Here is a 56,807-nt window from a genome sequence, read left to right as displayed (position 1 = left end):
ACAGCGCCATCCGGTCCAGCTCGCCCACGGTGGCGCCGTGCGCGCACTTCACGTCGTCGGCAAAGATTTCCAGCTCGGGCTTCAGGTTCACCGTCGCCCCGCGATCGAGCAACAGCCCGCGCAGCGATTGCTCGCCGTCGGTCTGCTGCGCCGCCTGCGCCACTTCGACCCGCGCCGCGAGACTGGCAACCGAGCGATCGGCGGCGACCGCGCGCCACAGCTGGCGCGACGTGCCCTCGACCGCTTCGTGCCGCACCGTCACGGCGGCTTCCTGCTTCTGCGTGCCGCGCGTCAGCAGCGCGCCGCCCATCTCGGCGAACGCGCCCTTGCCGGTCAGCGTCAGCGCGCCGTCGATGCGGCTGCCCATCCCGCCGGCGCCCAGGAACACCGACACCAGGCTCGCCGCCTCGGCAATCTCGGCCTCGTCGCGGATCGACACGAAGCCGGTGTCCTGCACCAGCCGGACCGACCGCATCAGCCGCGCGCCGCGCGCCAGATGGATCTGCGTCAGCCGGTTCGCCCAGCCGCTGCCCGCATAGGTTTCGACCAGCGACGCCACCGCATCCTCGCCCAGCGCCAGCCGCGCGGGCACATGGCTCTCGCCGCCCGAACCCAGATGCACCACCTGGATGCACGTCGCCGCCGCCTCGGCATCCAGCCGCAGCGCCCAGCCCTCGCCTTCGGCGAACTGGCCCAGCGGATGATCGGTCGCCGATGCCTGGCGCATCACCTGCATCGGGCCGGGCACGCTATGCGCCGGCTCGAACCGGCCGTCGACGAAGCACAGGCGCGGCCCTTCGATGTCGAGGAACAGCGACGCGGGAGCGATCCCGCTCGCCTGCACGGGGCTCTCCGCCGCCGCGCGCAACGCCGCCATGTCGGCCCAGCGCCAGTCCTCCTGCTTCGGGGAGGGAAGATCGAGCAAAGGCATCAAATCCTCCCCGTTTCGGGGAGGGGGACCATGCGCAGCATGGTGGAGGGGGCGTGCCCCAAACCGACTTGCCCGTGGCGAGCCCCCTCCACCAAGCCGCTACGCGCCTTGGTCCCCCTCCCCGTTCCGGGGAGGATTTGGATTGATGGTGCCGCCCTCACGCCGCCACCCCATAGCCTTCGCGCTCCAGCTGGAGCGCGAGTTCGGGCCCGCCGGTGCGGGTGATGCGACCGGCTTCCAGCACATGGACGAAATCGGGCTGCACATAATCGAGCAGCCGCTGGTAATGCGTGATCAGGATCACGGCCTTGTCCGGCGCGCGCATGATGCGGTTGATGCCTTCGCCCACGGCCTTCAGCGCGTCGATGTCGAGCCCGCTGTCGGTCTCGTCCAGGATCGCCAGCTTGGGGCCGATGATGCCCATCTGGACCATTTCGTTGCGCTTCTTCTCGCCGCCCGAAAAGCCCACGTTCACCGGGCGCTTGAGCATGTCCATGTCCATGCCCAGCGCATCGGCCTGCGCCCGCGCCAGCTTCAGGAACTCGCCACCCGACAGCGGCGCCTCGTCCCGGTTGCGGCGCTGCGCGTTCAGTGCCTCGCGCAGGAACTGGACGTTGGAGATGCCCGGAATCTCGACCGGATACTGGAATCCCAGGAACAGCCCCGCTGCCGCGCGTTCGTGCGGCGCCAGTTCCAGCAGGTCCTGTCCGTCGAACGTCACGCTGCCGCCGGTGGCCGCATAGCCCGGCCGCCCGCCCAGCACATAGCCGAGCGTCGATTTGCCCGCGCCGTTCGGCCCCATGATCGCATGGACTTCGCCCGCGTTGACGCGGAGCGAGAGGCCCTTGAGGATTTCCTTGCCGTCGATTTCGGCGCGCAGAGTGTCGATCGTAAGCATTAGTTCGCGTCTTCCGTTGCGGCAGCCGTCCGGCCCCGCGCATAAAGGAGCATCGCGTCATGGACGCACGCCGATACCGCGTCGTGCCCGCGCGGCCCTTGGTTGAAACACTGCACCGTCGTCTCGCACGCCTTGCGATCGAACGCCGCGTCGCCGCTGGTGCGGTTGATCCCGCACCCGGTCGCGCGCTTGCCCTTGGTCTTCAGGCTGACCTGAAGCCGCAGCAACTGGCCCGAAACGACGATCTCATCCGCGGCAGGCGATTCCTGCGGCACCGCCGCTGCGAGGAGCAGCGCCAGCATCATAGCGGCACCGTAAGCAGGCGCACCGATGTCAGCGGCTCGGGCGCGTTGTAAGCATCGACCCGACCGCCGTCGGGCAATTCCCAGATGACCTTGTATTGCTTGGGGCTGACGATCGCGGCGACGACGTCCTTCTCGACTGCGTCGAGCGTCCGCTCCATCCGCTTCCACCAACCGGCGCTGACCGGGCGGTCGCCCAGCTTGATGCGGCCCTGCGTATAGTCGCCGTCGATATAGGCGCGGCAGTCCGTCACCGATTTGGCGATCAGCGCCGTACGCGCCGCCTCGTCGGCAGGGGCCACGCCGATGCGGCGGACGATGCAGCGGGCGTGGCGCGTGGCGATGCCGATCTGCGGCACGTTGTTCACTTCCACGCCGCCGCTGACGACCAGGTCCTGCATCGCCAATGCGCCCAGAGCGAGTGCGAAAACCATCATCCGACCGAACCCTCCAGTGAAATACCCAGCAGCTTCTGCGCCTCGACCGCGAACTCCATCGGCAGCTGCTGGAGCACTTCCTTGGCAAAGCCGTTGACGATCAGCGCGACCGCCGCTTCCTGGTCGAGCCCGCGCTGCATCGCGTAGAACATCTGGTCCTCGCTGATCTTGCTGGTCGTCGCCTCATGCTCGATCTGCGCGCTGGGGTTCTTCACTTCGATGTACGGCACCGTGTGCGCGCCGCACTGGTCGCCCAGCAACAGGCTGTCGCACTGGGTGAAGTTGCGGACATTCTCCGCCCCCGGCTGGACCAGCACGCGCCCGCGATAGGTGTTGCTGGATCGGCCCGCGCTGATCCCCTTCGACACGATGGTCGACCGGGTATTCTTGCCCAGATGCAGCATCTTGGTGCCGGTATCGGCCTGCTGGCGCCCGTTGGTGACTGCCACCGAATAGAATTCGCCGACCGACCCGTCTCCCTGGAGGATGCAGCTGGGATATTTCCAGGTGATCGCGCTCCCGGTTTCCACCTGCGTCCAGCTCACCTTGGAATTGGTGCCTGCGCACAGCGCGCGCTTGGTCACGAAGTTGAAGATGCCGCCCACCCCGTTCTCGTCGCCCGGATACCAGTTCTGGACGGTCGAATATTTGATCTCGGCATCGTCCAGCGCGACCAGTTCGACCACGGCGGCGTGCAACTGGTTCTCGTCGCGCATCGGCGCGGTGCAGCCTTCGAGGTACGAGACATAGGCACCCTTGTCGGCGACGATCAGCGTGCGTTCGAACTGGCCGGTATTCTCGGCATTGATCCGGAAATAGGTGCTCAGCTCCATCGGGCAGCGCACCCCTTCGGGGATGTACACGAAGGTGCCGTCCGAAAAGACCGCGCTGTTCAGCGCCGAATAGAAATTGTCGCGCACCGGCACGACCTTGCCCAGCCATTTGCGGACCAGATCGGGATATTCGCGCACCGCCTCGCTTATCGACAGGAAGATGACCCCCGCCGCCTTCAGCTCCTCGCGGAACGTGGTCGCCACCGAAACGCTGTCGAACACTGCGTCGACCGCGATCTTGCGCGCGCCCTCGACGCCGGCGAGCATCTTCTGCTCCTCGATCGGGATGCCCAGCTTTTCGTACGTGCGCCGGATCTCGGGATCGAGCTCGTCCAGCGACGCGATCGTCTTTTTCTGCTTGGGCTCGGCGTAGTAATAGGCGTCCTGATAATCGATGTGCGGGATCGCCAGCTTGGCCCATTCGGGCAGCGTCATTTCCTGCCACATGCGGAACGCCTTCAGCCGCCAGTCGAGCATCCATTCGGGCTCGCCCTTCTTGGCGGAGATATAGCGCACGGTGTCCTCGCTCAGCCCCTTGGGCGCGAACTCCTGTTCGACGTCCGAGGCGAAGCCCCATTCATATTTCTTGTTGGCGGCCGCTAGCGCCTCGGCATTCTTGGTGGCCATCAGGCACTCCTGCTCAAACTGGCGAGGCTGACCCCCGCGAGCGCGCCCTTTACGGCGCCGTTGACTGCGTTCCAATGCGGACGGACGCGGCATTGCCCCTCGACCGCACAATCATGCTTGCCGGTATCGACGCATGCGGTAAGCGCGATCGGCCCCTCGATCGCCTCGACGATGTCGGCGATCGAAATGGCAGCCGGGGGCCGCGCCAGCCGAAAGCCCCCGCCGGTGCCGCGCGCGCTTTCCAGCAGCCCGGCGGCCGACAGACGGCTGACCAGCTTCTGCACGGTCGGCAACGGCAGCCGGGTTTCCTCGGCCAGCGACGTCGCGTTCAGCCGGCACGACCCGCCGCAATGGCGCGCGGCGGCGGCCATCATCACTACGGCATAGTCGGCAAGGCTGGAGAGACGCATGGTTCCAATCGGATGATTCTAATCCGATTGGCAGATGGGCTCACTTGGCCCTTCGGTCAACCACCTCTTCGGGAATAACGTCCGGCAGGAAATGGAACGTCTCGTTGTCCAGCCGTGCGGCCAGCAGCGGATCGATCCCGCCGCGGATCGTGCGCGGGGTGTGGCCGGTGAAGTGCTTGATCTCGTTGATCATGTGCGACTGGTCGGCAAAGGGGCCGACGACGTCGCGCAGCGGCACGCCGCGATACAGCTGCATCGCCGCGCGAATCGCGCGGAACTTGCGCTTGAGGTGCATCGGCGCGCCGCCGAAATATTCGCGGCACAGCCGCTGCACCTGGCGCTCGCCCAGCCCGCTCGCCTCACGGATCGCATCGTACAGCGATTCGAGCGTCGCATCCTCGACCACGGCCCATTCGCGCACCGCGCGCAGGAACGGCAGATGCGCCTTGGGCACCGGCTTCACTTCATGCTGGCGCATCTTCAGCAGCGGCTCGATCGCGGCGATCATGTCCTCGATCCGCGTCATCGCGCGCAGCCGCTCGAGCAGCAGCGGCGCCTGTTCGCAGAACAGCTTCTCGCCATCGATGATGTGATCGGTCACCTTGTGCGCCGGCACGCCGATCAGCGCCTTCCACCCGATCGCGCGCAGCGACACGCCGAAACATTGCAGCGGGCCATGCGCCCAATAGCTGGCGGCCGCCGTGCCGGGGCCGTTGACCATGATCGGCCGGATCGGCTCGACATGCCCGTCGGGGAAGGTCATCTCCCCCTCGCCGCGCAGAATGAACCGCAGCTGCCCCATGTCGACGCGCTCGATCCCTTCGACATAGGGCGCGTCGTAATTGTACAAATAATAGGATTCGACGTGCGGCAGCAACGATCCCGTCGCCCGCCGGAATTCGATCGACGGCACCACCGGCTTTATAGCCGAATCCGCGCGCGGCCGAAACGCCTTGACTGTGCTTATGCCCGACATAACCCGAACTGAGTCCCCTGCTCTCATGTCCGATTTCGCAACACTGCGTACACGGTTCGGCGGAATGACGCAAAAAAATGGCCCGACCGGTTTCCCGGTCGGGCCAAGTGAAAGGGTTCCCCCCGTTTGAAAGCGGAACCCCTCGGGTCGCAGCTTTGCTCTACGCGCTTCATTGCCCGGCGTATTGGATAATTTCGACATTCGCTGCTTTGACGCAATCGCGAGAGGGTGCGAAAGCGCCGAAATGCCGAATTTGCTACAAACCGCCCTGTTTTCGCTCGACGCAGAGCGCGCCCACCGCGCCGCAATCCTGGCCCTGCGCGGCTGGAATGCGATCGGCGCACCCTTTGCGACACATGCGATCCCATCCAAAGCGGACGCGAAAAATGCCGTCCGCGTGGCCGGCGTGGATTTTCCCAATCGGATCGGCCTTGCCGCCGGGCTCGACAAGGATGCCGAGGCAATACTCGGCCTGTTCGGCCTCGGCTTCGGCGCGGTGGAGGTCGGCACGCTGACGCCGCGCGCCCAGCCGGGCAACCCCCGGCCGCGCCTGTTCCGGCTGATTGAGGACCGTGCGATCATCAATCGCATGGGGTTCAACAACCACGGCATCGACGCCGCACTCGCCCGCATCGCCCGGCTGCCGCGCCGCCCCGGCGTGCTCGGCATCAATGTCGGCGCCAACAAGGAGTCGGACGATCGCGTCGCCGACTATGCGCTGGGCGTGGGCAAGGCCGCGCCGCATGCCGATTACATCACGATCAACGTCAGCTCGCCCAACACGCCGGGCCTGCGCGATTTGCAGTCGCGCCCCGCGCTCGACGAACTGCTCGCCGCCTGCGACGCGGCGCGCGGGTCCACGCCGCTGTTCCTCAAGGTCGCCCCCGATCTCGACCGCGCGGGACTGGAGGGCGCGATCCGCGCGGCGATCGACAACCGCATCGACGCGCTGATCGTGTCGAACACCACGATCTCGCGCCCCGATACGCTGCGCTCGTCCCATGCGGGCGAGGCGGGCGGCCTGTCCGGCGCTCCGCTGAGCCTGCTGGCCCGCGCCAAGCTGGCCGAGGCGGTTTCGGCCAGTGGCGGCCAGTTGCCGATCGTATCGGTCGGCGGGATCGACAGCGGCGACGAGGCGAAGCGGCGCATCGACGCGGGCGCCGCGCTGGTCCAGGTCTATAGCGCGCTGGTCTATCGCGGCCCCGCGCTGGTCCGCGAAATCGCCCGCGCGCTGGCGGATTAACGCGCGGGAACAGGGCGGGCTGGCGCCTATTAGGCGACTCTAGGGAGCGGGCGCGACCGCGCGCATGACATAGGGGGTGGTGGCATAGGGTGGCGGCAGCGCCTCCACCCAGGCGCCGTGCGCGTGCGTCAGCGCGACGAGCTGCATCCCCGCATCGCCGGGCCACCCCTGCACCCGCACTTCATGACGGGCGAGATCGCGGTTCGGCTCCATCATCACCCAGCCCAGCGGCCGCTCCGGCGTCGCCCGCGCGCCCGTCGCACGCATCGCCGCGACGATCCGCTGCTGCGTGTCCTGCGGCAGATACTGCCACACCACCGAGTGCATCAGCATGCGCGTCACCCCGTCCGCCTGCGGCTCGGCCAGTCGCCGTTCGACCCAGTCGGCGGCGTCGCCCCTCTCAAGCGCCACGCCCTGCGCCCGGATCATCGCAATCGCAGTCGTCAGCCGCGCCTGCCGCTCGACATTCTCCGCCCAGCAATAGGCCTGGAGCCGCTCGGCATCGCGGTCGCCGGTAAGGTCGAGCGGCTGGATGTCGACGCCGCGCGCCGACACGATCTCCACCGGCGCATCGGGCGGCGGGGCCCCGCGCCATTCGGGCGCGATGCGCATCGGCGACTCGAGCGGCCCAACGCCGACGCCACCCAGGTCGAATCGATACCGGCCCAGCATCAGGTTCAGCCCCGCGCTCGATCCGATCTCCAGCACCTCCACGCGCGGCCCGAAGCGCGCCGCAAGGTGCAGGATGCCGGTCATCAACCCGGCCGATCGTCCCGCCTCGTTCGTCTGGGGCGGGCCGTACAGCCAGGGCAGCAGCGCCAGGTCATAGGCGATCAGCACGCCCCGCAGCACCGCGGCAATCCGCGCCGGATCGGTCTCAACCCCGGTGAATATCGGGGCCAGCGGCGCGACGCCGCGCCGGTGGAGGGCATGGAGCCCGCCGATCAGCCGCAGCACCAGCGCATCCGCCACCGGCTCGCCCGGCCAGTCGAGCACGCGCCGCCCCGTCTCGCTTTCGCGGGTTAGTGCATCCCCCAGCGCCGCGGCGATGCGCGCGGTGACCGGCGCGCCCATCGCCTCGCAATAGCCCGCCTGGACGCCGAAGCTCGCCCGGTTCGCCTGCTCGTCTGCCACTGCGCGTCCTCCGTATCCGGACGCGAGTTGCGCCCGGGGGCGGCTGGAAGTAAAGCCCCGCGCTCCAATGCAAGAACCGCTCATCCTTGCCGTGCCGAAGGGCCGGATCCTCGACGAGGCGCTGCCGCTGCTCGCGCGTGTCGGAATCGTGCCCGAACCGGCCTTTTCGGACGAACGCAGCCGCGCGCTGCGCTTCAAGACCGACAATCCGGCGATCGACCTGATCCGCGTCCGCGCGTTCGACGTCGCCACCTTTGTCGCGCATGGCGCGGCGCAGCTGGGCATCGTCGGGTCCGACGTGCTGGCCGAATTCGACTATTCGGAGCTGTACGCCCCCGTCGATCTGGGCATCGGCCATTGCCGCATCTCGGTCGCCGAGCCCGCAGACCTTGCCGCCGGCGACGATCCGCGCGGCTGGAGCCATGTCCGCGTCGCCACCAAATACCCGCACATCACCCGCGCCCATTTCGAGGCGCGCGGGGTGCAGGCCGAGTGCGTCAAGCTGAACGGCGCGATGGAGCTGGCGCCCGTGCTGGGGCTGGCGCCGCGCATCGTCGACCTGGTCTCTTCGGGCAAGACGCTCAAGGAAAACGGGCTGGTCGAAGTGGAAGTCATCGCCGAAGTCACTTCGCGCCTCGTGGTAAACCGCGCCGCGTTCAAGATGCGCGCCGCGCAGGTCGTGCCGCTGGTCGATGCGTTCCGAAAGGCTGTCGCATGATGAAGGATCTGCGCGCGCAGTGCATCGCTCCCCTCCCGCTGGCGGGAGGGGCTGGGGGAGGGAGCGACGTGGCGGTTTCATCCGCAACGGAGCCGCATGCCGCCCCCACGCACCCTCCCCTAACCCCTCCCGCAAGCGGGAGGGGAATGTGATTCGTCTCGACAGTAGCGCGCCCGACTTCGCCGACGCCTTCACCACGTTGGTCAACGCGCGGCGCGAGGCGGACGAGGATGTCGCGCGCAACGTCACCCACATCATCCGCCGCGTGCGGGATGAGGGCGATTCCGCGATCCACGACCTGACCCGGTTGTTCGACAAGCATGACCTGGACGCATCGGGCTGGCGCATCGACCGCGCCGATTGCCTGGCGGCATGGGAAGGGCTGACGCCCGAACTGCGCGACGCGCTGGAACTCGCGGCGGAGCGTATCGCAGTCTATCACGCCAAGCAGCGCCCGCAGGACAGCGACAGCGTCGACGCGCAGGGCATTCGCCTGGGCGCGCGCTGGACCCCGGTGGATGCCGCCGGCGTCTATGTCCCCGGCGGGCGCGCGGCATATCCCTCTTCGGTGCTGATGAACGCGATCCCCGCCAAGGCGGCGGGCGTGGGCCGGCTGGTGATGGTGACGCCGACGCCGAACGGCGCGATCAATCCGCTGGTGCTGGCCGCCGCGCACGTCGCGGGCGTCGATGAAATCTGGCGCATCGGCGGGGCACAGGCGGTCGCCGCGCTCGCCTATGGCACCGATCGCATCGCACCCGTCGATGTCGTAACCGGCCCCGGCAACGCCTGGGTCGCGGAAGCCAAGCGCCAGCTGTACGGCGTGGTGGGCATCGACATGGTCGCCGGTCCTTCGGAAATCGTCGTCGTCGCGGATGGCGCGAACGATCCGCACTGGATCGCCGCCGACCTGCTCAGCCAGGCCGAGCATGACCCGACCAGCCAGTCGATCCTGTTCACCGACGATGCGGCGTTCGCCGATGCCGTCGCCGTGGCAGTAGACGCACAGATCGCCCAGCTCGCGACCGGCGAGACCGCGCGGACGAGCTGGGACGCGAACGGCGCGATCATCCTGGTCCCTACCCTCAGCGACGCGATCCCGCTGGTCGACCGGCTGGCGCCCGAGCATCTCGAACTGGCCTGCGACGATGCCGAGGCATTGTTCGCGCAGGTCCGCCACGCCGGCTCGGTCTTCCTCGGCCGCTACACGCCCGAGGCGATCGGCGATTATGTCGCGGGCCCCAACCACGTCCTGCCCACGGGCCGCCGCGCGCGCTTTGCGTCGGGGCTGTCGGTGCTCGATTTCATGAAGCGCACCAGCTTCCTCGCGCTCGATGCGCAGGGCCTCGCCGCGATCGGCCCCGCCGCCGTCGCGCTTGCCGAGGCCGAGGGACTGCCCGCGCACGCCCGTTCGGTAGCCATCCGGCTGCCCCAAGATCCAATAGAAGAGTAAGACCATGTCCAGTCCCAAGGCCCGCACGCGTTCCCAGGCCCGCGCCGCCGCGCGGCTCGCCGCCGTGCAGGCGCTGTACCAGCAGGAGATGGAGGGCACGAAGCTCATCACCCTCCTCCACGAATTCCACCAGCACCGGCTGGGCGCTACGATCGACGATGTCGAATATGCCGAGGCCGACCTGGCGTTCTTCGACGATGTGGTGAAGGGGGTCGATGCCCGCCGCGACGAGATCGACGCGCTGATTTCCAGCAAGCTTGCCGCCGACTGGACGCTGGACCGGCTCGACAAGCCGATGCGCCAGATCCTGCGCGCCGGCACCTATGAACTGCTCGCCCGCGCCGATGTGCCGGTAGGCGCGGTCATCAGCGAATATCTGGACGTGACCGACGCCTTTTACGACCGCCGCGAAAAGGGCTTCGTCAACGGGCTGCTCGACGGGATCGCCAAGGAGGTCCGGGCCTGACCGAGGCGGAGTTCATCGCCGCGCTGCGGGGGCTTCCGCTCCACGCCGGCGCCGCCGGACTGCTCGACGATGCCGCCGTGCTAGAATTCGGCGGCGAAGCGCTGGTCCTGACCCACGACATGATTGCCGAGGGCGTGCATTACCGCGCCGATACCGATCCGGCGGACATTGCGTGGAAACTGGTGGCGGTGAACCTGTCCGACCTGGCGGCCAAGGGCGCGGAACCCGTGGGCGTGCTGATCGGCGCAAGCCTGATCGGGGGCAGCGCACGGTTCATCGTCGGGCTGCACGAGGTTCTGGAAACCTATGGCGTGCCGTTGCTGGGCGGCGACACCATCGCGCCGCAGGGCCTGGCGAGCTTTGGCTGCACCGCGATCGGGCGCGCGACGACCCGCCCCGTGCCGGCCCGCACCGGCGCTCGTCCCGGCGACGCCCTGTACGTGACGGGCACCATCGGCGAGGCAATGCTCGGCTTCCGCGCCGGCAATGGGCCCGCCTATCTGCGCCCCAAGCCCCGCCTGGGCGAGGGCCGCGCGCTGGCGCCGCTGGTCCATGCAATGATGGACGTGTCCGACGGCCTGCTGCTCGACGCCGCGCGCATGGCGCAGGCGAGCGGCTGCACCGCCGCGATCGACATGATGGCGATCCCCTTCGCCCCCACGCTCGCGGCCGAGGATCTGCTCGACGCCGCCCGCTGGGGCGACGACTACGAACTGCTGTTCGCCGCCCCCGCCGACGCGGTGCTGCCGGTCGAGGCAACCCGCATCGGCACGATGCTCCCGGCGGGCGATGCGCCCCTGCTGATCGACGGCAATGCCGTGCCCGGCAAGCTCGGCTACGAGCACGGCTGAGGCGCTTGCGCTCCCCCTTGGCGCGCCTATACCTTTCAAGGTGAGAGCATGATCCGGCGCCAGACCGGCCAGATGCCCGCAAGTTCTAGGGGAAGGACAAGAGCAGATGACGATCGTTTATCTCGCCATAGTCTGCGGCCTGATCGCCGTGGCCTATGGGTTCCTGACAAGTCAGCAGGTGCTGCGCGCGCCCGCCGGCAATGAAAAGATGCGCGACATCGCCGCCGCCATTCAGGAAGGCGCGAAGGCGTATCTGGGGCGCCAGTATCTCACCATCGCCGTGGTCGGCGTGATCGTGGCCGTGGTGCTGTTCGCAGCACTTGGCCCGCTGTCGACGCTGGGCTTCGTCATCGGCGCCGTGCTGTCGGGCGTGGCCGGGTTCGTCGGCATGAACATCTCGGTCCGCGCCAATGTGCGTACCGCAGAGGCGGCGCGTACCTCGCTGCAGGGCGGGCTGACGCTCGCCTTCCGTTCGGGCGCGATCACGGGGATGCTGGTCGCCGGGCTGGGGCTGCTCTCGATCGCGGTGCTCTTCTGGTATCTGGTGGCGCAGGCGGGCCATGCCCCCAACAGCCGCCCGGTCGTCGAGACGCTGACCGCGCTGGCGTTCGGCGCCTCGCTCATTTCGATCTTCGCCCGGCTGGGCGGCGGCATCTTCACCAAGGCCGCCGATGTCGGCGCCGATCTGGTCGGCAAGGTCGAGGCGGGCATTCCCGAGGACGATCCCCGCAACCCCGCCGTGATCGCCGATAATGTCGGCGACAATGTCGGCGACTGCGCCGGCATGGCCGCCGACCTGTTCGAAACCTATGTCGTCACGATCGGCCTGACGATGGTGTCGATCGCGCTGCTGGTAAAGGGGCTGCCCGACGCGCTGCTGCTCAACCTGATGGCGCTGCCGCTGATCGTCGGCGGGGTGTGCATCCTCACCTCGATCCTGGGCACCTATATGGTCCGGCTGGGCAAGAGCCAGTCGATCATGGGCGCGCTGTACAAGGGGCTGTGGACGACGGTGATCCTGTCGATCCCGGCGATCTATTTCGTGACGCAGGCAGCGGTGGGCGACATGCACGCCCCCATCGGCGGCATCGGCCTGGGCGCGGACCCGGCGGCGTTCCTCGACGGCGCGCCCGTGCCGATCACGCAGGAAGCGGCGATCGGCCTTGCCACCACCCCCGAATTCACCGGGATGAGTCTGTTCTGGTGCATGATGATCGGGCTGGCCGTCACCGGGCTGCTGGTGTGGATCACCGAATATTACACCGGCACCAATTATCGCCCGGTCAAGTCGATCGCCAAGGCATCGGTGACCGGCCATGGCACCAACGTCATCCAGGGGCTGGCGATCAGCCTGGAATCGACTGCGCTGCCGACGCTGGTGATCGTGGTCGCGGTGATCGCGTCGTACCAGATCGCGGGCATCATCGGCGTGGCGTTCGCGGCAACCTCGCTGCTCGCGCTGGCGGGGATGGTGGTCGCACTCGACGCCTATGGTCCCGTCACCGACAATGCCGGCGGCATCGCCGAAATGGCGGGCCTGCCCGATGACGTGCGCCACCGCACCGACGCGCTCGATGCCGTCGGCAACACGACCAAGGCGGTGACCAAGGGCTATGCCATCGGCTCCGCCGCGCTGGCCGCGCTGGTGCTGTTCGGCGCCTATACGACCGACCTCAAGGAGTTCTTCCCCAAGGTGCTGGTCGATTTCTCGCTGAGCAATCCGTACGTCATCGTCGGGCTGCTGCTCGGCGCGCTGCTGCCCTATCTGTTCGGCGCATTCGGCATGACCGCCGTGGGCCGCGCGGCGGGATCGGTGGTGGAGGACGTCCGCGCCCAGTTCCGCGACGATCCCGGCATCATGGCGGGCACCAGCCGGCCCAATTATGCCCGCACGGTCGACATCGTCACCAAGGCGGCGATCAAGGAGATGATCGTCCCCTCGCTGTTGCCGGTGCTGAGCCCCGTGGCCGTGTATTTCATCATCACCGCCGTCGCCGGCCAGGGACAGGGCTTTGCCGCGGTCGGCGCGATGCTGCTCGGCGTCATCGTCTCCGGGCTGTTCGTGGCGATTTCGATGACCAGCGGCGGCGGCGCATGGGACAATGCCAAGAAGTACATCGAGGACGGCAATTACGGCGGCAAGGGATCGGACGCGCACAAGGCGGCGGTCACCGGCGACACCGTGGGCGATCCGTACAAGGACACCGCCGGCCCGGCGGTCAATCCGATGATCAAGATCACCAACATCGTCGCGCTGCTGCTGCTCGCCGCACTGGCGGGCGGCCACGTAGTCGGCTGATAGCCGTTCCCCCGCGAACGCGGGGGTCCAGAGCCCAAGGCACATCGCTTGACGGCTCTGGGCTCCTGCGTTCGCAGGAGAACAGGGTCGTTATCCCGCGTCCAGCGTCACCCAAACCGGCGCATGGTCGCTGGACTTTTCCCAGCTGCGCACCTCCCGATCGACCTCCGCCGCGCGGAGCCGCATGGCGGCGGGGGCGTTGAGCAGAAGATGGTCGATGCGCAGCCCCGCATTGCGCGCATAGGCGTTCCGGAAATAGTCCCAGAAGGTATAGAGCGTCTCGTCCGGGTGGCACGTGCGCAGCGCGTCGGTCCACCCCTGCCCCACAAGCCGCGCGAACGCCGCGCGCACCTCGGGCGCGAACAGTGCGTCGTCGGTCCAGCGCTCGGGCTTGTACACGTCGCGCTCGGTCGGCATCACGTTGAAATCGCCCGCGAGCACCACCGGCGCCTCCATCGCGACCAGCGTCTCCGCATGCGCGATCAGCCGATCGAACCAGCGCAGCTTATAGTCGAACTTCGGCCCCGGACGCGGATTGCCGTTGGGCAGGTATAGCCCGGCGACCAGCACGCCGTTAACCGCCGCTTCGATATAGCGGTTCTGCGTATCCTCCGGCTCACCCGGCAACCCGCGCCGCGTCTCCACCGGATCGCATCCGCGCGCGAGGATCGCCACGCCGTTCCAGCTTTTTTGCCCGTGCCAGATCGCGCCATAGCCGGCGTCGCGGATCGCCTGTTCCGGGAATTTCCCGTCGGGCGCCTTAAGCTCCTGCAGGCACACCACGTCGGGCGCGCATTGCTCCAGCCAGCGCAGCAGCACCGGCAGCCGCCCGTTGACCCCGTTGACGTTATAGGTCGCTATCTTCACTCGGCGGCAGCGCTTGGGACGGCGCCGGGGTTCCCTGCGCATGGCCGCTGCGGCGCCACACGCCGCGCAGCATCCGCGCGCTCAGTGCCGATACGCCGGGCCGCACGAACAGCCAGTCGCGGATCGCCGGCCCCCGCTTCGCCCCGATCACCTGCTTGTACCCGCCATCGCCCGCGCCCCAATCGACCAGTCCCATGCCGTCGTCGATCGCGCGTACCAGATTGCGGTAATAGAGCAGCTTGCCCGGCGAATGCTTGGCGAACGCCGGATCATAGCTGTTGGCGATCGCGTATTTCAGCGCGCCTGCATTGAGGTCGAACGAAAAGGCCGCCGGCGCGCCGTCGATCCGCAGTACCGCCGCCCACGCCATCCCCGCCAGCACCGGGTCCTCCGCCGCCGCGCGCCAGAAGGCGCCGTGGCCGGTGGTGGTGAACTTCGCGTCCGATCCATCGGTGCGCGCCGCGATCCAGCTTTTCTCTTCGACCGCCGCCAGCGCATCGAACGCCGCCGCGTCCCACGCCGCGCCGGTCACGAAATCCCAGTCGAGCGCGCCATGCGCCGCCAGGTGCTTTTCGTGGAACCGGTTCTTGCGCAGCGTCGAGTTGCGCGGCCACGTCCCCTCGGCGCGCAGCGCGTCCATGTCGAGCAGATAGGAATCGGCGACAAAGCGGTCGAGCACCGCCCAGCCCCGCGCCCGCGCCGCCGCCTTCAGCAGCTCCAGCCCCGGATCGCCGTCATAGACCGGCCCGACGCGCAGCGCCCGCACCGATCGCGCGAGCATCGGCAACAGCGCATCCACCGCCTCGACGCCCGCATCCTCGGCCACCGGAAAGCTGCGGAACGGCCAATAGCATCCCGGCACCGATGCCAGCCCCAGCCATGCCGGCCCCGTCGCGACGATCGGCAGCGCCGCGACCGGCGCGCCATCGCGCGTCACGCTGATCGTGCGCGCCGCGCCACCATAGGCCTGGAGCGCCGCCGCGTACCAGCCATAGCGCAGGAAACGATGCGACGGCGCCGCGCGCTCGGCCACGCGATCGATCGCCCCGGCCAGTCCGTCCACCCCTTCCACCGTCATCGCGGGCGGCAGGCGCGTGAAATCGTCGAGCGGCATCGGCTTGGTCATGAACCCTTCGCTACACCAAAGCGGTTACCAACCCGTTTGACGCCCGCCCCCGGACGCCTGCATAAGGAACACAATGGGTCCCTATCTCTCCACCGTATCCGACACGATCCAGAGCGCGATCGCCCCGGTCTTCCTGCTGGCAGGTATCGGCGCAATCCTGAACGTGATGGTCGGACGTCTCGCCCGCATCGTCGATCGCGCGCGCGGGCTGGAGCAATTGCATCCGCGCTCGACCGGGCCGGAGCATGATCGCCATGTCTGGGAACTGCGGCTGATCGACCGGCGCATCTCGGTGATCAACACCGCGATTTTCCTGTGCGTGTCGAGCGCGCTGGCGATCTGTTTCGTCGTGGCGCTGATGTTCGTCTCGCGGCTGTTCGCGCTGCATGTCGGCGCGGTGGTGGCGGTGGCGTTCGTCGTGTCGATGACGCTGCTGATGGCGGGGCTGATCTATTTCCTCATCGAAGTCCGGATGTCGCTCGGCGCGATCCATGTCCGCGAGGAATTGCTGGAGCTGGACCGCCAGAAATGACTCCGCACGCCGAGAAGCGTGCCCTGCAGGCGGCGATGGTCGTCGTTTTGCTGGTGCCGCTGGGCGGCGCGGCGATGGGCATCGCGCAGGGGCCCGCATGGCTCGATCGCGGCGCGGCGGGCGTCGATCTCGACAGCCATTTCCGCTACCTCTCCGGGCTGTTGCTGGCGATGTCGGCGCTGTTCCTCAGCTGTGTGCCGGGCATCGAGCGCAAGGGCGCGCGGATGCGGTTGATCGCGGTGCTGCCCGTCGTCGGCGGACTGGCGCGGCTGTTGTCGCTGCTCGTCGCGGGCGTACCGGGCACGGCCCATCTTGCTGCGCTGGGCATCGAAATCGGCGTCGTCCCGATGCTCGTGCTGTGGCAGGCGCGCGTCGCCCGGCGGCTCAGTTAAGCCGGCGCGGCCCCAGATCGGCGGGGGCGCTGGGCAGATAGCGCGGCGCCACCCGCGCCTTGCTCGCCTGTTCATAGGCATAGCCCGCATTCAGCAGCAGCCCGTCGGCATAGGCCGTGCCGATGAACGAAAGCCCCGCCGGCAGCCCCTCGACCAGCCCCATCGGTACGGTCAGGTGCGGATAGCCCGACACGGCGGGAAGCTCGCTGGCCGAAGGGCCGGTGAACTGGTCGCCATGCGCCGGATCGCTCAGCCACGGCGTGCCATAGGTAGGCGTCACCAGCAGCCGGACATCGCCCGCCTTGAGCATCGCGTCGATCCCCTCCGCCCCCGCCAGCCGCAGCGAGGTGGCGCGCGCGGCGAGATAGTCAGGGTCGGCCAGCCCCTTGGTCGCCGCTGCCTTCAGGAAGGTTTCCTGGCCGAAGAACGGCATTTCGGCATCCTTGTGCGCGGCGTTGAACGCGATCACATCCGCCAGCGTCCGGGTGCGCACCGTGGCGGGGGTGGTCGCCAGATAGGCGTCCAGATCGGCCTTCAGCTCGGTGTGGAGAACGAGGCTCTCGGCCTCGCCCAGCCCCTTGAGCTCGGGCAGCTTGACCTCGACCAGCACCGCGCCCGCCGCGCGCAGGACATCCAGCGCCTTGTCGAACGCCGCGCCCAGCGACTCCTCCATCTCGGGCCGCCAATAGCCGATCCGCAGCCCCTTCAGCGCCGTGGCCGACAGCCCGGCGGCATAGTCGCGGCGATACGTGTCGGCACGCTTCGTGGCAGCGTCGGCGGGATCAGCGCCGATCATTGCGGAGAACAGCACCGCCACGTCCTTCACCGTCCGGCCCATCGGCCCCGGCGTGTCCTGGCTATGGCTGATCGGCACGACATGCGTGCGGCTGACCAGCCCCAGCGTCGGCTTCAGCCCCGCCAGCCCGTTCATTGCCGCCGGGCACACCACCGATCCGTCGGTCTCGGTCCCCACTGCCACCGCCGCGAGGCTGGCCGCAACCGCCGCACCCGACCCGCTCGACGATCCGCAGGCCGAACGATCCAGCGCATAGGGATTGCGCACCAGCCCGCCGACCGCGCTCCACCCGCTCATCGAACTGCTCGACCGGATATTGGCCCATTCGCTGAGATTGGTCTTGCCCAGGATCACCGCCCCCTGCGCGCGGAGCAGCGCCACCACGGGCGCATCGCGCCGCGTGTCGTTCGCCGCCAGCGCCAGGCTGCCCGCCGTGGTCGGCAGTTCGCGCGTCTCGATATTGTCCTTGATGAGCACCGGGATGCCGTCCATCGGCCCCAGCAGCTTGCCCGCCTTGCGCCGCGCGTCGCTCGCGGCCGCCTGTGCCATCGCATCGGGGCTGATCGCGATGACGGACCGGAGCGTCGGCCCGTGGCGGTCGAGCATCGCGATCCGCGCAATATAGGTGTCGGTCAGCCGCGCGCTGGTCCAGCTGCCGGACGCGAGCATCGCGCGGAGGTCGTCGATCGACTTTTCCTCGACCGCGGCCAGCGAGGTCGGCATTTCCCGGACTATGATGTCCTGCGCGTGGGCGGGCATCACCGCCACGCCCGCCACCAGTGCCACTGCCCAGAATGCCCGCATGCTACCCTCCGCCGCTGTCACGCAGAGGCTATGCCAGGCGCGGCACGGACGCCAGCAGGATAAGGGGGGCGGAAAACACCGCCCCCCTTGCCGCTTATTCCGCCGCGATTCCCGCCTTGGAGAACATGTCGCCCTCCGCACTGGGGTCTTCGTTCGCCGCCGGGCTGCTCTTGGCCTTTTGCCGCTTGTCGAAGCTGTCCCACACATCGTTCCACTGGCCGCGCGTCGCCGCCTTCGAATATTCGGTCGCGCGCGTTTCGAAGAAGTTGGCGTGCTCCACCCCGTTGAGCAGCGGCGCGAGCCACGGCAGCGGGTGTTCCTCGATCATGTAGATCGGCTTCAGCCCCAGCTGCCCCAGCCGCCAGTCGGCGATGAAGCGGACATATTTCTTGATGTCCTTGGGCGTCATGCCGTTCACCGGGCCCATTTCGAACACCAGGTCGATGAACGCATCCTCGATACGCACGGTCTTCTGGCACATGTCCAGAATGTCGTCGCGCACGCTCGGCGTCATGCAGTTCCGTTCCTTGCAGAAGGTGTGGAACAGCTTGATGATGCCTTCGCAGTGCAGGCTCTCGTCGCGGATCGACCAGGTGACGATCTGGCCCATGCCCTTCATCTTGTTGAAGCGCGGGAAGTTCATCAGCATCGCGAACGACGCGAACAGCTGCAGCCCCTCGGTAAAGCCGCCGAACATCGCCAGCGTCTTGGCAATATCCTCGTCGGTATCGACGCCGAAGGTCGCCAGATAGTCGTGCTTGTCCTTCATCTCCTTGTACTGGAGGAAGGCGCTGTATTCGGTCTCGGGCATGCCGATCGTGTCGAGCAGGTGGCTGTACGCCGCGATGTGCACCGTCTCCATGTTGGAGAAGGCGGTGAGCATCATCTTGATCTCGGTCGGCTTGAACACGCGGCCGTATTTCTCGTGGTAGCAATCCTGCACTTCCACATCGGCCTGGGTGAAGAAGCGGAAGATCTGGGTGAGCAGGTTGCGCTCGTGATCCGACAGCTTCTGCGCCCAGTCGCGGCAATCCTCGCCCAAGGGCACTTCCTCGGGCAGCCAGTGCACCTGCTGCTGGCGCTTCCAATATTCATAGGCCCAGGGATATTCGAAGGGCTTGTAGGTTTTGCGGGCTTCGAGAAGCGACATGGGGTTACTCCGACTGAATTACTTTGAGGGATAGACGAGGCCGCGGGAGCGGCGGCGCGCGTCCCACAAGCCAAAAGAGAGCGCAGCGATTGCGATCACAGGCAGAAACCAGAACCAGCCAAATAAGAGATATTCCTGCCATCTGCCGCCACGCAGCAGCGCGGGGCTATGGTACAGCTCCGTGAAGAGGCACCCTCGCCCGCGGCAATGCAGGCCATATTGATCTGGCCAATTCAATTGATGGGACAGCCAAGCGCCCACAAAGATATATACGACCGTTGCGACGATGAGCGCCAAGGTTGGCTTCCAGCCAAACATCTGGAAAAACCTCACGCCACCCCTCCCGCACTCGCGAACACGAGCGCGAAGCCGGTGAGGAACAGGCCGAGCGCGACCAGCATCATGCCGGCAATCCGCAGTGCGTAAATCGCCGCCTCGCTCGCCTCCATGCGCAGCAGCCCGCGCGCCGCCGAGGGGCGGAGGAGGACGATCAGTCCTGCCGTGCCCGAAGCGATGCCGAGGCCGGCCATCAAGGCGATGCTGCGCGTCATTCGTGGTCGATCACGCGGCCCGGCCGCTCGCGGATGATCCGCTCGCGATAGATCACCTTGCGGCTACCGCCATGCGCGCCTACCCCTAAGAACACCACGCCGATGAAATAGCCGAAATCATACCAGCCGCCATTGTTCGGCACGGCATAGACGGCGACGTCGGGCATGAAGAGCGACAGCACCCACGCCACCGGAAAGATGAACCCATGCCACAGCCCGGCCACGAAACCGGGCGCGGCGGGTGCAACCGTGCTCGACACCTGCGTCGCGCAGGCGCCCAGCAGCGCGAGCGCGGACAGGCCAAGGGTAAGGCGGAACGTCTTCATGGCTGCTTCCCATCCGAGCGTATGATTGAGGCGCGGCGTCCGTGCGCCATACGTAAAGCGCGCATCCGGCGAATGCCCGATCCCGGGCACCGTTTCGGCTTCGTATGCGTTACGCATCCCGAACCCACCAAAGGAGAACCCCCATGGGCCACGAAAGCAACATCCGCGAGCATATGGAAGTCATCGGCGCCGACGGCGTCCATGTCGGCACCGTCGACCATGTCCAGCATCACCGCATCAAGCTGACCAAGAAGGACAGCGGCGCGCAGATCGCCGGTGCCGAGGGCAGCCATGCCGGCCACCACCACTACATCCCGCTCGGCCTCGTCGCCGCAGTCGAAGGCGAAAAGGTCCGCCTGAGCGCCAATGCCGACGTGGCAGTGACGTTCGAGGAAGAAGAAGCCGAGGGCTGAACGCGCTTGTCCCTCTCCCGACGGGAGAGGGACAGCTGCTCCCACTCTCCCTCTCCCCTTGTGGGAGAGGGAAGGGGCCCGCCGCCGCAGGCGGTGGGAAGGGTGAGGGGGCTGTGGCAAAGAGATCACGATCCGGCCTGCTCCATCTCACGCGCGATCGTTGCGATTACCCCGTCCAGGTTGGTCATCACGTCGTTGTTCCAAAAGCGCAGCACGCGATAGCCTTCCGTATTCAGAAACTTCGTACGGACCGCATCCTGATCGCGCCGCTCCACGTGCGTCGCGTCATCAACCTCGATAATCAGCTTTGCGCCGTGCGCGCAGAAATCGGCGTGATAGGGCCCCATCGGCACCTGCCTGCGAAATCTCGCATCGGGCAATGCTCCACGTAGCGCCGCCCACAATGCGCGCTCCGCAGGGCCGGCATCGCGCCGCAGCGTGCGCGAGCGAGCAACCGCGGCGGAAGGAAGCAATTGGCGCTTCGTCAGCCCCTCGGCATTCCCCCTCACCCTTCCCACGCGCTCCGCGCGCGGGCCCCTTCCCTCTCCCACAAGGGGAGAGGGAGAGTCTGGCCGATCTCGATCGCCTAGCGCCGCCACCTCACTGACACGCCAGGCATTCGTCGTAATCGGTCGTCTCGCCGAGGTCGAACTTCGGCTTTTCGATCGTGTTGTCGGCTTCCACCCCGCCGGCGAAGCCCGCGCGCTGGACGCTCTTCGAGCGGAGGTAATAGAGCGACTTCACGCCCAGTTCCCACGCGCGGAAGTGGAGCATCAGCAGGTCCCACTTCTCGACATCGGCCGGGATGAACAGGTTCAGCGACTGCGCCTGGTCGATATAGGGCGCGCGGTCGCCGGCCAGTTCCAGGATCCAGCGCTGGTCGATCTCGAAGCTGGTCTTGTAGCAGTCCTTTTCCTCCTGGGTCAGGAAGTCGAGGTGCTGGACCGAGCCGCCCTGTTCCAGGATCGAATTCCACACCGCGTCGGAATTCTTGCTCTTATCGATCAGCAGCTTCTCCAGATACGGATTGCGGATCGAGAAGCTGCCCGACAGCGTCTTGTGGGTATAGACGTTGCCCGGCACCGGCTCGATGCACGCGCTGGTGCCGCCGCAGATGATGCTGATCGACGCGGTCGGCGCGATCGCCATCTTGCAGCTGAACCGCTCCATCACGCCCATGTCGGCGGCGTCGGGGCACGGGCCCCGCTCGACCGCGAGCGCCATCGATGCCTGGTCGACCTGCGCCTTGACGTGCTTGAAGATGCGCAGGTTCCAGCTCTTGGCCATCGCGCCTTCGAACGCCAGCCCGCGCGCCTGGAGGAAGCTGTGGAAGCCCATCACGCCCAGGCCCACCGAACGCTCGCGGCTGGCCGAATAGGCGGCCTTTTCCATGCCCGGCTCGGCGCGCTCGATAAAGTCCTGGAGGACATTGTCGAGGAACCGCATCACGTCCTCGATAAAGCCCTTTTCGTCCTTCCACTGGTCCCACGTCTCGATGTTGAGCGACGAGAGGCAGCACACGGCGGTGCGATCCTTGCCCAGATGGTCCATGCCAGTCGGCAGGGTGATTTCCGAGCACAGGTTCGACGTCGAGACCTTGAGCCCCAGGTCGCGGTGATGCTTGGGCATCGTCTTGTTCACATGATCGCTGAACACGATGTACGGCTCGCCGGTCGCGAGGCGCGTCTCGACCAGCTTCTGGAACAGCGCGCGCGCGTCCACCTTGCCGCGCTCCGACCCGTCCTTGGGGCTGCGCAGCGTCCATTCGGCGCCGTCGCGCAGCGCTTCCATGAACGCATCGGGGATCAGCACGCCATGGTGCAGGTTCAGCGCCTTGCGGTTGAAATCGCCCGACGGCTTGCGGATCTCCAGGAACTCCTCGATCTCGGGGTGCGAGATGTCGAGATAGCAGGCTGCCGAACCGCGCCGCAGCGACCCTTGCGAAATCGCCAGTGTCAGGCTGTCCATCACGCGGACGAACGGGATGATCCCGCTGGTCTTGCCGTTCAGGCCCACGGGCTCGCCGATGCCGCGGACATTGCCCCAATAGGTGCCGATGCCGCCGCCGCGCGACGCCAGCCACACATTCTCGTTCCAGGTATCGACGATGCCGTTGAGGCTGTCCGGCACCGAATTGAGGAAGCACGAAATCGGCAGCCCGCGCCCGGTGCCGCCGTTCGACAGCACCGGCGTTGCCGGCATGAACCACAGCTTCGAGATATAGTCGTACAGCCGCTGCGCGTGGCCGGCATCGTCGGCATAGGCAGAGGCCACGCGGACGAACAGGTCCTGATACTTCTCGCCCGGCAGGAGATAGCGGTCCTTGAGCGTTTCCTTGCCGAAATCGGTGAGCAGCGCATCGCGGCTATGATCGATCTCGACCGGATAGAGGCGCGGCGTGATGCTGTGCGAATCGCGTTCCTTGCGCGGCTTTGCAGCCGCCTTGGCGATGGCGTCGCTCGCGGCCTTCACGGCGGCGGTGGCGGCTTCGGTGACGGTCTCGTTCACGCTGTTCTCGGTGTCCCTGAATTCCATGACTCTCAGCCCTCACTCAATACTGTACGCGGCCCTGTGCAGGGCCCTGAATCCGACTCGAGGGGCAGGTTTCCGATGGTATCACCGGTGTCGCGTTGCGCGAGAACAAAAAGTGTCCGTCGCCCTGAAAGCCGGGCACAGCCGAACCCATTCCGCATATGGATATGCGGTGCTGGTTCTACCAGTGCTTGAGCTTGCCCCTCAGTGCAACCACTACAGATTGTGCCAATCCGCGTTCGGGCACAAGAGCCGAAATGGACCTCCCGGTCAACGGCTCATCGCTAAAATGACTCGGCTCGTGGCAGCACCTGCCATGCCATGGCGCCGCGACGCGTGGACCTTCCTAGGGTCTGCGAAAGGCAAGAGAACGAACGCGGAACTGCAAAAATATTCCCGGTATAAAATTGCGGGGCCCGATCCCGCCAATATGGGTAGCAGCCTCGCGCGCCGGCGACGGAAATATCGTTTCCGGAGCAATATTGACCGGGATCAAATGGCGTCCGCCCGCGCCGTGCCAGCGATTGTGCCGATGGACGCACAAACTCCCTTCGACCGGATCGGCGGCGCCCCGGTGGTGCAGGCGATCGTCGACCGCTTCTACACGCTGATGGACCGCGAGCCCGCCTATGCCGGGCTGCGCGCGATTCACGCGCCGGACCTCACGCCGATGCGGCAGTCGCTGGGGCTGTTCCTAACTGCTTGGCTGGGCGGCCCGCGCGACTGGTTCGATCAGCGCCCGGGCGTGTGCATGATGGGGATGCACCGCGCGATGGCGATCGACACCGCGCTGGCCGCGCAATGGGCCGATGCGATGGCACAGGCAATCGCCGCCGAACCGACGGTCGACCGCGCGTTCGGGCTACAGCTTGCCGGGGCGCTGGACCGGATGTGCCGGGGGATGGTGACGCGCGAGGCAGTCGCCGCCGAATAGCCGCCGGCGAAGTCGATCCGTTCCGGAGCAACTTGCCTCCAATGCGGAGCGGCGCGCCGCTAGGTTCCGAGTCATGGAACGCCCCTCCCCCCCGCTCGAATATGCCTGCGACCGCTGCGGCGGCACCGCCGTCACCCGCGACGCCTGGGCCGAATGGAAGGTCGAGGAACAGGCCTGGGCGCTCAACGCGCTGTTCGACTTCGCGTTCTGCCACCAATGCCACCGCCAGACCCAGCTTGTCGAGCGCAGCGTCCGCCCGCCGGAGACAGCGGGGGAGTAGCGCGCGCACACTGGCACGTCCTCCTGCGAAACGCCAGGCCGTATCCGCGCCGCCGGATGCGGCCTGTCCTCTACACGCCTCGAACTATGCGGGCACGGCCTCGCGCATCGCTTCCGCCGCGATCGTCAGGCTGCGCTTGCGGGCGTCATGGTCGAACATGGCGCTGGTCAGCATCAGTTCGTCGGCGCCGGTGCGCTCGATGAACGCCGCGATCTCGCGCGCCACCTTGGCCGGGCCGCCGATCGCGGAGGCCGACAGCACCTGCGCCAGCATCGCATTGCCCTGCGCGCCCAGCGTGTCGCGATAGCCGCGCACCGGCGGGGGCAGCTGGATGCCGCGCCCGGTGCGGATCGCGACGAATGCCTGTTGCTGCGACGTCGCCAGATACTCCGCCTCTTCGTCGCTGTCGGCGGCAAAGACGTTGAAGCCCAGCATCACATGCGGCTTTTCCAGCACGCCCGAGGGGCGGAAATTGCGGCGATAGACGGCAATCGCCTCGTCCATCAGCCCCGGCGCGAAGTGCGAGGCAAAGGCATAGGGCAGCCCCAGCGCGGCGGCGAGCTGCGCCCCGAACAGGCTCGATCCCAGAATCCACAGCCGCACATCTGCGCCCGCCCCCGGCGTCGCGCGGATGCCGGTGCGGCCGTCATCGGCGAAATAGCTTTGCAGTTCCTGCACATCGCGCGGAAATTCGTTGCCGTCGCTGTCCAGCCCGCGCCGGATCGCGGCGGCGACGCGCTGGTCCGATCCCGGCGCGCGGCCCAGCCCCAGGTCGATGCGGCCGGGGAACAGCGCGTCGAGCGTGCCGAACGCCTCCGCCACCTGCAGCGGCGAATGGTTGGGCAGCATGATCCCGCCCGCGCCGACGCGGATGCGCGACGTCGCCTGGCCGACATGCGCGATCACCACGGCGGTGGCCGCGCTGGCGATCCCCTCCATCCCGTGATGCTCCGCCACCCAATAGCGGTTGAAGCCGAGCGTTTCGGCATGCCGCGCCAGATCGGCGGCATTGGCGAGGGATTGGGAAACCGTTCCGCCCTGGATGACGGGAACGAGGTCGAGCAGCGAATAACCTGTCATGCCACATCAGATGGGGAGCCCCGCACCCGCTTGCCACCCCCGCGCCCGCGCCCTATCGCGCCGCCCATGCGCGCCGAACTCTCCCATATCCGCAACTGGATCTTCGATCTGGACAACACGCTGTACCCGGCCAGCGCAAACCTGTTTCCGATGATCGACGCGCGGATCGGCGACTATGTCCGCACCCTGCTGCAATGCGACGCCGAAGAGGCGCACCGCGTGCAAAAGGGCTATTTCCACGCGCACGGCACCACGCTGTCGGGGCTGATCGCCGACCATGGCGTCGATCCGCATCACTATCTGGATTTCGTCCACGACGTGGACATGAGCGTGCTCACCCGCGACGAGGCACTGATCGCTGCGCTGGCGCTGCTGCCGGGGCGCAAGCTGGTCTTCACCAATGGCGACGTGGTGTATGCGGGGAAGGTGCTCGACCGGCTGGGGCTGGGCGAGACGTTCGAGGCGGTGCACGACATCCACGCCACCGATTACCGGCCCAAGCCCGATCCGATCGTCTATCGCGGGCTGTGCGACGCCTATGCGCTGAACCCGCACGAATCGCTGTTCGTCGAGGACATGGCGCGCAACCTCAAGCCCGCCAAGGCGATCGGCATGACCACCGTGTGGATCGACAACGGCTCCGAACAGGGGCCGGACGAGGACCGCAGCTTCATCGACTATACCGTGACCAATCTGGGCGATTGGCTGCACGACATATTGGAGACCCCGCAATGACCGATCTCGCCACCACCATCGACGCCGCCTGGGAAGACCGGGCGAACCTGGGCTTCGCGACCACCGGCGCAGTGCGCGAGGCCGTGGCAGAGGCGCTGCACCTGCTCGACAGCGGCCAGGCCCGCGTGGCCGAGCCCGTGGACGGCGGCTGGCAGGTCAACCAGTGGCTGAAAAAGGCCGTGCTGCTCAGCTTCCGCCTCAACGACAATGCGCTGGTCGAGGGGCCGGGCGGCGCGACCTGGTTCGACAAGGTGCCGTCGAAGTTCGCCGGCTGGGATGAAGCCGCCTTCCGCACCGCCGGATTTCGCGCCGTGCCGGGCAGCATCGTGCGCCACGGCGCGCATGTGGCCAAGGGCGCGGTGCTGATGCCCAGCTTCGTCAACATCGGCGCCTATGTCGGCGAAGGCACGATGGTCGATACCTGGACCACGGTGGGCAGCTGCGCGCAGATCGGCAAGAACGTCCACCTCTCGGGCGGCGTCGGCATCGGCGGCGTGCTGGAACCGCTCCAGGCCGATCCGGTCATCATCGGCGACGGCGCGTTCATCGGCGCGCGCTCGGAAGTGGCCGAGGGCGTGCGCGTCGGCGAAGGCGCGGTGCTGTCGATGGGCGTCTATCTCGGCGCCTCTACCAAGATCGTCGACCGCGCGACCGGCCAGGTCCATCGCGGCGAAGTCCCCCCCTATGCCGTCGTCGTCCCCGGCACGCTCCCGGCGGAAGACGGCAAGCCGGGGCTGTACTGCGCGGTCATCGTCAAGACCGTGGACGCCCAGACCCGCAGCAAGACGGGCATCAACGAACTGCTGCGGGACTGAGGGAACACCTTATCCCCCTCCCGCTTCCTTGCTCCCCTCCCGCTTGCGGGAGGGGAGCGCACGCCGCTAGCGCCATCCCCCTTTCTTCTCTCTGCGCCTCTGCGCCTCTGCGCGAACCTCTATCTTCTTCGCGCCTTCGCGCCTTCGCGCCTTCGCGTGAAACATAATTGCCCCCGCCCGCGCAGATGCCTAGCGTCCCCCCATGACCGAACCCATGACCTATGGGCGCTATCTCGCGCTCGACCAGCTTCTCGCCGCGCAGCATCCCTTGTCGGATCGGCATGACGAGCTGCTCTTCATCATCATCCACCAGACCAAGGAATTGTGGCTCAAGCAGATGATCGCCGAGCTGGTGCCCGCCAAGGCGCTGGTGCGCGCAGGCCGGCTGGTCGAGGCGTATAAGGGGCTGGCGCGGGTCAGCCGGATTCAGGCGGTGATGACGCTCAGCTGGGATGTGCTGGCGACGATGACGCCCACCGACTATACCCGCTTCCGCCAAGTGCTGGGCAGCAGTTCGGGGTTTCAGTCGGACCAGTTCCGCGCGGTCGAAACCTTGCTCGGCCTGCGCGGGGGCGGGGTGCCGGGGCCGCTGACGACGGCCTTTGCCGCCGAGCCCAGCCTGTGGGACGACGCCAACGCCGCGCTTGCCGCCGCCGGCTTTGCAGTGCCCGATACTGCGCTCGCCCGCGACTGGGCCGCGCCCTACCAGCCCGACGCGCGCGTCGCCGACGCCTGGACGCAGGTGTACCGCGACACCACGCGCCATTGGGACCTGTACCAGCTCGCCGAAAAGCTGGTCGACATCGACGACGCGCTGGCGACGTGGCGGCACAAGCACGTCCTGACGGTCAGCCGCGTGATCGGCGGCAAGAGGGGCACCGGCGGCACGCCCGGCGTGCCCTATCTCGAATCGACGCTGGCAAAACGCGCCTTTCCCGAACTCTGGTCGCTCAGGACCGGGCTGTGACCAGCTACAAGCATCTGTTCCAGCGCGCGCTGGCCGCCGCGCCCGATCGCGTCCATTTCGCCGCGCACAGCCACCATCTGTGGCCCGATGCCAGCTATATCGGCCAGATCGCCGCGTGGGAGGACGCTGCGCGCTATGCCGATCGCAAATGGGATCGCGCGATGGGGGAAATCTGGCCGGCGGCGCAGGTCCATGTCGCGTCCGAGCTGCGCCTGCCCGACCCCGACACGGTGGTGTTCGCGCCCAACACGCACGAACTGCTGCTCCGCATCGTCTCCGCGCTGCCGGTGCGCACGCCCCGCATCCTGACGACCGACGGCGAGTTCCACAGCTTCCGCCGGCAGAGCCTGCGCTGGGAGGAGGCCGGCACCGCCACGGTCACGCGAGTGCCGATGGAGGCACTGGTCGAGACTGCGCGCACCGGCGCCTATGACCTGATCTTCGCCAGCCATGTCCCCTTCGGCAGCGGGCGGGTGTTCGACGGGCTGGCGGAACTCGCCGCACTCGCCCGGCCCAATGGGCCCTGGGTCGTGATCGACGGCTATCATGGCTTCATGGCCGTGGAGACCGATCTGTCGGCGGTGGCGGATCGGATCTTCTACCTCGCCGGCGGGTATAAATACGCGATGTCGGGCGAAGGCTGCGCGTTCCTCCACGCACCCCCCGGCTATGGCCCGCGCCCGGAAATCACCGGCTGGTACGCCGAGTTCGAGGATCTGGCGCTGCCGCCGGGGCAGGTCGGCTATGCCCCCGATGCCCGCCGCTTCCTGGGCGCGACCTTCGATCCTTCGGGGCTGTACCGGTTCGTCGCGGTGCGCGACATGCTGCGCGGCGAGGGGCTGACGACGGCGGCGATCTCGGCCCATGCCGATGCGCTCAAGGCGCGGGTGCTGCCCGCGATTCCTGCGGGCGCCGAACTGCTCAACCCCGGCTCCCCCGCCCGCTTCCTCGCGCTGCGCACGCCCCATGCGGCGCGATGGCAGGCGGCGCTGGACCAGGAGGACATCCGCGTCGATGTGCGCGGCGACGTGCTGCGCATCGGCTTCGGACTGTACCAGGACGATCGCGACGCAAACCGGCTGATCGACGCGCTGGGCTATATCGGGCGAAGCTTGGCCTGACGCTCCCCTGCGAAAGCAGGGGCCCAGGGTCCAAAGCACACCGTCTGCGGCTCTGGGCCCCGCCTTCGCACAGGGTCATCGCATGTAACTCGGCGCTGCTTCTTTTACTTCTCGTCACCCTGAACTTGTTTCAGGGTCCAACCCTCCACGGGCGACGCCACAGCCTGTTGGACGTTGGATGCTGAAACAAGTTCAGCATGACGGCGTAAAACAAGGCCTGCATCCCTACGCGACAGTCCCCCGGTTCGCGGGGAACGCGTCACCTCAGGCGACCGGCGCCAATCCCAGCCGGCGGATTTCGATCGCGGGGCAACGGTCCATCACGACCTTCAGCCCCGCCGCCTCTGCGCGCGCGGCGGCTGCGTGGTCGATCACGCCCAGCTGCATCCACACGGCCTTGGCACCCTTGGCGATCGCCGCGTCCACGACTGCGCCCGCATCCTCGGATCGGCGGAAAATGTCGACGATGTCGATCGGGTCGCCGATCTGGTCGAGGTCGCGAAAGACGAACTCGCCGTGCACATGCTCGCCGGTAATACGCGGATTGATCGGAATCACGCGATAGCCGTGCCGCTGCAACAGCAGCATCACGCCATTGCTGGGCCGTTTGGGCCCATCCGATGCGCCGACCATCGCGATGGTGCGGGATTCTTCGAGCAGCGCCTTGATATCTTCGTCGCGAGTCAGCGGCATGGCTTTACCTCTCAAGCCATTGGTAGACGGATTCCGCGATTTCACCAAATGACTCTGCGGTTTCTCCGTTTCCCGCCGCGGGCGGGTTGCCCGAATCGGACGCCGTGCGGATCGCGATCTGCAACGGAATCCGCCCGAGGAACGGAATGCCCAGCGCCTTTGCCGCCGCTTCGGCCCCACCGCACCCGAACGGATCGGAGACTTCGCCGCAATGCGGGCACTGGTATCCGGCCATGTTCTCAACCAGCCCGATGATCGGCACGCCCGCCTTGACGAACAGGTCGATCGCCCGCCGCGCATCGATCAGCGCCAGGTCCTGCGGGGTGGAGACGATCACCGCGCCCGCCGGCTTGTGCTTCTGGATCATGGTGAGCTGCACGTCGCCGGTGCCCGGCGGCAGATCGAGCACCAGCGTATCCACCGGCCCCCAATCGGCATCGACCAGCTGGCCCAGCGCGCCGCCCGCCATCGGCCCGCGCCACGCGATCGCCTGCCCCTCGGCCACCAGACCGCCCATCGACAGCAGCGGCACGCCGAACGGCGTGTCGATCGGGATCAGCGTCTTGTCGCGCGCCTTGGGCTTGATCCCCTCGACGCCCATCAGCTTGGGCTGCGACGGGCCATAGATATCGGCGTCGACCAGCCCCACCTTGCGCCCGCGCTTCGCCAGCGCGATCGCCAGGTTGGCGGAGACCGTGGACTTGCCCACCCCACCCTTGCCGCTGGCCACCGCGACGATCCGCCGGGTCCGCCGCTCGCTGGTCATCAGCACGCGGACCTCGTCCACGCCCGGCACCGCCGCCGCGGCCTTCACATCGGCTTCCAGCTCGTCGCGCGCGGCGGGGCTCAGATCGCTTACGTCCAGCACGATGCTCGCCCGCGCGCCCTCGACGCGCACGGTCGCGCGGCCCGCCGCGATCGGGGCCAGCGCTGCCTGAATTCGGGCCTGAATGGGGGTTTCGTCAGTCATTATCCCGCCACATAAGGACGTATTCGGCGGCTGCCACTGTAAATCCGCGTATCCGCCCTTATAAAGGTTGGCATGGTGAACCTGACAGGCTGGCGTCAAATCGCCGGCATCTTCAAGAACGAGCCCCCCAAGAGCCCCTGGGGCAGCCCCGGCGGCTCCGGCAATGGCGGGTCCGGCGACGGCAACGGCAGCGGCCCGCGCAACCCCTGGTCCCTGCCCCCCGACGGGCGCCGCCCCCGCGCACCCGGCGCGAACACGCTGGAAGACCTGCTCAACCGCGCGCGCAGCGGCGGCGGTCCCGGCATTCCGGGGATGCCCAGCGGCAGCCGGCTGTGGCTGATCGCGATCGGCGCGCTGCTGGTCATCTGGGTGCTGTTCACCTCGTTCCACTCGATCGGGCCGCGCGAAAAGGGCGTGGTGACGACGCTGGGCCGCTATACCGGCACGCTCGATCCGGGCATCCGCTTCACGCTGCCCGCGCCGTTCCAGCTGGTCGACGTGGTCAATGTCGCCAATATCCAGACCGAGAATTTCCCGCCCAGCGGCGAAAACCTGATGCTGACCGGCGACCAGAACATCGTCGATCTCGCCTATTCGGTGCGCTGGGACATTCGCAGCCCGTCGGACTATCTGTTCCAGATCGCCCGCCCGCAGGAAACCGTGCGCGCCACAGCGGAAAGCGCGATGCGCGCCGTCGTCGCCACCACCACCCTCAACGAAGCGATCGGTGAAGGCCGCGCGGGCATCGAGGGCAAGGTCCAGATCGCGATCCAGCAGATCCTCGACGAATATCATTCGGGCATCCGCATCCAGGGCGTCGCCATCCAGAAGGCCGCCGCGCCCCAGGCCGTGGACGAAGCGTTCAAGGCCGTGACTGCCGCGCAGCAGGAGGCACAGGGCAACAAGAACAACGCCAATGCCTTCGCCAACCAGATCATCGCCCAGGCGCAGGGCGAAGCCGCCGAGTTCGACAAGATCTACGAACAGTACAAGCTCGCGCCCGAAGTGACGCGCCGCCGCCTGTATTACGAGACCATGGAAGCGGTGCTGTCGCGCACCGACAAGACCATCGTCGAGGCGCCCGGCGTGACGCCCTATCTCCCCTTGCGCGAACTCAAGCGCAGCGAGCCCCCCGCGATCGAAGCGGCGCCGGCGCCCGCCCAGTCTGGAGCAGCCAAGTGAGCGGCACCTGGTATCGCAACCCCATCACGCTCGCCGTGGCGGTGATCGTGGCGCTGATCGTCATCATGAGCACGGTGTCGATCGTGCCGGAAACCAAGCAGGCGGTCGTGCTCCGGCTCGAACAGCCGCGCGGCAATCCGATCAACGCGTACAAGCCCGGCGAACAGTTCGGCCGCACCGGCGCGGGCCTGGTCTTCCGCATCCCGTTCATCGACCGGATCGTGTGGGTCGACAAGCGCGTGCTCGACATCGACCTGCCGAACCAGCCGGTGCTGTCGACCGATCAGCTGCGGCTCGAAATCGACGCCTATGCCCGTTTCCGCGTGGTCGATCCTCTCAAGATGGTGGTCACCGTCGGCAGCGTCGAGCGCGTCCGCGACCAGCTCCAGCCGCTGTTCGGCTCGTCGCTGCGCAACGAACTGGGCAAGCGTCCCTCGGCGGTGCTGCTGAGCCCCGAGCGGGGCCAGGTGATGGACAATATCCAGAACTCGCTCCAGCGGCTGGCCAGCCAGTATGGCGTCGAGATCGTCGACGTGCGCATCAAGCAGACCGAACTGCCCAGCGGCTCGCCGCTCGACAGCGCGCTCGCCCGGATGCGTACCGCCCGGCTCCAGGAAGCCGCGACGATCAAGGCGCAGGGGCTGAAGGAGGCGCAGATCATCCGCGCCACCGCCCAGGCGCAGGCCGCGCAGATCTATGCGGCCGCGTTCAACAAGGACCCCGGTTTCTACGATTTCTACCGGGCGATGCAGTCCTATCGCCAGACCTTCCTGGCCCAGGGCGACGACAAGGGCGCGACGTCGATCATCCTGTCTCCGCAGAACAGCTATCTGCGCGAGTTCATGGGGCAACGATGAGCCTGTCGCTTCGTTCATATTCAATCAGCGTTCAGCAACCCGGCGCAAATAACGGCACCGAACGCTTTCTCGTCCTTTGAGAGGATACACACCCGTGCGTTACGCTTACGCTCTTACCACTGCCCTTGCCCTCAGCGGCGCCGCTGCCGTCATGGTGCTCGAACACCCGGCCGGCGCGCAGACCGCGCAGAACGAGCCCGGCGCGATTCAGGCCGCCGCGCCCAAGGCCGGCGCGCCGATGAGCTTCGCCGACATGGTGGCCAAGCTCCAGCCGGCGGTGGTCAACATCTCGACCACCCAGCGCGTCCAGGTGAACACCAATCCGTTCGCCGGCACCCCGTTTGAAATGTTCGGCGGCCAGCAGGGCGGCCAGCCGGTGACGCGCGAAGCCGAATCGCTCGGCTCGGGCTTCATCATTTCGGCCGACGGCTATGTCGTCACCAACAACCACGTCATTTCGGCGGGCCAGCGCGGCGCCGTGGTCGAATCGATCCGCGTGACGCTGCCCGATCGCCGCGAATTCACCGCCAAGCTGATCGGCCGCGACGTCCAGTCCGACCTCGCGGTGCTCAAGATCGAGGGGCAGAACCTGCCCTTCGTGAAGTTCGGCGATTCGCGCCAGGCGCGCGTCGGCGACTGGGTGGTGGCGATCGGCAACCCGTTCGGGCTGGGCGGTTCGGTGACGGCGGGCATCATCTCCGCCACGCACCGCGTGACCGGCCAGGGCGGCGCCTATGACCGCTTCATCCAGACCGATGCCTCGATCAATCGCGGCAATTCGGGTGGCCCGATGTTCGATCTCCAGGGCAACGTGATCGGCATCAACTCGCAGATCCTGTCGCCCACCGGCGGCAATGTCGGCATCGGCTTCGCAATCCCAGCGGAACAGGCCAAGCCGGTCATCGACACGCTGATGAAGGGCAAGGCGATCGAGCGCGGCTATCTGGGCGTCCAGATGCAGCCGATCGACCGCGGCATCGCCGACGCGCTGGGCATTCCCAGCGATCGCGGCACGCTGGTCGCGCGCGTCGAGCCGGGCGAGGCGGCGGAAAAGGCCGGGATCAAGCAGGGCGACGTGATCGTCCGCGTCGGCGAGCAGGAAGTGACGCCGGACCAGACGCTCAGCTACCTCGTCGCCAATGTCGCGCCGGGCACCCGCCTGCCGCTGACGCTGATCCGCGACGGCAAGCGCCAGACGATCACCGTCGTCGTCGGCAAGCGCCCGCCCGAGGAACAGCTGGCGCAGTTCGATCCCGAGAACGACGATAGCGGCCCGGCCACCGCCGATCCCGACGCGATGGCAGCCGCCTCGCTCGGCGTCGCGGTCACGCCGCTGACGCCGCAGATCGCGCGCAGCATCGGCGTCGACGGCACCGCCAAGGGCGTCGTCGTGCTCAACGTCGACCAGTCGAGCGACGCAGCGGGCAAGGGGCTCAAGCGCGGCGACCTGATCGTCTCGGTCAATCGCACGCCCGTCGCCAGCTCGGCCGATGTCGCGCGCATCGTCACCGAAGCGAAGAAGGCAGGGCGCAGCACCGTGCTGCTCTATGTCCAGCGGCGCAACAACGGCACCTTCGTTCCGATCCAGATCGCCAAGTAAACCGCGCCCGGATCACGGTGCCGGCGTGTCGCAACCCGACACGCCGGCACCGCACGCTGTGGGCTGACCGATGCCCGTTTCTCCCCTATTCACGCTCCCGAAAAGGAGCATGGCATGGCGGGCGAGACGGGCATTTTCATTGGTGCGGCGAACGGGCAGCCGCAAAACCTCATCCTGCGCCGGGCCAATCGCCACGGGCTGATCGCGGGCGCCACGGGCACGGGCAAGACCGTGACGCTCCAGGGGCTGGCCGAGGGCTTCTCCGCCGCCGGGGTGCCGGTGTTCCTGGCCGATGTGAAGGGCGACCTGGCCGGCATCGCCATGGCCGGATCGCCCGCATCGAAGCTCCACCCGATCTTTGCAGAACGCGCGGCGGCGGTGGGGGATAGCGGCTGGCGCTATGGCGAATCGCCGGTCCAGCTCTGGGACCTGTTCGGCGAACAGGGGCATCCCATCCGCACCACCATTTCCGAAATGGGGCCGCTGCTGCTGTCGCGGCTGATGGGGCTGAACGAAGTGCAGGAGGGGCTGCTTACCATCGCCTTCCACGTCGCCGACAAGGAGGGGCTGCTGCTCCTCGACCTCGACGATCTCCAGGCGATGCTGGCGGATTGCGCCGCGCGCGCCGACGAACTCACGACGCAGTACGGCAATGTCAGCAAGGCCAGCGTCGGCGCGATCCAGCGCGCGCTGCTCCAGCTGCGCAGCCAGGGCGCCGAGCATTTCTTCGGCGAACCCGCGCTCGAAATCGCCGATTTCCTCCAGGTGGACGATAGCGGGCGCGGCGTGGTCAACGTCCTCGCCGCCGACCGGCTGATGGCGTCCCCGCGCCTCTACGCCAGCTTCCTGCTGTGGCTGCTCTCCGAACTGTTCGAGACGCTTCCCGAAGTCGGCGACCCCGACAAGCCGGTGCTGGTGTTCTTTTTCGACGAAGCCCATCTGCTGTTCGACGAAGCGCCCAAGGCACTGCTCGACAAGATCGAACAGGTCGTCCGCCTGATCCGCTCCAAGGGCGTCGGCGTCTATTTCGTCACGCAGAACCCGATCGACATCCCCGAGGACATAGCCGGCCAGCTCGGCAACCGCATCCAGCACGCGCTGCGCGCCTTCACCCCGCGCGAGGAGCGCGCGATCCGCGCCGCCGCCGAGACGTTTCGCGCCAATCCCGGCGTGGACGTCGCCACCGCGATCACCGAGCTGAAAGTCGGCGAGGCGCTGGTATCGCTGCTCCAGGAGGATGGCGCCCCTTCGCCGGTCGAGCGCACGCTCATCAAGCCGCCCCGCTCGCGCGTCGGCCCCCTCGCGCCGGACGAGCGCCGCGTGCTGATCGATACCGACGCCGTGGGCGCGCGGTACGACGCCGCGATCGACCGCGAGTCGGCGGAGGAAATCCTGACCGCCAAGGCCGGTCAGGCCGCCGCAGCCGCCGCCGAAGCGCGCGCGACGACCGAGGCCCAGAAAGCCGCCGCCGCGCAGGAAAAGGAAGCCGCGCGTCAGGCCCGCGAGGAAGCCCGTGCCCGGCGCGAGGCCGAACGCGCCGCCGCAGCCGATCCGTGGAACCGCGCGATCAAGTCCGCCACACGCTCTGCCTCGTCCGCCGCCGGGCGCGCCGTGGCCAATGAAGTGTCGAAGGCCGTGTTCGGCCGCAAATCGGGAGTTGGCGCCAGCGTGATCGGCGGGCTGGTGCGCGGCATGCTGGGCGGGCTCTTCCGCGGCTAAGCGGCCCCCGGAACGAAATCACCCCGCCGCGCGTCGAGCCCCGATGCCGATTCGCCTCCCTCGCTCGCGCCGCCTTGTCCTCGGGCTGGGAGTCGTCGCCGCGTTCCTCGCAGTGCTGCTGATCGCGCTCGCCGCCTTCCCCTGGGGCGTGCTGCGCGGCACGATCGAGCGGCGCCTTGCCGCGCAGGTCGGTCGCCCGGTGACGATCGGCAGCATCGCGCGCACCGACGCCTTTTCGTTTACCCCCACGATCCTGATCCGCGACGTGCGCGTGCCGCAACCGGCCTGGGCGGGCACCGGCACGCTCGCGCAGGTCGCCGAGACGCGGGTGACCTTTTCCGCCTGGTCGCTGCTGCGCGGCGCGTTCGTCCCGCTCGCGATCGACGCCAATGGCGCGCGCCTCACGCTGGTCCGCGACGCGCAGGGCCGCAAGAACTGGACGAAGGACAAGCCCGGCGGGAGCGATGGCGGCAACGCGCCTACGCTGCGTGCGCTGACGCTGCGCGACGTCACCGTCACCTATCGCGACGCGAAGCGCGACCGCGCCTTCGCTGTCGCGCTCACCTCCGACGCCGCACAGGGGCTGCGCATCGCCGGCACCGGCAGCGTGCGCGACACGCCGGTGACGATCACCGCCAGCGCCCCCGCGATCGGCACGGGACAGGGCAAGCCCTGGCCGTTCCAGGCGCTGATCGACGGCCCGGCGCTGCGCTTCGCCGCGCGGGGCACGATGGACACGCCGCTCGACACGCGCCACATGACCGTCGACATCGAAACGCGCGCGCAGGACCTCAAGCTGGTCGATGCGATCATCGCCGCCGGGCTGTTCGGCACCCAGCCGGTCGCGCTCACCGCGCACGCGCGCCGTGACGGCGCGGTGTGGGACGTGCCGCGCCTGTCGGGCACGATCGGCGGCTCGCGCATCGGCGGGCGCGTGCGCGTGACCAAGCGCGACGGGCGCTCGATCCTCGACGGCGCCGTGCAGGCGCGCAACTTCGCGTTCGACGATCTCGCCTCGAACGAAGGCAAGGCCAAGGCCGCCGCGCTGCGCCGCACGATCGGCCCGCGCATCGTCCCCAATACGCGCATCAACATCCGCAAGATCGACAAGACCGACGGCACCATCGCGCTCACCGTCCACAGTTTCGCCGGCGCGACCGGGCGCACGATCAAGGGGCTGCGCGGAGCCCTCGCGATCGATCACCAGCTGCTCACGCTCACCGGCCTGCGCGTCGCGCTGCCGCGCGGGACGGTGACGGGATCGCTCCGCGTCGACCAGCGCGGCGGCGTACCCGTGCCGGCCGTCACGATCGACCTACGACTCGCGAACAGCAGCATCGGCGCGCTGGCGGGCGGGCCGATCGACGGACGGCTCGACGCCCGCGTCAATGTCACCGGCCGGGGAAGCACGATCCGCGAGGCGGTAGGCGCGGGCAATGGCCGCATCGGCATCGTCGCGCGCGACGGCAGCCTGCCCGAGAAGCTCGCCAGCATGATGGGGTTCGACATCGGCGCCGCGCTGCTCCCCGACGAAGGCGCGCGCGCCGGCCTGCGCTGCATGGCGCTCGGCCTCACCCTGCGCGGCGGCACCGGCACCGCCGACCCGCTGCTGATCGACACGACGCGCAGCCAGGCGCGCGGCACCGGCACCGTCCGGTTTCCCGCCGAGAGCATCGCCCTGACCTTCACCGGCGCGCCCAAGACCGACGGCGCCATCCGCCTCCCCGGATCGGCGACCGCACGGGGCACGCTCAGCAGCCCCCAGATCGACGTGCCCAGGGAAACCAAGTCGCTGGGCAACGTCCTCAAAGGGCTGGGCCGCGCGATCAGCGGCAAACAGGGCCCCCGCCCCGCCGACGCCGATTGCGGCGCACTGGCGGCGCGCGTGCTGGGGTGAGGGGGCGAGTCCCACTCGAGCAAAGAGGAGTGATTTGCGGTGGCGCCGCATGTGCGCGGCGCTTCCTCCACGTCGCACCCTCCCCCAACCCCTCCCGCAAGCGGGAGGGGAGCGATAGTCGCCTAGTCCGAATCTCCCATGGAGATCGGAATGAACGGAACGCCGGGCAAGGTCATTTCCCCTCCCGCTTGCGGGAGGGGTTAGGGGAGGGGCCGCGCTCGCGCGGCACTTCTTCTACTTCAGCCCCCTCCCCAAACTCGCAAGCGGGAGGGGAGCGCTAACGAGCAGCCCCCCGCCCCCTCAATCGCGGAACAACATCGGCGCCATTTCGCGCAGGCTGCGGCGCCAGGTCTGGAATTCATGCCCGGTGTTGGGCGAGACATAGAAGGCGCTCTTGATCCCCGCTGCCTTCAGCGCCTCGGCATTGGCGCGCGGGTCCATGCGCGGCGCACCCGGAGGGCCACCGGCGCCCCGCCCTTCCAGTTCGCGGCTGCCGAAGCTGACAAAGGTGAGTTTCACCTTTTCCTTGTACCCCGGCGTGTTGTTGACGTCGTCCAGCGACACGGTGCCGCCGCTGAGCAGGCCGATATAGTTGAACTTGTCGAGATTCTTCGGCGCGATCGCCTTGGTCTCGAACCCGCCCATCGACAGCCCCGCCATCGCCCGGTGCCCGGCATCGGCCAGCGTGCGGAAATGCGTGTCGACATAGGGGATCAGTTCGTCGACCAGCACCGTCTGGAACGGCTTGATGTCGAAGCTGTTGAGCCCGCCGGGGCTGCCCGGGCGAATGTCGTTGGTCATGCCATAGGTCATGACGATCAGGAACGGCCGCGTCTTTCCGGCGGCGATCAGATTGTCCATGATCCGGTTGGCATGCCCCTGGTTCGACCAGGCGGTCTCGTCCTCGCCCCAGCCATGCTGAAGGTACAGCACCGGATAGCGGGTGCCGTTGTTCTTCTCATAGCCCGGCGGGGTATAGACGAAGGCGCGGCGCTGCGTCCCCGTGCTGGGCGAGGGGAACAGGATCTGCGAGACATTGCCGTGCGGCACGTCCTTCAGCGCATAGAAATCGGCGTCGTGCGCGGGGATCTCGATCCCGCTTTCCCACCGCGTCGAGCCATAGAAGTTCAGCGCGCCCGGATCGTTGAACACGCCGCCGTCGATCGTCGCGTGATAATAATGGAAACCCTCGTCCAGCGGCCCTTCGGACGTGCCCATCCATGCTCCGTCCGCCCCCTTGGCCAACACGGTGCCCCCGCGCCCGCCCAGCCCCAGGCTGACCTTCACGGCCTGCGCGTCGGGCGCGACGATGCGGAAGCGGGCATAGCCCTGCGAATTGACCTGCGGATATTGCTGGCCCGGCTGGTTGGTGGACGAAGGCTTGAAATCCTCGATCACCGCCGGGGCGGCGGGCGGCGCGCTGGGCGCGGGCGCAGTCTGCGCAAGAGCAAGCGGCGACGTGGTGGCCGCAATGGCGGCCAGTACTCCGGCAACAGCGTATTTCATGCAAGCATCCTCCCCTGATCGGCGGCGCCGGTCGCATTCCGACTCTGGTCGCCCTTTCCGATTACTCGGAGTGATTGCAGGAGTCGGCGCCAGATGCAATATCATATATGAAATGCCGCGCGATGGGCACAAAATGACGCCGCATGGCACCACAGGGCGCCTGCGGGGTTTGTTGGGGCATCTGTCCACCGGAGCCCTGCATGTTTCCTTCCCCCCTGGTCGCGGTCCCCGCATGACCGCACAGCCTTCTCCCCGCAGCGACCTTGGCGCCTTTGCGACGCGCGTGCTGGTCACCCTTGCACTGACGGCGCTGGCACTGCTGATCTGGCATATGCACGATGTGCTGCTGCTGCTTTTCGCGGCAGTGCTGGTGGCGGTGATCCTCCATGCCGCCGCCGACGGGCTGTGCTGGCTGCTGCCCATCCGTCGGGGCATCGCGCTGGCGATCGGCGGACTCTCCATCGTCGCGGCGCTGGGCGGCGTCGGGATGCTGTTCGGCCACGAACTGCGCGCGCAGATGTCGCAACTGTCCACGCTGTTGCCCGCCGCGTGGCAGAGCTTCGTCGTCTGGGTCGGCGAAGACCGGGTGCAGGGCGTGGTCGACACCATCTCGCCCAACGGCGCCACGGTCGCATCGATCGCGCAGACGATGATCGGCATCGTCACCACCGCGCTGTCGGGCCTGCTGCTGGCGGTGCTCGGCGGAGTCTATCTCGCGATCAGCCCGCGCATGTACCAGCGCGGCGCGCTCCAGCTGCTCCCCGAACGCGCCCGCCCCGCCGTGGACGATGCCACCCGCGCCACCGCGCGCGGCCTGCGCAACTGGCTGCTCGCCCAGCTGGTGTCGATGGCGGCGACGGGCACTGCGGTGTTCATCGGCCTGACGCTGATCGGCGCGCCCTCCGCGCTCGGGCTCGCGATCGTCGCCGGCCTGTTCGAATTCATCCCGCTGATCGGGCCCCTGCTCGGCGCGATCCCGGCGGTGCTGATCGCGCTGACCGTCGGCGTAGGGCCGTTCCTGACGACGATCGGCTTCTTCGCGATCTGGCAACAGATCCAGGGCAACGGCATGGCGCCGCTGGTGCTGCGCTACGCCGTGTCGATCCCCCCTGCCGTGACGCTGTTCGCGCTGTTCCTGTTCGGCGGCCTGTTCGGCGTGATGGGCATCCTGCTCGGCGGCCCCCTCACCGTGGCGGTGTGGATTCTGGTCGGCAAGCTGTGGGTCGGGCAGGACCCGAACGCGGACAAGGCGGCATAGCCCGGGGCTCCAGAATCCGCTGTCCTACACCGCTGCATCCTGCCACCATGCCAGCCTATGCGCGCATTGGCCCCTTGCTCCGTCCCGCACGACGCGTCACTGACGCGACACCTGCGCGCCAGCGACGCGCCATTTTGCCCGTACGACCCTAAACTTCGTCAACATTTCTCCGCCGGAGCCCGTTGAATGGCCACTGCCCCCGCCCGTCCCCTTGCCGAACTCACGCTGCGCGGAATCCTGCTCGGCGGGCTCATCACGGTGCTGTTCACCGCCGCCAACGTCTATGCCGGGCTCAAGGTCGGGCTGACCTTCGCCACGTCGATCCCCGCCGCCGTGGTGTCGATGGCGATCCTGCGCTTCTTCCGCAACGCCAGCATCCTGGAGAACAACATCGTCCAGACGGTGGCGTCGGCGGCGGGCACGCTGGCCGCGATCGTGTTCGTGCTGCCGGGGCTCATCATGGTCGGCTGGTGGACGGGCTTCCCCTATTGGACGACCGTGGCGGTGTGCACGGCGGGCGGCGTGCTGGGCGTGATGTTCTCGGTGCCGCTGCGCCGCGCGCTCGTCACCGGATCGGACCTGCCCTATCCAGAGGGCGTGGCCGCCGCCGAAGTGCTCAAGGTCGGGTCCAGCTCGGCGGCGGGCGATGCGGAAAATGCGCGGGGGCTGCGCATCATCATCCTCGGCGCGCTCACCTCCGCCGGGTTCGGGCTGCTCGCGGCGATGAAGCTCGTCGCGGGCGAGGCGGCCAAGAATTTCCGCGTCGGCCCGGCGGCCAGCGGGGTTTCGGCGAGCTATTCGATGCTGCTGATCGGGGTCGGCCATCTGGTCGGCCTGTCGGTGGGTGCGGCGATGTTCTTCGGGATGCTGATCGCCTGGGTCGTGCTGGTGCCGTATTTCACGGCGGGCAGCGGCTTTGTGGAGGGCGTGGACGCCGTGGTCGGCGGGGCGTTCCGCGGCCAGGTGCGCTTCGTCGGTGCGGGCACGATCGGCGTTGCGGCTTTGTGGTCGCTGCTGCGGATCGTCGGCCCGATCGTCGGCGGACTGCGCTCGGCGATGGCCGCGTCGCGCGCCCGCTCGGGCGGCACGGTGCTGGAATTGTCGGAACGCGACTTGCCGATCGGCATCGTCGGCGCGGCGATCGTGCTGGTCCTCGGGCCGATCGCGTGGCTGTTGTGGAATTTCTCCGCTGGCGGGCCGGTGCACGACTATCCGGTCGCAGTGATCGGCGGCACGCTCGCCTATATCCTGGTCGTCGGCGTACTGATCGCGGCGGTGTGCGGCTATATGGCCGGGCTGATCGGCGCGTCGAACTCGCCGGTGTCGGGCGTGGGCATCCTCGCGGTGCTGGGCGCCTCGCTGCTGCTGGTGGCGATCTTCGGGCATGAGGCCGATCCGGCGCGCACCAGCGCGCTGATCGCCTATGCGCTGTTCACCACCGCGATCATCTTTTCGATCGCGACGATCTCGAACGACAATCTTCAGGACCTCAAGACCGGCCAGCTGGTCGGCGCGACGCCGTGGAAGCAACAGGTCGCGCTGGTGCTGGGCGTGATGTTCGGATCGCTGGTGATTCCGCTGGTGCTTGATCTGCTCAAGAACACTTTGGGGTTCGTCGGCATGCCCGGCGCCGGGCCGAACGCGCTGTCGGCGCCCCAGGCGGCGCTGATCTCGTCGATCGCCAAGGGCGTGCTGGGCGGCGACCTCAACTGGAACCTGATCGGGCTGGGCGCCGCGATCGGCGTGGGCGTGATCGCGCTCGACGAATTGCTCGGCCGCACCGGCAAGATGCGCCTGCCGCCGCTGGCAGTGGGGATGGGCATCTATCTGCCGATGGCGCTGACGCTGCTGATCCCGATCGGCGCAGTGATCGGCCATTTCTACGATCGCTGGACGAAGCGGACGGCGAACCCGGACTTCGCCCAGCGGATGGGCGTGCTGGCGGCGACCGGGCTGATTGTGGGAGAAAGCCTGTTCGGCGTGGCGTTTGCCGGGGTGCTCGCCTGGGCCAACCGCACTTCGCCGACGCCGCCGAACGATGCCCCGCTGGCCGTGATGGGCGAGAGCTTCGAGCATGTGGCGCTGTGGATCGCGCCGCTGCTGTTCTTCGGGCTGGTCGCGCTGCTCTATGCCGTCACGCGCCGGCTGGTGCGCAGTGCCCCGGCGACACCGCTGCCCGAACCCGAAATCGAAACCCCCGCCACCTATCGGTGACGGGGGTTCGGAAGGCTCTTACCGCATTTGATCCAGGAGGGTCTTGATCGGCACAAAGGCAAAGGCGACCGAACTGTCCGCCACGCCGTAAGGGATGAACAGGCTGTCGCCGTGGCGGATCGCGCCACAGGTATAGACGACATTGGGGACATAGCCCTCGCGGTCCTGGTCCGCCGCCGCCAGCAACGGCTCGCGCGACCGGGCGATGACCTTCGAGGGATCGTCCTTGTCGAGCAGCGCCGCGCCGATCGAGTATTTGCGCATCGCGCCGACGCCGTGGGTCAGCACCAGCCAGCCCTCATCGACTTCGATGGGCGGGCCGCAATTGCCCATCTGGACCAGCTCCCAGGGATATTGCGGCGTCATCAGCAGTTCGCCGCCCTCCCAATGGCCCAGGCTGTCGGACGTGTGGAGGAAGATGTTCTCGCCATCCTGCCGGCCGAGCATCATGTACTTGCCGCCCACCTTGCGCGGGAACAGCGCCATGCCCTTGTTCCGCGCCGCGCTGCCGGTCATCGGCACCAGGTCGAAACTGCGCCAGTCGCGGGTGCGCAGCAGCTCGGACTGGATCACCGAACCGTTATACGCGGTATAGGTGCCGATCCACTCCTCGGTCCCGTCGTCATGGTGGAAATGGCAGATGCGCAGGTCTTCCAGCCCGTTGGACTGGGCCTTGGTGATCGGGAAGATGACGGTGCCCGACAGCGTCGAATCGCGATGGCGATAGACCGTCACCGGCCCCTCGGGCATCGTCTCCTCGTCCTCTTCGCGCGCATCGGCAGCGGTGGCAAAGGGCGGCTCGGGCGCCAGCGTCAGCTCGTTGCGGTCGGTGATGATCCCCTCGCGGAACGACACCGACGAGATATGCCCCTCGCCCACCGCGCGCAGCGACATCAGGATGCGCATGCTTCCGCGCGGCATCCCCGACTGGTCGTAATGCGGCACTGCGCTGGGGTTCATCAGCGCGGCGGCGGCATAGCTGTACTCGTGGCAGAAATAGGCGCCGATCAGCTGGCGCTTCTCGTCGCCGATCGTGCTGCCATCCAGCCCGAGCAGCCCCTCGATCTCGTCATAGCGCGTCATGAACACGCGCCGCGTCTGCCAGTGCCGCGCCTCGAAATCCTTGAGCACGATCTCAAGCTGCTGGCGCGCCTCGCCCGGCGACATGGCCAGAACTTCGCTCACCAGCCGCTCGGTGCGACTGGGCCCCGATCCGTTCGAGGTCCAGGCGATATGAAACGGGCGAACCACCACGCGCGAAGGATCGGCCTTCAGCCGCAGGCTATGTGTTATCAGGTCGAGCACCGCACCCCCGGGATGATAGCCGATCCCCGTCGGCGCAAGCTAGTTCACGCGACGGCGAGTGCGGGTCCTGCCACGTTTCCGGCGCGCTTTGAAAGACCCGAAATCGCGCAATTCGCCAGTTGGAGCGCCAAAATCGACTCGGCGCCCTGATTCCGGTTCAGCCCGTGCGGCATCAACCCATCGAAACAGCCGCCATCCTGTGGCGTCGCGAGCGGCAGATCGAGGTCGTTGGCGCCAAGATACCAGTGATATGCGCGGAGCGCCTCCTGCGTCCAACGCGCGTCGCCGGTCACTTCGAACGCCGCGACGCACGCATCAACGGTCGCCTGCGCCTCCAGCGGCTGCTGGTCGAATGCGAGGGGATCGGCATAGGGCCGCCCGAAACTCTCGGTGCCGACCGCGCGGAACTGCCCCTCGGGCGAGGTCTGGCGCTCGACGATCCATTCCAGCGTTTCCAGCCCGACGCTGACAAAGCTCTGGTTGCCCAGCACATGGCCAGCGCGGATCAGTGCCTCGGGCAGTCGGGCATTGTCGTACGCCAGCACGATTTCGAACCACTGCCATTCCGGACGACGAGTCGCGTCGAGCAACGCGATCAGCTCGGTGCCGAATCGCGTCAGCATCTCGCGCGACTGGGCGTGGCCCGGATGCGCCTCGATCATCGCCGCAGCGCCCAGCATGGCAAAGGCGCGGGCGCGCGGGCTGCCCAGGTCGAACGCGATCGACGCCGTCGTGTCGAACAGCCGCGAGGCCCAGTCGCGGTGCTTCTGCGCCCGCGCGTCACGCGCCGTGACGCCCAGCGCCCACAGACCGCGGCCATTGGAGTCCTCGGAGCCCACGTCCTCGCACCAGGTGCGATCGAAGTTCATGAAATTGCGGAACCGCCGCTCGTCCGGGTTCCACGCATATTGGACGAACGAGGCATAGATGCTCGTCCATTTGTCGCGCAGGGTCTCGTCGATATCGTCGATCTTGCTCATCAGGATCAGCGCGCGGGCATTGTCGTCGATGCAATAGCCATGGCGGCGATCGGGAACCGAATAGATCGAATGCTGGAGCATGCCCGTTGAATCGCTCATGCGCTCGACGGCGGCGATGTCGGGCTTCAGCGCCGACAGATCGGCCTTGGTCTTTGCCTTGCCGAACCGGCGCGGCTTGGCGGCAACTACCGCTTTGAATTCGCGCATCGCATTCTCCACAAGGCGGGGCCAGATCATCGTACGCCCCCGGGCATAGGCCCGTTCCGACAGCGCCTTGCGCGCGGACGTGTCGGAAAGAAGGCGCCCGATCTCGCGGGCAAAGCCTTCGCTGTCGCCGAAGTCCACGATCACGCCGTGGTCCTCGTCCAGAATCTCGGTCGCATGCACATAGGGGGTGGACACCACCGCCTTGCCCACGCCGACCGCGTAGGACAGCGTGCCCGACGTGATCTGCGCCGGGTTGGTATAGGGCGTCGCATAGATATCCGCCGCCTGAAGGTAATCGATCAGGTCGTCATAATCGACAAAGGCGTCGATGAACTGGACATGGTCGGCCACGCCCTTGTCGCGCGCCAGCGCCTTGAGCCGATCGCGATAGGCCTCGCCTTCGTGCGCGACCAGATTGGGGTGGGTGGCGCCCAGCACGACATAGAGCGCCTCTGGACGCGCGGCGACGATCTGCGGCATGGCGGCGATCATCGCCTCGATGCCCTTGTTCGGCGCAAGCAGGCCAAAGGTGAGCACGACATCGCGCCCTTCCCAGCCAAAGGCGGGCTTGAAGTCGGCGGGATCGGCAAAGGCGCGATCGGGCACGCCGTGCGGGATCATCACGACCTTGCGATCCTCCACGCCGTGCACGCGCTTCAGGATATCGCGCCCCCGCTCGGCCATCACGATGACGCGCGACGATCGGCGCAGCAGCGCTTCCATCACGCGGCGCTCGTCCTCGCTCGGCTTTTCCAGAATCGTGTGCAGCGTGGCGATGACGGGAATCGACAGCCGGTCGATCAGCGCGATCAGATGCTCGCCCGCCGCACCGCCATAGATGCCATATTCGTGCTGGACCCACAGCGCCTGCGCGCCGCTCGCCTCGATCGCGCGGGCGGCATCGAGATAGGCGACCCGATCCTGCTGAGGGATCGCGCGCGTCACTTCGGGGGGATAGGCATACAGACCCGGATGATCGTCCATCGCATAGACATCGACTCGAAGGTCGGGAAATCGCTGAACGAGCGCGTTGTACGTATCGGTCGTATAGGTCGCCAGGCCACACTTGCGGGGCAGAAAATTGCCGATCAGTGCCAGATGGTTGATGCCTGGAGCGCTCATCTTCGAAGCCCTGTCCTTTCGCGAGTGCGTCCCTGTCGGAACGACTGCCATTTTGTCTGCGTGTAAACTCCTGCTTTTCGATATGGTTGCACTAATGTTGCATCGCAACAAGTGTGCCGTACAGATTCTTGTAAATCTGCCGTTCAGCCGCGCCCGCGGTATCCGGGAACATCCTGATCCGGGATCCAGACGCCCTCGGGCGGCGTGCCGGATTGCCAGAACACGTCGATCGGGATGCCGCCGCGCGGATACCAATAGCCGCCTATGCGCAGCCATTCGGGCTGCATTTCCGCAAACAGCCGCGCGCCGATGCCGACGGTGCAATCCTCGTGGAACGCGCCGTGATTGCGAAATGCACCGAGGAACAGCTTGAGCGACTTGGATTCCACGATCGTCTCGCGCGGGACGTAATCGATCACCAGATGCGCGAAATCGGGCTGGCCCGTGATCGGGCACAGCGACGTGAACTCCGGCGCGGCAAAGCGCACCAGATACCGCACGCCCGGGCGCGGATTGGGAACATAGTCTAGCTCCGCCGCTTCGGGGGAGACGGGAAGGGCCGATTGCTGGCCGAGATGCTTGGGGTCCATCGCCGCCATGTAGGCGCGTTGCACTCTCGACGCCACTCCCCCCCGCCCCTAGAAGACGGGCCATGGATGCTTTGGTAACGACAGAATGGCTGGCCGGCGCGCTTTCGACGCCCGGGCTGCTGATACTCGACGCGAGCTATACCTCGACGCTGCCCGGCGCGGAGGTGCGCGATCCGCGTGCGGAGTTCGCCGCCGGCCACATCCCCGGCGCGCGTTTCCTCGATCTCGACACGCTGGTCGACGCCGGCGACCCGCTGCCGTCGATGCTGCCGCCGCCCGACGTGTTCGCCGCGCGCATGGCGCAGCTCGGCTGGACGCCCGGCACGCGCATCGTGCTGTACGACGACAGCGCGCATCACGTGTCGTGCCGCGCATGGTGGGTGCTTGCCATGTACGGCGTGGAGGCGTCGCTGCTCGACGGTCGCCTCGCGAAATGGCGCGCCGAGGGCCGCCCGCTCGAAGCGGGGATGCCCGCGCCGGCCCCCGCTGCGCCCGCCACGTTCGCGCGCGGCGATGCCGCCCGGACGAAGGCACAGATGCTCGCCAATGTGACCAGCGGCGCCGAACAGGTCGCCGACGCCCGCTCCGCCGCGCGCTTCACCGGCGAAGAGCCCGATCCCCGCCCCGGCTGCGGCTCCGGCCATATACCGGGCGCGCGCAGCCTGCCCTATACCCGCTTCTTCGAGGCCGACGGGACGTGGAAGAGCCGCGATGCCATCGCCGCCGTCTTCGCGGATGCCGGGATCGACCCGGCCCGCCCGCTGGTGGCGACCTGCGGCTCGGGAATCACTGCATCGGTCATTGCCTTTGCCGCGCACCTCCTCGGGCACGAGGCTGCGGTCTATGACGGCAGCTGGAGCGAATGGGGCGCCGACCCCGCCACCCCCAAGGCGATGGGCCCGGCATGAGCGACGAACAGGACGCAACCAAGGTCGTCACCGGCGGCCGCCGCCCCGAATGGACCCAGGGCATCGTCAACACGCCGGTCTGGCGCGCCTCGACGATCGTCTATGAGTCGATCGCAGAGATGCGGGCGCGCAACGCCGCCGACACGCATCACAAGCTCTATTACGGTCGCCGGGGCACCCCGACCCAGTGGTCGCTCGCCGATGCGCTGACCGAACTGGAGCCCGGCGCAGAGGCAACCTTGCTGTACCCCTCGGGCGTCGCGGCGGTCACGACGGCGCTGCTGGCGGTGCTGGGGCCGGGCGACCAGCTGCTGGTGCCCGACAGCGCCTATGAACCCACCCGCGCCTTTTCCAACGGCATCCTCGCGCGGATGGGGATCACGACGCGCTTCTACGATCCGCTGATCGGCGCGGGCATCGCCGAGCTGTGCACCGACCGGACCAAGGCGATCTTCCTCGAAAGCCCCGGCAGCCTGACGTTCGAGGTACAGGATATTCCCGCGATCGTCGCGGTCGCCAAGGCGCGCGGCATCACGACGCTGCTCGACAATACCTGGGCGACGCCGCTGCTGCTGCCCGCGATCGGCATGGGCGTGGATTATTCGATCCTGGCGTGCACCAAATATGTCGTCGGCCATTCGGACGTGATGCTCGGATCGGTCACGGCCGCACAGGGCCAGTATCAGCGCCTGCGCGCCGCGACCTATCAGCTGGGCCAGATGGCGAGCCCCGACGACGCCTGGCTCGGCAGCCGCGGGCTGCGGACCATGGCGGTGCGGCTGAAGGAACAGGGCGCGGCTGCGCTGCGCATCGCGCACTGGCTCAAATCCCGCCCCGAAGTGGCGCGGGTGCTCCACCCCGCCCTGCCCGACTGTCCGGGGCACGAGATTTTCCTGCGCGACTTCAAGGGGAGTTCGGGGCTGTTCGCGTTCATCCTGAACGGGGGCGACGATGCCGCGCGCACCGCGCTGATCGACGGGCTGCGCCATTTCGGCATCGGCTATAGCTGGGGTGGGTTCGAGAGTCTGGCGATACCCGCCGATCCCGAACGCATCCGCACTGCGGCCCCATGGCAGGCCGAAGGGCCGCTGGTGCGCCTCCAGATCGGCCTGGAAGACCCGGACGACCTGATCGCAGATCTCGAGGCCGGGCTCGCCCGGTTCGCGGCGGTGCGCGGCTGATGCAGCGGTTCGGTGCCTGGCTGGCGGGGCACAACCTGCCCGGCACCGCCGAACTGAGCGAGGCTGCGGTCGCGGCCGGGCTGGTCGCGATCGCACTGGCGATCGGATGGGTGGCGGGACAGCGGCTGGGCAGCGCGCTGGCCGAGTTGTGGACGCGCCACATTACCGGCACGCCCACCGGGCTAGGCCCACGCATGTGCGCCATCCTGCGCCACGGCACTGCCGCAATCCTGCTCGCCATCCTTGCCGAAGCCTGGCCCTGGGCCCCGCTTTCCGCGCTGGGCATCGGCGTTGCAGAGGGCGCGGCGGTCGCGATGCTGGCAATCGACACGCTGCGCGGGCTCAACCTGCCGCGCTGGGCGGCATGGTCGCTTGCGGCGATCGCCTTCACTGCGATCCTGAGCCACGCGATCGGCGGCTTTTCCGCCGTGGAGTCCACGCTGAACCGGGTCGGCGTCCATGTCGGCGCGCGCGAGATCACGCTGTGGTCTCTGCTCGCCTTTGGCGTGACGGTGCTGCTGCTGTTCGCCGGGGTGCGGCTGGCCAACCGCATCGTCAGCCACAGCATCGCCCGCGCGCGCGGCTTCGACGCGACGCAAAAGCTGCTGTTCCAGAAGCTGGCGAGCATCGCCGTCGTCGTGCTCGCCTTCTTCATCGGCGTCGACATGCTGCGGATCGACCTGACCGCATTCACGGTCTTTTCGGGCGCGCTGGGCCTCGCGGTCGGCTTCGGCCTGCAAAAGACCGTGGGCAACCTGATCGCCGGCATCATCCTGCTGATGGACCGCTCGATCAAGCCGGGCGACGTGATCGTCGTCGGCGACAGCTTCGGCTGGGTGAACAAGATCGGCGTGCGCGCCGTGTCCGTCATCACCCGCGACGGCAAGGAGCATCTGATTCCGAACGAGAATCTGATGACACAGGAAGTGGAGAACTGGTCCTATACCGACCGGAACGTCCGCGTCCGCATTCCCGTGACCGTGTCCTATGACTGCGACCTGACGCTGGCGCAGGGCCTGATGCTGCGCGCTGCGGTGGAAAGCCCGCGCGTGCTGGACACGCCCAAGTCGAACGTGTGGCTGATGGCCTTTGGCGAGAACGGCGTCGAGCACGAGATCCTCTGCTGGATCAGCGATCCCGAAAGCGGGGTCGGCAATGTGCGCAGCGACGTGCTCAACCGGCTGTGGCTGCTGTTCCAGGAACATGGCATCACCATTCCCGTGGCCCGCCGCGACGTGCGGCTCATCGGATCGCCCTCCGTCGATGGACGATAGCCGCCTCCCCCCTCCCGCAGGGGCAGGCGCACCCCTATCTTGGCACGCGTGTCGCCGCCTCCCGTAACCGCCCGCATCGCCGACGGCGTCGCCTCCCTCGCGCAAGACGCTTGGGATGCGTGCGCCGGCACCGGCAATCCCTTTGTCAGCCATGCCTTCCTCTCGATCCTCGAGCGGTCGGGCTCAGCAACGGTCAAGGCCGGGTGGCAGCCGCTGCCGATCGTGATCGACGGCGCCGATGGGCGCCCCGCCGCGATTGCCCCCGCCTATGCCAAGACCCACAGCCAGGGCGAATATGTGTTCGACCATGGCTGGGCCGATGCGTGGGAGCGCGCGGGCGGGCGCTATTACCCCAAGATCCAGGTTGCGGTGCCGTTCAGCCCGGTGCCCGGCCCCCGGCTGCTGCTGCGCGACCCCGCGCTCGCCCCCGCGCTGATCGCGGGGATAGAGGCCGTGACCGACCAGAACCAGCTGTCCTCGGCGCATGTCACCTTCCTCAGCGAAGACCAGCTGCCCTGGTTCGACTCCGCCGGCTGGCTGCTGCGCGCGGGCACGCAGTTTCACTGGCAGAATGACGGCTATGCGACGTTCGACGATTTCCTGACCGCGCTCGCCAGCCGCAAGCGCAAGGCGATCCGCAAGGAGCGCGCGCACGCGCTGGAGGGGCTGACCGTCCGCCACCTGACGGGGGCAGAGATCACCGAGGCGCATTGGGACGCCTTCTGGACCTTTTACCAGGATACCGGTTCGCGCAAATGGGGCCGCCCCTATCTGACCCGCGCCTTCTTCTCGCTGCTGGGGGCGGAGATGGCGGACAAGGTGCTGCTGATCTTCGCCGAGCGCGACGGCGTGCCGATCGCGGGCGCACTCAACCTGATCGGCGCGGATACGCTGTACGGTCGCTATTGGGGCTGCACCGAGGAAGTGCCCTTCCTCCATTTCGAGCTATGCTATTACCAGGCGATCGACGCCGCCATCGCGCGCGGGCTGGCGCGGGTGGAGGCAGGTGCGCAGGGCGAGCACAAGCTGGCGCGCGGCTATGCCCCCGTCACCACCTGGTCGGCGCATTACATTCCCGACCCCGGTTTCCGCAGCGCAGTCGCCGACTTCCTGGCGCGCGAACGCCTGGCGATCGAGCGCGAGCAGGAATATCTGGGCGAGATGATGCCCTTCCGCCGCGGCGGATAGTTACGGCGTCGAGTTGCCCAGCCCCGGCGTGAAGTGCGGCTGGCGCCCGTCGTTCAGGATCACCTGACGCTCCCAGCGCGGCACCGGCAGTTCGCCCGGCGCCACCACCGGCGCGGGCACCGAATGATCGACCTTGAACAGCGCGCTCGTGCCGTTGCGCCAGATCGGGATCAGCCCCTGTTCAAAGCGCGGGTTGTACGCCGGCGGGCGGATCATCCACACATAGTCGAACGCATCGCGCGGGAATCGCGCCAGTGCCCAGGGCACCGGCCGCCACCATTCGCGCGGGCATTGCACGTCGGTGACGATCTGCGACGGATCGTGCGAGAAGCGCTTGGCCTTGGCATAGCGCACCGTCATCAGCTGCCCGCCCGCCATCGACCATTGATCGTTAGTGTAGGCCAGCCTGCGCTCCAGCGCGAGCGCGGGGACGTGTTGCAGGCGCGTCATCGTCCATTCGTTGAAGCACGTCTCGCCCACGAACGTGACCAGCCGCGCGCCCTGCGGCAAATGGTCGAGCGCCTTCAGCTCGCGGTCATACGACTTGTCGTACAGGTAGAAGCTGTATGTCGTCGCCGCGATGCGGATGCCAAAGAACGCCATGCCCAGCGCCGCGACCACTGCCGCGCCCCGAATCGACAGGCCCGGCTTGGGCCGGATCGCAATGATCGCGATCGCCAGCATGAACGGCACCAGCCGCATATCGGCATAGGCCGACCCGAACACGATCCGGGGCAGCAGGATATAGACGATCAGCAGGAACACCGCCGACAGCGTCAGGTTGCGCGAATACTGGATGTTGGGATCGCGCACCGCCTTGAACAGCAGCAGGAACAGCACGCCGACCGACGCGATGTCGAACAGCTGCCAGCGGTCGCGGAACACCTGGGTGATCCACAGGGTCTTGGCGCGCCAGTTGAACCAGTCGCCGGTCTGGCCACCGACATGCCCGCCGCTGCGCCATGCCACCATCAGCACGGCGGGCGGCGCCAGCGCCAGGCAGTGGATGCCGGCAAAGATCGCCGGAACCAGCCACGCCCCCACCAGGTCGCGATACCACGGCACGTCGCGGCGGCGGCGCAAATCGTGCTGGCGGATCAGCTCGGCGGAAAAGGCGAGCACGCCCAGCATGCCCCAGCCGAAGGTGTGGGTGATCCAGATCACGATCGACAGCGGCACGAACACGATGCTGCGGAACCGGAGCTTGCCCAGCCGGGCCAGCCGCAGCCACCATCCGAACGCCAGCAGTGCCATCGCCATCGACAGCGCGAAATTGACGAAGCCGAAATGGAACGGGAAGGAATAGGCCAGCGGCAGCGCGAACAGCGCGGTCGCCGGGATCCGGCCATGGACTTCGCGCGCGATCAGCAACAGCCCCGCCACCGTCATCGCCGGAATCGCCATCACGATCAGCTTCACGGCGAATTCGAGGCCGACGACATGGCTGAGCGGGATGACGAGCAGGTCCACGCCCAGATTGCCCATCAGCGCCCATTGGAAATTATACCATTCGTGCAGCCACGGCACCTGATCGTAGACGAGCTGGACGCGGTAGCGTCCCATATGCCCCGGCAGATCGACGAGCGGCGGGATCTCGGGCCACAACAACGGCACTATGGCCATGAAAGTGGCAAGCGCCACGAACCACCGTGTCTGCCACCAATGCAGCGCTTCGCCCCTGTCCATCCTCGGCCTTTAAGCGGGCCGGGGGGGTGGCTGCAAGCGGCTGCTTAGCGGACGCGCCAAACGCGGACCGCGCTGTCGGGAATCGCCACGTGCTCAAGCCAGTCGAAGCGTTCGCCATCCTCCAGCCTTGCCCAGAAGCCGTGCGGATTCTCGCGGCGATAGAGTTCGGGCTCGTTCAGCCCGGGGCACACCACGACATAGTCGGCGCGGTAACGGCGGATCAGGGCGTGCGCGGCCTCCGGCGTGCCGGTAAAGGCGGCGAGCACATCGTGCATCGCGGTGTGATTGCGATGGTGCCCGCTGGCGATGCCGCGATGCGCGCTGGCGACCAGGAGGTCGGGCGTCAGGTCGAGCGGCGCGAAGATTCGCGACGGCGGCAGCGCGGCGCCGATCACCCGCGCGTCAGTCCCCCGCTCGCACGCTGCCCGCGCCACTTCCGGGGTCGCACCCCGCCGCGCCTCGGTCCGGGGAAAGCCGACGACTGCGAGCACGACCAGTCCGGGACACACGGCCAGCAGCGCGGCGGCGGTTGCCAGCGTCCGCGTGCCGACATTCTCGATACGCCGCGCCCGCTGGAGCATCCGATCCAGCGCCCAGGCAGCGCCCGGCACCGCGAAGGCGTTGGCAGTCGCGCCGGCGCGCTGCACCAGCACGGCCAGTGCGACCCCCGCGACCAGCGCCGCGCCCGCCAGCAGCCAGCGCATCCGCGCCGCCCCCTCGCTCTGCCGCAACGCCAGCAGCGTGCCGACCAGCCCCGTGACCGGCAGGCCGATGGTCATCGCCGCCCACCCCAGCGAAGACTGGCGCCATAGCGGCAGCCCCTCATCGGTATTGGCGTACCAGAGGCGCCGGGTCAGCGGATCGAGCTGGGCGAACGGCCCGCCCACGCATTCGGGCGCGGTCTGGAGCAGGACTGCAACGGCAAGGACGCCGACGATGCCGAGCGCCGCCAGGCGAAGCACCCACGACGTGCCGGGGACAAGGCTCGCCGCCGTGACGCCCACCGCCCCGACGCCGAGCACCAGCAGCCAGTCCGGCGTCAGCGCATCGCACATCGGCGCAGCGTAATGGATGCCGCGCGTCGCCAGCTGGAGCAGCAGGGCGCTCAGGAACAGCCCCCAAACCGCCCCCAGCAGCATCGGCCTGCGCGTGGAATCGAATGCCCAGCCCAGCGCGACGATTCCGGTCAGCGCTGCGGCGATCGGCAATCCCTCCAGCGAAATCGCGATCAGCGCGGCGAGCGATGCGCCCAGCAGCACGCCCGCCCGCGCGGTGGACTTCCCCACCAGCAGGCACAGGGCGGCCAGCGCCAGCACAACCTGCCAGCCATGATGGTCGATCCGCAGCGGCCGCAGCTGGTAGAGCAGCGGGACGGACAGGGGCGCGATCAGCACCGCCAGCCGCGCCGGCGCGTCCCCCGCCAGTCGCCGGGTCAGCAAGGCGATCAGCGCAAAGACGGCGAGCATCGTCATCAGCGGCACGATCACCAGCGCCGCCGTCTCCGCCCCGCTTTGCCCCAACACGGGCCGCGCGATCAGCATCACGCCCGCCAGCGGCAGGTCCACCAGCCGCGACCAGTGCATCGCCCCGCCCGCCAGCCGGTACTGGCCGACATCCCACCAGCTTTGCCCGGCCAGCAGGTCGCGCACCTGCATCAGCCGCATCGCATCATCGGGGTCGGGAAAGCGCCATGCGCCGATCGCCTGCGCGCTCATCGCCACCAGCAGCGCGGCCGTGAGCGCCCAGCCGATCAGGATCGCCGGCCAGAGCGGGCGCGGAGTCATGCCGCCTTCAGGCGATCCGGCACCAGCCGCTCCGACGCCAGCGCGGCGCGCTCGCCCTCGGTGCCGCTCTCGTGGTATTCGGCGTCCTCGTTGACGTTCCACACGTCGTACACGCGCGCGCCGGCGGCGATGTTCTTCACCGTCAGCATCGCGGTCATCATCGCATGGTCCTGGTTGTTGTACCGGTGCATTCCGTTGCGGCCGATCATGTGCAGCGTCGGATAGCGCGCCTCCAGTTCGCGGCGCAGCGTATCGACATTGTCGCGATACCCCTCGTCGTACACCGGATACGCCTTTTCCTGCCGCACCACCGCGCCGCCGACCACGGTGGCGGGATCGGCCAGCCCCAGCTGCGCCAGCTCGCGCGTGGCGAGCGCGATCAGATCGGCATCGGCCATGCTCCACAGCCCGTCGCCCTCGAAACAGAAATATTCCAGGCCCACGCACGCGATCGATTCGTCGGGCACCATTTCGGGCGACCAGCTGCGGAAATTCTGGACGCGCCCCACTTTCACACCCTGTTCGTGGATATAGATCCAGTTGTCGGGGAACAGGTCCTCCGAACGGATCATCAGCGCCACCGTCAGGAAGTCGCGATAATGGAGGTCCATCGCCGCCGGGATCGTCGCCGGCAGCGGCTGGATACGCCCGGCCAGTTCGCGCATCGGTGCCGAGGAAATGACGTGCGCGGCGTTGATCGTCACGATCGCGCCATCGCCGCGCGTCGCCTGCACCGACCAGCGCTGGGTCGCGTCGTTGAACGCCATCGCCTTCAGCGCATGGTCCATCAGCACGGTGTTGCCGCCCTCGACCACCCGGTCGCGCGCCGCCTCCCACATCATGCCGGGGCCCTTGCGCGGATAGCGAAAGGTCTCCAGCAGCGTCTTGGTCGCCATCCCATCATTCGGAGTCTTGTTGAGCCCCAACGAGCGTTTGAGTCCGTCGAGCACGGCCTTGCCCAGGCTCAGCCCCTTGATCCGCTGTGCCGCCCAGTCCGCCGACATTTCGTCGCACGGCATCCCCCACACCTTCTCGGTATAGGTCTTGAAGAAGATCGAATAGAGCTTGTGTCCGAACTGGTTGACCACCCAGTCCTCGAAACTCTTGACGTCTTTGCGCGGGAACAGCTTGGCCTTGGCATAGCTCGCCATGCACAGCGTCGAGGTCCAGATGCCCAGGTTCAGCAGCGCTTCGAACGCGCGCAGCGGATAGCTGTAGAATTTGCCGCCATAATAGATGCGGCTCATCCGCGGGCGTTCGATGAAATCATGCGGAAGGATCTCGTTCCAGAGATCGACCACTTCCTTGGACTTGGAAAAGAACCGGTGCCCGCCAATGTCGAAGCGGAAGCCGTCATGCTCCACGGTGCGGCTGATCCCGCCGACATAGACGGGGTCCTTCTCGATCACGGTGACCGAATAGCCCGCCTTGGTCAGCTGGTACGCCGCCGTCAGGCCGGCCGGGCCCGCGCCGATGATCGCGACGTCGACGGCAGTGCTGGTAGCGGGCATGTGCAGTGCTTCCCCCCGGTGGAGCATGGGACGCTCCGGCAATGCGGGGGGAAGCGATAAATTCTGGTTAACTTCGGGCTAAGGGGCCTTCTGGAAATTCGCGGAAGAGCGAATTTCTAGGCGGTGCCGGCCCGCTCCCCCACCCGGCCACCCATAGAATACTGCCGTTGGGGGGC

Annotated in this window: 53 protein-coding genes (1 of these 53 running past the window's edge); 26 read left to right on the top strand and 27 right to left on the bottom strand. The window is 67.7% G+C overall.

Annotated features, from left to right (window positions below):
* From ACG3SL_RS00265 to ACG3SL_RS00235, 7 genes are all read right to left on the bottom strand, one after another.
* Positions 1-931, bottom strand: the 5' portion of a protein-coding gene (locus ACG3SL_RS00265; RefSeq protein WP_448663149.1) for a SufD family Fe-S cluster assembly protein. 152 nt of this gene lie to the left of the window's left edge; the window shows 931 of its 1,083 coding nt (coding positions 1-931); it begins with the start codon at positions 929-931; its stop codon lies beyond the left edge, outside the window.
* A gap of 157 nt (positions 932-1,088) precedes the next feature.
* A complete protein-coding gene (gene sufC, locus ACG3SL_RS00260; protein ID WP_448663148.1) occupies positions 1,089-1,829 on the bottom strand; it encodes a Fe-S cluster assembly ATPase SufC in 741 nt (246 codons plus the stop codon).
* Positions 1,829-2,131, bottom strand: a complete 303-nt coding sequence (locus tag ACG3SL_RS00255; RefSeq protein WP_448663147.1) for a hypothetical protein — start codon at positions 2,129-2,131, stop codon at positions 1,829-1,831. Before ACG3SL_RS00255 ends, sufC begins: the two co-directional genes overlap by 1 nt.
* Positions 2,131-2,568 (bottom strand): hypothetical protein, encoded by a 438-nt coding sequence (locus tag ACG3SL_RS00250; protein ID WP_448663146.1) that lies wholly within the window; start codon positions 2,566-2,568, stop codon positions 2,131-2,133. Before ACG3SL_RS00250 ends, ACG3SL_RS00255 begins: the two co-directional genes overlap by 1 nt.
* Positions 2,565-4,028, bottom strand: a complete 1,464-nt coding sequence (sufB, locus tag ACG3SL_RS00245) for a Fe-S cluster assembly protein SufB (protein WP_448663145.1) — start codon at positions 4,026-4,028, stop codon at positions 2,565-2,567. The genes ACG3SL_RS00250 and sufB overlap by 4 nt, the downstream gene beginning before the upstream one ends.
* Positions 4,028-4,438, bottom strand: coding sequence for an SUF system Fe-S cluster assembly regulator (locus ACG3SL_RS00240; RefSeq protein WP_448663144.1), 411 nt, complete (start codon positions 4,436-4,438; stop codon positions 4,028-4,030). The genes sufB and ACG3SL_RS00240 overlap by 1 nt, the downstream gene beginning before the upstream one ends.
* Before the next feature lie 40 nt (positions 4,439-4,478).
* Entirely contained in the window at positions 4,479-5,351 is an 873-nt protein-coding gene (locus ACG3SL_RS00235) for a helix-turn-helix domain-containing protein (RefSeq protein ID WP_448663143.1), read from the bottom strand.
* A 307-nt stretch (positions 5,352-5,658) separates the two neighbouring features.
* On the opposite strand from ACG3SL_RS00235, the gene ACG3SL_RS00230 reads away from it, so the two are divergent.
* Positions 5,659-6,657, top strand: a complete 999-nt coding sequence (locus tag ACG3SL_RS00230) for a quinone-dependent dihydroorotate dehydrogenase (RefSeq protein WP_448663142.1) — start codon at positions 5,659-5,661, stop codon at positions 6,655-6,657.
* 39 nt (positions 6,658-6,696) lie between these two features.
* On the opposite strand, the gene ACG3SL_RS00225 is transcribed toward ACG3SL_RS00230, so the two are convergent.
* Positions 6,697-7,791: a DUF2332 domain-containing protein gene (locus ACG3SL_RS00225; RefSeq protein ID WP_448663141.1), complete on the bottom strand. Its 1,095-nt coding sequence runs from the start codon at positions 7,789-7,791 to the stop codon at positions 6,697-6,699.
* A 67-nt stretch (positions 7,792-7,858) separates the two neighbouring features.
* On the opposite strand from ACG3SL_RS00225, the gene hisG reads away from it, so the two are divergent.
* The 5 genes from hisG (at position 7,859) to ACG3SL_RS00200 (ending at position 13,578) form a co-directional block, all read left to right on the top strand.
* Positions 7,859-8,509: an ATP phosphoribosyltransferase gene (gene hisG, locus ACG3SL_RS00220; RefSeq protein WP_448663140.1), complete on the top strand. Its 651-nt coding sequence runs from the start codon at positions 7,859-7,861 to the stop codon at positions 8,507-8,509.
* A 148-nt stretch (positions 8,510-8,657) separates the two neighbouring features.
* Positions 8,658-9,962 (top strand): histidinol dehydrogenase, encoded by a 1,305-nt coding sequence (gene hisD / locus ACG3SL_RS00215; protein ID WP_448663139.1) that lies wholly within the window; start codon positions 8,658-8,660, stop codon positions 9,960-9,962.
* Between the two features lie 4 nt (positions 9,963-9,966).
* Positions 9,967-10,428 carry a transcription antitermination factor NusB gene (nusB, locus tag ACG3SL_RS00210; protein ID WP_448663138.1) on the top strand — a complete coding sequence of 154 codons (462 nt, stop codon included), beginning with the start codon at positions 9,967-9,969 and terminating at the stop codon, positions 10,426-10,428.
* The gene (thiL, locus tag ACG3SL_RS00205) at positions 10,425-11,279 is read left to right on the top strand and encodes a thiamine-phosphate kinase (protein WP_448665198.1); all 855 of its coding nucleotides are present in this window, start codon (positions 10,425-10,427) and stop codon (positions 11,277-11,279) included. Before nusB ends, thiL begins: the two co-directional genes overlap by 4 nt.
* Before the next feature lie 106 nt (positions 11,280-11,385).
* Positions 11,386-13,578, top strand: a complete 2,193-nt coding sequence (locus tag ACG3SL_RS00200; RefSeq protein WP_448663137.1) for a sodium-translocating pyrophosphatase — start codon at positions 11,386-11,388, stop codon at positions 13,576-13,578.
* A 90-nt stretch (positions 13,579-13,668) separates the two neighbouring features.
* Here the strand turns inward: ACG3SL_RS00200 and xth are convergent, their stop codons facing one another.
* On the bottom strand, positions 13,669-14,445 hold the full coding sequence (gene xth, locus ACG3SL_RS00195) for an exodeoxyribonuclease III (protein WP_448663136.1): 777 nt from the start codon (positions 14,443-14,445) through the stop codon (positions 13,669-13,671).
* Complete coding sequence (locus ACG3SL_RS00190) at positions 14,426-15,571, bottom strand: GNAT family N-acetyltransferase (RefSeq protein ID WP_448663135.1); 1,146 nt, start codon at positions 15,569-15,571, stop codon at positions 14,426-14,428. The genes xth and ACG3SL_RS00190 overlap by 20 nt, the downstream gene beginning before the upstream one ends.
* Before the next feature lie 73 nt (positions 15,572-15,644).
* On the opposite strand from ACG3SL_RS00190, the gene ACG3SL_RS00185 reads away from it, so the two are divergent.
* Positions 15,645-16,103: a DUF2721 domain-containing protein gene (locus tag ACG3SL_RS00185; protein WP_448663134.1), complete on the top strand. Its 459-nt coding sequence runs from the start codon at positions 15,645-15,647 to the stop codon at positions 16,101-16,103.
* On the top strand, positions 16,100-16,495 hold the full coding sequence (locus ACG3SL_RS00180) for a DUF4345 domain-containing protein (protein ID WP_448663133.1): 396 nt from the start codon (positions 16,100-16,102) through the stop codon (positions 16,493-16,495). The genes ACG3SL_RS00185 and ACG3SL_RS00180 overlap by 4 nt, the downstream gene beginning before the upstream one ends.
* Here the strand turns inward: ACG3SL_RS00180 and ACG3SL_RS00175 are convergent.
* From ACG3SL_RS00175 to ACG3SL_RS00155, 5 genes are all read right to left on the bottom strand, one after another.
* Entirely contained in the window at positions 16,488-18,095 is a 1,608-nt protein-coding gene (locus ACG3SL_RS00175; RefSeq protein ID WP_448663132.1) for an amidase, read from the bottom strand. The genes ACG3SL_RS00180 and ACG3SL_RS00175 overlap by 8 nt on opposite strands.
* A 94-nt stretch (positions 18,096-18,189) precedes the next feature.
* Positions 18,190-19,245 carry a ribonucleotide-diphosphate reductase subunit beta gene (locus tag ACG3SL_RS00170; RefSeq protein ID WP_448663131.1) on the bottom strand — a complete coding sequence of 352 codons (1,056 nt, stop codon included), beginning with the start codon at positions 19,243-19,245 and terminating at the stop codon, positions 18,190-18,192.
* 18 nt (positions 19,246-19,263) lie between these two features.
* Positions 19,264-19,578 carry a hypothetical protein gene (locus ACG3SL_RS00165; RefSeq protein ID WP_448663130.1) on the bottom strand — a complete coding sequence of 105 codons (315 nt, stop codon included), beginning with the start codon at positions 19,576-19,578 and terminating at the stop codon, positions 19,264-19,266.
* A complete protein-coding gene (locus ACG3SL_RS00160) occupies positions 19,575-19,796 on the bottom strand; it encodes a hypothetical protein (RefSeq protein ID WP_448663129.1) in 222 nt (73 codons plus the stop codon). The genes ACG3SL_RS00165 and ACG3SL_RS00160 overlap by 4 nt, the downstream gene beginning before the upstream one ends.
* Positions 19,793-20,122 (bottom strand): hypothetical protein, encoded by a 330-nt coding sequence (locus ACG3SL_RS00155; RefSeq protein ID WP_448663128.1) that lies wholly within the window; start codon positions 20,120-20,122, stop codon positions 19,793-19,795. Before ACG3SL_RS00155 ends, ACG3SL_RS00160 begins: the two co-directional genes overlap by 4 nt.
* 143 nt (positions 20,123-20,265) lie before the next feature.
* Between ACG3SL_RS00155 and ACG3SL_RS00150 the strand changes: the two genes are divergently transcribed.
* Entirely contained in the window at positions 20,266-20,535 is a 270-nt protein-coding gene (locus ACG3SL_RS00150) for a DUF2171 domain-containing protein (RefSeq protein ID WP_448663127.1), read from the top strand.
* A 125-nt stretch (positions 20,536-20,660) separates the two neighbouring features.
* Here the strand turns inward: ACG3SL_RS00150 and ACG3SL_RS00145 are convergent, their stop codons facing one another.
* Together ACG3SL_RS00145 and ACG3SL_RS00140 are read right to left on the bottom strand one after the other, a co-directional pair.
* A complete protein-coding gene (locus ACG3SL_RS00145) occupies positions 20,661-21,008 on the bottom strand; it encodes an endonuclease domain-containing protein (protein ID WP_448663126.1) in 348 nt (115 codons plus the stop codon).
* A gap of 127 nt (positions 21,009-21,135) precedes the next feature.
* Positions 21,136-23,070, bottom strand: coding sequence for a ribonucleoside-diphosphate reductase subunit alpha (locus ACG3SL_RS00140; RefSeq protein WP_448663125.1), 1,935 nt, complete (start codon positions 23,068-23,070; stop codon positions 21,136-21,138).
* Between the two features lie 529 nt (positions 23,071-23,599).
* Between ACG3SL_RS00140 and ACG3SL_RS00135 the strand changes: the two genes are divergently transcribed.
* Positions 23,600-24,001, top strand: coding sequence for a globin domain-containing protein (locus ACG3SL_RS00135; RefSeq protein WP_448663124.1), 402 nt, complete (start codon positions 23,600-23,602; stop codon positions 23,999-24,001).
* A gap of 73 nt (positions 24,002-24,074) precedes the next feature.
* Complete coding sequence (locus ACG3SL_RS00130) at positions 24,075-24,281, top strand: hypothetical protein (protein WP_448663123.1); 207 nt, start codon at positions 24,075-24,077, stop codon at positions 24,279-24,281.
* An 84-nt stretch (positions 24,282-24,365) separates the two neighbouring features.
* On the opposite strand, the gene ACG3SL_RS00125 is transcribed toward ACG3SL_RS00130, so the two are convergent.
* Entirely contained in the window at positions 24,366-25,361 is a 996-nt protein-coding gene (locus ACG3SL_RS00125) for an LLM class flavin-dependent oxidoreductase (RefSeq protein WP_448663122.1), read from the bottom strand.
* A gap of 66 nt (positions 25,362-25,427) precedes the next feature.
* Here ACG3SL_RS00125 and ACG3SL_RS00120 point away from each other — a divergent pair, with 66 nt between their 5' ends.
* From ACG3SL_RS00120 to ACG3SL_RS00105, 4 genes are all read left to right on the top strand, one after another.
* Positions 25,428-26,096: a pyrimidine 5'-nucleotidase gene (locus ACG3SL_RS00120; RefSeq protein ID WP_448663121.1), complete on the top strand. Its 669-nt coding sequence runs from the start codon at positions 25,428-25,430 to the stop codon at positions 26,094-26,096.
* Entirely contained in the window at positions 26,093-26,911 is an 819-nt protein-coding gene (gene dapD, locus ACG3SL_RS00115; RefSeq protein ID WP_448663120.1) for a 2,3,4,5-tetrahydropyridine-2,6-dicarboxylate N-succinyltransferase, read from the top strand. The genes ACG3SL_RS00120 and dapD overlap by 4 nt, the downstream gene beginning before the upstream one ends.
* Before the next feature lie 202 nt (positions 26,912-27,113).
* Entirely contained in the window at positions 27,114-27,878 is a 765-nt protein-coding gene (locus ACG3SL_RS00110; protein WP_448663119.1) for a tryptophan 2,3-dioxygenase, read from the top strand.
* Positions 27,875-28,999: a class V aminotransferase gene (locus tag ACG3SL_RS00105; RefSeq protein WP_448663118.1), complete on the top strand. Its 1,125-nt coding sequence runs from the start codon at positions 27,875-27,877 to the stop codon at positions 28,997-28,999. The genes ACG3SL_RS00110 and ACG3SL_RS00105 overlap by 4 nt, the downstream gene beginning before the upstream one ends.
* Before the next feature lie 264 nt (positions 29,000-29,263).
* Here the strand turns inward: ACG3SL_RS00105 and ACG3SL_RS00100 are convergent, their stop codons facing one another.
* A complete protein-coding gene (locus tag ACG3SL_RS00100) occupies positions 29,264-29,692 on the bottom strand; it encodes a CoA-binding protein (RefSeq protein WP_448663117.1) in 429 nt (142 codons plus the stop codon).
* Between the two features lie 4 nt (positions 29,693-29,696).
* Positions 29,697-30,458, bottom strand: a complete 762-nt coding sequence (locus ACG3SL_RS00095) for an Mrp/NBP35 family ATP-binding protein (RefSeq protein ID WP_448665197.1) — start codon at positions 30,456-30,458, stop codon at positions 29,697-29,699.
* A gap of 276 nt (positions 30,459-30,734) precedes the next feature.
* Between ACG3SL_RS00095 and hflK the strand changes: the two genes are divergently transcribed.
* From hflK to ACG3SL_RS00070, 5 genes are all read left to right on the top strand, one after another.
* Complete coding sequence (hflK, locus tag ACG3SL_RS00090; protein ID WP_448663116.1) at positions 30,735-31,844, top strand: protease modulator HflK; 1,110 nt, start codon at positions 30,735-30,737, stop codon at positions 31,842-31,844.
* On the top strand, positions 31,841-32,701 hold the full coding sequence (gene hflC, locus ACG3SL_RS00085) for a protease modulator HflC (RefSeq protein ID WP_448663115.1): 861 nt from the start codon (positions 31,841-31,843) through the stop codon (positions 32,699-32,701). The genes hflK and hflC overlap by 4 nt, the downstream gene beginning before the upstream one ends.
* Positions 32,702-32,795: 94 nt before the next feature.
* The gene (locus ACG3SL_RS00080) at positions 32,796-34,301 is read left to right on the top strand and encodes a Do family serine endopeptidase (RefSeq protein WP_448663114.1); all 1,506 of its coding nucleotides are present in this window, start codon (positions 32,796-32,798) and stop codon (positions 34,299-34,301) included.
* 114 nt (positions 34,302-34,415) lie between these two features.
* Positions 34,416-36,020 (top strand): helicase HerA-like domain-containing protein, encoded by a 1,605-nt coding sequence (locus ACG3SL_RS00075; protein WP_448663113.1) that lies wholly within the window; start codon positions 34,416-34,418, stop codon positions 36,018-36,020.
* A 43-nt stretch (positions 36,021-36,063) separates the two neighbouring features.
* Positions 36,064-37,917 (top strand): AsmA family protein, encoded by a 1,854-nt coding sequence (locus ACG3SL_RS00070; RefSeq protein WP_448663112.1) that lies wholly within the window; start codon positions 36,064-36,066, stop codon positions 37,915-37,917.
* A 300-nt stretch (positions 37,918-38,217) separates the two neighbouring features.
* Here the strand turns inward: ACG3SL_RS00070 and ACG3SL_RS00065 are convergent, their stop codons facing one another.
* Positions 38,218-39,423 (bottom strand): alpha/beta hydrolase-fold protein, encoded by a 1,206-nt coding sequence (locus ACG3SL_RS00065; protein WP_448663111.1) that lies wholly within the window; start codon positions 39,421-39,423, stop codon positions 38,218-38,220.
* A 232-nt stretch (positions 39,424-39,655) separates the two neighbouring features.
* Here ACG3SL_RS00065 and ACG3SL_RS00060 point away from each other — a divergent pair, with 232 nt between their 5' ends.
* Positions 39,656-40,681 (top strand): AI-2E family transporter, encoded by a 1,026-nt coding sequence (locus ACG3SL_RS00060; RefSeq protein WP_448663110.1) that lies wholly within the window; start codon positions 39,656-39,658, stop codon positions 40,679-40,681.
* Between the two features lie 186 nt (positions 40,682-40,867).
* Entirely contained in the window at positions 40,868-42,895 is a 2,028-nt protein-coding gene (locus ACG3SL_RS00055) for an OPT family oligopeptide transporter (RefSeq protein WP_448663109.1), read from the top strand.
* Between the two features lie 18 nt (positions 42,896-42,913).
* On the opposite strand, the gene ACG3SL_RS00050 is transcribed toward ACG3SL_RS00055, so the two are convergent.
* From ACG3SL_RS00050 to queF, 3 genes are all read right to left on the bottom strand, one after another.
* The gene (locus ACG3SL_RS00050) at positions 42,914-44,200 is read right to left on the bottom strand and encodes a glycoside hydrolase family 130 protein (RefSeq protein WP_448663108.1); all 1,287 of its coding nucleotides are present in this window, start codon (positions 44,198-44,200) and stop codon (positions 42,914-42,916) included.
* 44 nt (positions 44,201-44,244) lie between these two features.
* Positions 44,245-46,509 (bottom strand): glycosyltransferase, encoded by a 2,265-nt coding sequence (locus tag ACG3SL_RS00045; protein WP_448663107.1) that lies wholly within the window; start codon positions 46,507-46,509, stop codon positions 44,245-44,247.
* A gap of 143 nt (positions 46,510-46,652) precedes the next feature.
* Positions 46,653-47,099, bottom strand: a complete 447-nt coding sequence (gene queF, locus ACG3SL_RS00040; RefSeq protein WP_448665196.1) for a preQ(1) synthase — start codon at positions 47,097-47,099, stop codon at positions 46,653-46,655.
* 62 nt (positions 47,100-47,161) lie between these two features.
* On the opposite strand from queF, the gene ACG3SL_RS00035 reads away from it, so the two are divergent.
* From ACG3SL_RS00035 to ACG3SL_RS00020, 4 genes are read left to right on the top strand one after another with little or no spacing between them, the layout of a single operon-like run.
* Positions 47,162-48,007 carry a sulfurtransferase gene (locus ACG3SL_RS00035; RefSeq protein WP_448663106.1) on the top strand — a complete coding sequence of 282 codons (846 nt, stop codon included), beginning with the start codon at positions 47,162-47,164 and terminating at the stop codon, positions 48,005-48,007.
* Positions 48,004-49,188: a cystathionine beta-lyase gene (gene metC, locus ACG3SL_RS00030; RefSeq protein ID WP_448663105.1), complete on the top strand. Its 1,185-nt coding sequence runs from the start codon at positions 48,004-48,006 to the stop codon at positions 49,186-49,188. The genes ACG3SL_RS00035 and metC overlap by 4 nt, the downstream gene beginning before the upstream one ends.
* Positions 49,188-50,462, top strand: coding sequence for a mechanosensitive ion channel family protein (locus ACG3SL_RS00025; RefSeq protein WP_448663104.1), 1,275 nt, complete (start codon positions 49,188-49,190; stop codon positions 50,460-50,462). Before metC ends, ACG3SL_RS00025 begins: the two co-directional genes overlap by 1 nt.
* A gap of 48 nt (positions 50,463-50,510) precedes the next feature.
* Positions 50,511-51,650, top strand: a complete 1,140-nt coding sequence (locus ACG3SL_RS00020) for a GNAT family N-acetyltransferase (protein WP_448665195.1) — start codon at positions 50,511-50,513, stop codon at positions 51,648-51,650.
* On the opposite strand, the gene ACG3SL_RS00015 is transcribed toward ACG3SL_RS00020, so the two are convergent.
* Genes ACG3SL_RS00015 through ACG3SL_RS00005 form a run of 3 tightly spaced genes read right to left on the bottom strand, consistent with a single transcriptional unit; the run spans position 51,651 to position 56,631 of the window.
* Positions 51,651-53,336 carry a hypothetical protein gene (locus tag ACG3SL_RS00015; RefSeq protein ID WP_448663103.1) on the bottom strand — a complete coding sequence of 562 codons (1,686 nt, stop codon included), beginning with the start codon at positions 53,334-53,336 and terminating at the stop codon, positions 51,651-51,653. It lies immediately after the preceding gene.
* A 44-nt stretch (positions 53,337-53,380) separates the two neighbouring features.
* On the bottom strand, positions 53,381-55,120 hold the full coding sequence (locus tag ACG3SL_RS00010; RefSeq protein ID WP_448663102.1) for a hypothetical protein: 1,740 nt from the start codon (positions 55,118-55,120) through the stop codon (positions 53,381-53,383).
* A complete protein-coding gene (locus ACG3SL_RS00005) occupies positions 55,117-56,631 on the bottom strand; it encodes an NAD(P)/FAD-dependent oxidoreductase (protein WP_448663101.1) in 1,515 nt (504 codons plus the stop codon). Before ACG3SL_RS00005 ends, ACG3SL_RS00010 begins: the two co-directional genes overlap by 4 nt.
* Positions 56,632-56,807: the final 176 nt, after the last annotated feature.

Source organism: Sphingomonas degradans (assembly GCF_053502645.1).
This window is presented reverse-complemented; position numbering and strand designations above follow the sequence as displayed.

Excerpts from the sequence above, each read along its gene's own strand:
- ACG3SL_RS00170 (WP_448663131.1), bottom strand. The coding sequence starts at position 19,245 with ATGTCGCTTCTCGAAGCCCGCAAAACCTACAAGCCCTTCGAATATCCC.
- ACG3SL_RS00130 (WP_448663123.1), top strand. The coding sequence starts at position 24,075 with ATGGAACGCCCCTCCCCCCCGCTCGAATATGCCTGCGACCGCTGCGGC.
- ACG3SL_RS00015 (WP_448663103.1), bottom strand. The coding sequence starts at position 53,336 with ATGGACAGGGGCGAAGCGCTGCATTGGTGGCAGACACGGTGGTTCGTG.
- ACG3SL_RS00155 (WP_448663128.1), bottom strand. The coding sequence starts at position 20,122 with ATGAAGACGTTCCGCCTTACCCTTGGCCTGTCCGCGCTCGCGCTGCTG.
- ACG3SL_RS00240 (WP_448663144.1), bottom strand. The coding sequence starts at position 4,438 with ATGCGTCTCTCCAGCCTTGCCGACTATGCCGTAGTGATGATGGCCGCC.
- ACG3SL_RS00075 (WP_448663113.1), top strand. The coding sequence starts at position 34,416 with ATGGCGGGCGAGACGGGCATTTTCATTGGTGCGGCGAACGGGCAGCCG.
- nusB (WP_448663138.1), top strand. The coding sequence starts at position 9,967 with ATGTCCAGTCCCAAGGCCCGCACGCGTTCCCAGGCCCGCGCCGCCGCG.
- ACG3SL_RS00010 (WP_448663102.1), bottom strand. The coding sequence starts at position 55,120 with ATGACTCCGCGCCCGCTCTGGCCGGCGATCCTGATCGGCTGGGCGCTC.
- sufB (WP_448663145.1), bottom strand. The coding sequence starts at position 4,028 with ATGGCCACCAAGAATGCCGAGGCGCTAGCGGCCGCCAACAAGAAATAT.
- ACG3SL_RS00065 (WP_448663111.1), bottom strand. The coding sequence starts at position 39,423 with ATGAAATACGCTGTTGCCGGAGTACTGGCCGCCATTGCGGCCACCACG.
- ACG3SL_RS00185 (WP_448663134.1), top strand. The coding sequence starts at position 15,645 with ATGGGTCCCTATCTCTCCACCGTATCCGACACGATCCAGAGCGCGATC.
- ACG3SL_RS00070 (WP_448663112.1), top strand. The coding sequence starts at position 36,064 with ATGCCGATTCGCCTCCCTCGCTCGCGCCGCCTTGTCCTCGGGCTGGGA.
- ACG3SL_RS00025 (WP_448663104.1), top strand. The coding sequence starts at position 49,188 with ATGCAGCGGTTCGGTGCCTGGCTGGCGGGGCACAACCTGCCCGGCACC.
- ACG3SL_RS00110 (WP_448663119.1), top strand. The coding sequence starts at position 27,114 with ATGACCGAACCCATGACCTATGGGCGCTATCTCGCGCTCGACCAGCTT.
- ACG3SL_RS00160 (WP_448663129.1), bottom strand. The coding sequence starts at position 19,796 with ATGACGCGCAGCATCGCCTTGATGGCCGGCCTCGGCATCGCTTCGGGC.
- ACG3SL_RS00180 (WP_448663133.1), top strand. The coding sequence starts at position 16,100 with ATGACTCCGCACGCCGAGAAGCGTGCCCTGCAGGCGGCGATGGTCGTC.
- ACG3SL_RS00255 (WP_448663147.1), bottom strand. The coding sequence starts at position 2,131 with ATGCTGGCGCTGCTCCTCGCAGCGGCGGTGCCGCAGGAATCGCCTGCC.
- ACG3SL_RS00095 (WP_448665197.1), bottom strand. The coding sequence starts at position 30,458 with ATGACCAGCGAGCGGCGGACCCGGCGGATCGTCGCGGTGGCCAGCGGC.
- ACG3SL_RS00175 (WP_448663132.1), bottom strand. The coding sequence starts at position 18,095 with ATGCGGGCATTCTGGGCAGTGGCACTGGTGGCGGGCGTGGCGGTGATG.
- hflK (WP_448663116.1), top strand. The coding sequence starts at position 30,735 with ATGGTGAACCTGACAGGCTGGCGTCAAATCGCCGGCATCTTCAAGAAC.
- dapD (WP_448663120.1), top strand. The coding sequence starts at position 26,093 with ATGACCGATCTCGCCACCACCATCGACGCCGCCTGGGAAGACCGGGCG.
- ACG3SL_RS00045 (WP_448663107.1), bottom strand. The coding sequence starts at position 46,509 with ATGAGCGCTCCAGGCATCAACCATCTGGCACTGATCGGCAATTTTCTG.
- hisG (WP_448663140.1), top strand. The coding sequence starts at position 7,859 with ATGCAAGAACCGCTCATCCTTGCCGTGCCGAAGGGCCGGATCCTCGAC.
- sufC (WP_448663148.1), bottom strand. The coding sequence starts at position 1,829 with ATGCTTACGATCGACACTCTGCGCGCCGAAATCGACGGCAAGGAAATC.
- ACG3SL_RS00135 (WP_448663124.1), top strand. The coding sequence starts at position 23,600 with ATGGACGCACAAACTCCCTTCGACCGGATCGGCGGCGCCCCGGTGGTG.
- ACG3SL_RS00060 (WP_448663110.1), top strand. The coding sequence starts at position 39,656 with ATGACCGCACAGCCTTCTCCCCGCAGCGACCTTGGCGCCTTTGCGACG.
- ACG3SL_RS00125 (WP_448663122.1), bottom strand. The coding sequence starts at position 25,361 with ATGACAGGTTATTCGCTGCTCGACCTCGTTCCCGTCATCCAGGGCGGA.
- ACG3SL_RS00120 (WP_448663121.1), top strand. The coding sequence starts at position 25,428 with ATGCGCGCCGAACTCTCCCATATCCGCAACTGGATCTTCGATCTGGAC.
- ACG3SL_RS00200 (WP_448663137.1), top strand. The coding sequence starts at position 11,386 with ATGACGATCGTTTATCTCGCCATAGTCTGCGGCCTGATCGCCGTGGCC.
- metC (WP_448663105.1), top strand. The coding sequence starts at position 48,004 with ATGAGCGACGAACAGGACGCAACCAAGGTCGTCACCGGCGGCCGCCGC.
- ACG3SL_RS00190 (WP_448663135.1), bottom strand. The coding sequence starts at position 15,571 with ATGACCAAGCCGATGCCGCTCGACGATTTCACGCGCCTGCCGCCCGCG.
- ACG3SL_RS00150 (WP_448663127.1), top strand. The coding sequence starts at position 20,266 with ATGGGCCACGAAAGCAACATCCGCGAGCATATGGAAGTCATCGGCGCC.
- queF (WP_448665196.1), bottom strand. The coding sequence starts at position 47,099 with ATGGACCCCAAGCATCTCGGCCAGCAATCGGCCCTTCCCGTCTCCCCC.
- ACG3SL_RS00035 (WP_448663106.1), top strand. The coding sequence starts at position 47,162 with ATGGATGCTTTGGTAACGACAGAATGGCTGGCCGGCGCGCTTTCGACG.
- ACG3SL_RS00250 (WP_448663146.1), bottom strand. The coding sequence starts at position 2,568 with ATGATGGTTTTCGCACTCGCTCTGGGCGCATTGGCGATGCAGGACCTG.
- ACG3SL_RS00055 (WP_448663109.1), top strand. The coding sequence starts at position 40,868 with ATGGCCACTGCCCCCGCCCGTCCCCTTGCCGAACTCACGCTGCGCGGA.
- ACG3SL_RS00140 (WP_448663125.1), bottom strand. The coding sequence starts at position 23,070 with ATGGAATTCAGGGACACCGAGAACAGCGTGAACGAGACCGTCACCGAA.
- ACG3SL_RS00230 (WP_448663142.1), top strand. The coding sequence starts at position 5,659 with ATGCCGAATTTGCTACAAACCGCCCTGTTTTCGCTCGACGCAGAGCGC.
- ACG3SL_RS00100 (WP_448663117.1), bottom strand. The coding sequence starts at position 29,692 with ATGCCGCTGACTCGCGACGAAGATATCAAGGCGCTGCTCGAAGAATCC.
- ACG3SL_RS00005 (WP_448663101.1), bottom strand. The coding sequence starts at position 56,631 with ATGCCCGCTACCAGCACTGCCGTCGACGTCGCGATCATCGGCGCGGGC.